Genomic DNA, 57,671 nt, shown 5'->3' on the forward strand with positions numbered 1-57,671 from the left:
CCGCCAGCAGGCCAGGTGGCCATAACCGTCGGTGCCCTGCCCGACGGCCGGGGACGGGTACACCTTCTGGTCGCCGCCCACCCTGCGTGGGCCCTCCCAGGGCCCGCCCGGGCTGCGTTCCGCCCGGCACAGGACGGCGTCGTCCGACACCAGATAGACACAGAGCCGCCCGTCGCGGCCTCGTATGAGCCAGTCGCCGTTCACCCGATCACCTTATGACGGACCCTTCACGGCGCCCGCGCGAGGGTCTCCTCCGCGCGGCCGTCGTCCGTGCGACGCTGAGAGCATGGACGACATCCCCGCGCTGCTCGTGATCGTCGACGCCGCGAACGTCGTCGGGTCGGTGCCCGACGGCTGGTGGCGGGACCGCCGCGGCGCCGCCGAACGACTGCGTGACCTGCTGGCCGTGGACGGCCTGCGCGGGCACGAGGGGCCCGAGGAGATCGTCCTCGTGGTGGAGGGCTCGGCCCGCGGGGTGGAGTCGGTGCCGGGCGTGCGGGTGGAGGCGGCGCCGGGCAGCGGGGACGACCGTATCGTCGAGCTCGTCACCGGGTCGGCGGAGCGGCCCCGCCTGGTCGTCACGGCCGACCGGGAGCTGCGCCGCCGGGTGACCGCGCTGGGCGCGGACGTCACGGGCCCGCGCTCCGTAAGGGACTGAGGCGCCACGGCGCCGGAGCCGTCCCGCTGACGCCCGCAGGGGGCACGGGGGCGGCTCCGGGAGCCATCACACCGCGCCGCCGCGGCCCGGGGCCCCGTCGGCGGAGGCGGCGGCCGCCTCCTGCCGTCCGAGACGGCTGTGGGAGCGGCCATAGAGGAAGTACACGACGAATCCGACGACCATCCAGATACCGAACCGCAGCCAGGTCTCGGCGGGCAGGTTGAGCATCAGCCACAGCGAGGCGCACACCGACACGATCGGCAGGAACGGCACCCACGGGGTGCGGAACGCCCGTGGCAGGTCGGGCCGGGACCTGCGCAGGATGATCACGCCGATCGCGACCACCACAAAGGCGAAGAGCGTGCCGATGTTCACCAGCTCGGCGAGCTCGCTGAGGCTGGTGAAGCCGGCCAGGATCGCGATGAGCACGCCGAGCAGGATGGTCGGCCGGTGCGGGGTCCTGAACCGCGGGTGCACGTGGGAGAAGAAGCGCGGCAGCAGCCCGTCCCGGCTCATGGCGAAGAAGACCCGGGTCTGTCCGAGGAGCAGGATCATGCAGACCGTCGTCAGGCCGACTGCGGCGCCGAAGCTGATGAAGCCCGCGAACCAGGGGTGCCCGGTGGCCTTGAACGCGTCGGCGAGCGGGGCGCTCACGGACAGCTTGGTGTAGTGCTGCATCCCGGTGACGACGATCGACACGGCGACGTAGAGGACCGTGCAGATGATCAGCGAGCCGATGATGCCGCGGGGCATGTCGCGCTGCGGGTTCCTGGTCTCCTCGGCGGCGGTGGCGACGACGTCGAAGCCGATGAAGGCGAAGAAGACGACGGAGGCGGCGGTGAAGATGCCCATCACCCCGAAGTTGGACGGCGCCCAGCCGAACAGCAGCTGGATCATCGGGGCGTTCAGGCCACCGCCCGCGTCCACGGTCTGCGCCTTGGGGATGAACGGGTCGTAGTTGGCGCCGTGGATGAAGAAGGCGCCCGCGATGATCACGGTCAGGACGACGGTCACCTTGATGGCGACGACGACGGTGGTGACCCGCGCGGAGAGCTTGGTGCCGACGACCAGGATCGCCGTCAGCACCAGGACGAGGGCGGCGGCGAGGATGTCGAAGCCGAAGCCGTCGGCGCCCTCCCTGCTGCTGAGGGCCGCCGGCAGATGCCAGCCCGCGTTGTCGAGCAGCGAGGCGACGTACCCGGACCAGCCGACGGCCACCACCGCCGTGCCGAGCGCGAACTCCAGGACGAGGTCCCAGCCGATGATCCAGGCGGGGAGCTCCCCGAGGGAGGCGTACGAGAAGGTGTACGCCGAACCGGCCACCGGCACGGTGGAGGCGAACTCGGCGTAACAGAGCGCGGCGAGCGCGCAGACGACCCCGGCCACCACGAAGGCCAGGGCGACGGCGGGACCGGCGTTGTTCTTGGCGACCGTGCCGGTGAGGACGAAGATGCCGGTGCCGATGATGACGCCGACACCGAAGACGGTCAGGTCCAGCGCGGACAATGATTTCTTGAGCGCGTGCTCTGGCTCCTCTGTATCGAGGATGGACTGCTCGACCTTCTTCGTCCGGAAGACGGTGCTGCTCACGGGGTACCTCCCACGCTGTGTCGTCCTCGACATGATCGAGAGGGGGCGTAGACCGTATGCCCCGGCGCGGACCGGTTAACGCGAATGGACCGGTTCCACCACTCTTCACAGGGGGAGAACCGGTCCATTCGGGCGTGTCGGCTTGCCCGGTACGGCGTCAGTCCCTCGCGGACTCCACGGAGTCGACCTCGGCGGCCGCCGCGTTGCCGTACCGGCCGTCGAGCTTGGAGACGAGGCCGGTGACCTGCCGGGCGATGTCGGGGGCGGTGAGCCCGATCTCGGCCATGACCTCGGCGCGCGAGGCGTGGTCGAGGAAGCGGGGCGGGATGCCGAAGTCGCGCAGCGGGACGTCGACGCCCGCGTCGCGCAGCGCCTGGGCGATCGCCGAGCCGACGCCACCGACGCGGGAGTTGTCCTCGACGGTCACGACCACCCGGTGCCGGTCGGCGAGGGGCGCCATGGCCTCGTCGACGGGCTTGACCCAACGCGGGTCGACGACCGTGGTGGTGATGCCCTGGCGGTCGAGCAGCGTCGCGATCTCCAGGCACATCGGGGCGAGGGCGCCCACGGAGACCAGCAGCACGTCCGGGGTGTCGCTGCCGCTCTCGCGCAGCACGTCCATGCCGCCGACGCGGCCCACGGCGGCCACGGCGGGGCCGACGGCGCCCTTGGAGAAGCGGACGACGGTCGGCGCGTCCTCGACCTGGACGGCCTCGCGGAGCTGGGCGCGGACCTGGTCGGCGTCGCGCGGGGCGGCGAGCCTGAGGCCCGGCACCACCTGGAGGATCGACATGTCCCACATGCCGTTGTGCGAGGCGCCGTCGGTGCCGGTGACACCGGCCCGGTCCAGGACGAACGTCACACCGCACTTGTGCAGGGCCACATCCATCAGCACCTGGTCGAAGGCACGGTTGAGGAAGGTGGCGTACACCGCGAACACCGGGTGCACCCCGCCCGCGGCCAGGCCGGCCGCGGAGACGGCGGCGTGCTGCTCGGCGATGCCGACGTCGTAGATGCGGTCCGGGAAGGCGTCCGCGAACTTCTTCAGGCCGACCGGCTGAAGCATCGCCGCCGTGATCGCGACGATGTCCTCGCGCTCCTTGCCGAGCTCGACCATCTCGTCGCCGAAGACGGAGGTCCAGTCCGCGCCCGACGCCTTGATCGGCAGACCGGTGTCGGGGTGGATGGGGCCGATGCCGTGGAAGCGGTCGGCCTCGTCCTGGAGGGCGGGCTGGTAGCCGCGGCCCTTCTCGGTGAGGCAGTGCACGATGACCGGGCCGCCGAAGCGCTTGGCGCGGGCGAGCGCGGATTCCAGGGCCTCGATGTCATGGCCGTCGATCGGGCCGACGTACTTGAGGCCGAGGTCCTCGAACATGCCCTGGGGGGCGATGAAGTCCTTCAGGCCCTTCTTGGCGCCGTGCAGGGTCTCGTAGAGGGGTCTGCCGACGACGGGGGTGCGCTCCAGCACTTCCCTGGTGCGGGCGAGGAAACGCTCGTAGCCGTCCGTCGTGCGCAGGGTGGCGAGGTGGTTGGCGAGGCCGCCGATGGTCGGCGCGTAGGAGCGCTCGTTGTCGTTGACGACGATGACCAGCGGGCGGTCCCCGTCGGCGATGTTGTTCAGCGCCTCCCAGGCCATGCCGCCGGTGAGCGCTCCGTCGCCGATGACGGCGACCACGTGGTCGTCGCGGTCGAGGATCTGGTTGGCCTTCGCGAGGCCGTCGGCCCAGCCGAGCACCGTGGAGGCGTGGCTGTTCTCGATGACGTCGTGCTCGGACTCGGCCTGCGAGGGGTAGCCGGAGAGGCCGCCCTTCATCTTGAGCCGGGAGAAGTCCTGCCGGCCCGTGAGCAGCTTGTGCACGTAGGACTGGTGGCCGGTGTCCCACAGCACCTTGTCCTTCGGGGACTCGAAGACCCGGTGCAGGGCGATGGTGAGCTCGACCACGCCGAGGTTCGGCCCGAGGTGGCCGCCGGTCTTGGAGACGGCGTCGACGAGGAAGGTGCGGATCTCCCCAGCCAGCTGGTCCAGCTCCTCCAGGCTGAGCCGGTCCAGATCGCGCGGTCCCCTGATGCGGGTCAGCAGCGGCACCCGTGCCTCCTTGCAGTAAAAGCTGATCGAGCTGTTGCCGGGCTCGTCGAGTCTAGTGTTCCGCCCGGGCGTCCGGTGTCCGGCCCATGGGTCGGGGGTCACGCGAACGGCAGTACCCAGGATGAACCCTTCCCATGACACGACTGTGCCCGGCATCGCGGGGATGCCGGGCACTTCGGGTCACCGGAGCGTCATCCGCGACCGGCGGCCTTCTGGCTCTTGCGGGAGATCGAGTCGATGACGACCGCGCCCAGCAGAACACCACCGGTGATCATGTACTGGATCGAGGTGTTCATGTTGAGCAGGTCGAGACCGGTCTGGATGGACTGGATGACCAGCATGCCCAGGAGGGCGGACCACACCGTGCCCCGGCCGCCGAAGAGGCTCGTACCGCCGATGACGGCCGCCGCGATGGCGAGCATCAGGGTGTTGCCGCCGCCGGCGTTCAGCGTCGCGGACGCCGTCTGGCCCGCGAAGAACATGCCGCCGACCGCCGCGAAGCCACCGGAGATGGCGAACACGGTGATGCGGACCATCGGCACGTTGATACCGGCACGACGTGCGGCCTCGATGCCGCCGCCGACCGCGAAGACCTTGCGGCCGTACGTGGTGCGACGCAGCACGAAGTCGACGACCACCAGCGCCGCCAGGAAGATGACCAGCGCGTTGGAGACACCGGAGGCGTTGTTCAGCACGCTCGCCGCCAGGAAGGCGGCGACGGCCAGCGCACCGACGCGCAGCAGGATCTCCGCGGTCGGCCTGAACGGGACACCGGCGGCCCGGCGGCGACGCTGCTCACCGAAGTTGCCGATCAGGGTCAGCACGACCGCGAGGCCGGCCAGCAGGTACGCGCCGATGATGGCCTGGTCCATGAAGAAGGAGTTCTGGCCGAGCAGGTGCACCGGGCCGGAGTCCGACGGGATGTTGATCGTGCCGCTGGAGCCCAGCAGCCACAGCATCAGACCGTTCCAGCCGAGGAAGCCGGCCAGGGTGACCACGAAGGCCGGTACGCCGATCTTCGCGAAGAACCAGCCCTGCAACGCACCGATGACCGCACCGGTGAGGACCGTCAGGACCAGCGACAGCCATGGGTTCATGGTGTGGTCCACCACGAACACGGCGAACAGCGTGGACGCCAGACCGCTGACGGAACCGACCGACAGGTCGATCTCTCCCAGCAGCAGGACGAACACCAGGCCGATGGCCAGCATGCCGGTGGCCGACATGAAGTAGCTGATGTTCGAGAGGTTGTCGGCGCTCAGGAAGAGGTCGTTCTTCGCCTGGAAGATGGTCCAGATGACGATCAGACCGAGGACGACGGGGATCTGGCCCAGCTCGCCGCCCTTCACCTTGCGCTTGAACTCGGTGAGGTAGCCCTTGAAGCCCTCTTCACGCACCAGCAGGCGCGGGTCGACGACGGAGACCGGCGCGGCGGTCGGGTCGTCGGCGGGCGCGACGGTGGTCTGGTCCTCGATGACGCCGCCGGTCTTCTCGACCTTCCCGGGCCCCGAGGAGTCGCTCTTCACGGTCTTCGACGTGTCGCTCACTTTGCCGCCTCCGCAGTGCGACGCCCCGCACGACGGGTCACGGCGTTGTCCGTGGCCCCGGTGATCGCGGCGATGATCTCTTCGTGGCTGGTGTCCTTCACGGGGAAGGAGCCGTTGTTCTTGCCCAGACGCAGGACGGCGACGGTGTCCGCGACCGCCTTGACGTCGGCCATGTTGTGGCTGATGAGGATGACGCCGAGGTTGCGCTCGCGCAGCCGCTCGACCAGGTCGAGGACCTGCGCGGTCTGCTCGACACCGAGGGCGGCGGTGGGCTCGTCCAGGATGACGACCTTCGGGTCACCGATCAGGGCGCGCGCGATGGCGACGACCTGACGCTGACCACCCGAGAGGCTCGCGATCGGGATGCGGACACTCGGGATACGGATGGAGAGCGTCGAGAGCAGCTCCCGGGCGTTCTTCTCCATCGACACCTCGTCGATGACGCCGCGGCGCAGCAGCTCGCGTCCGAGGTAGAGGTTGCCGACCACGTCGAGGTTGTCGCACAGGGCGAGGTCCTGGTAGACGGTCGCGACGCCGAGTCCCTGAGCGTCGTGCGGCCGGTTGATGCTGACCGGCTTTCCCTCCCATTCGATGACGCCCTCATCGATGGGGTGGACACCCGCGATCGTCTTGACCAGGGTGGACTTTCCTGCGCCGTTGTCGCCCACGAGGGCGACCACTTCTCCGGCGTGGACCTCCAGCTCGACGTCGGTGAGTGCCTGAACCGCACCGAATCGCTTGGAGACCCCGCGCAACGCCAGCACGGGCGTAGCGGACACGTGAACCATCTCCTTCGCCGCCTGACCGGCGGGGATGCCGCGCGCAAAGACAGGCGCGGAGGGATGTGCGCGACGCGCTGGGCGCGAGTCGACGCACGAGGTTTACAAGATGAACATGCGTGAATCCGCTGCGCTTGGCAACGGTTCCGTCCGACGCCCGCCCCGGCAGCGGGGTGTGAAGGTGGGGCGGGCGTCGGACAGGTCTCACGGGGCCGCTGGGCGGCCGACGGGACCCGAGGGCCGGCTGAGCGGACCCTTGGGACCGGGTTGCCTACTGGAGGCCCGCGGCCTTGCAGGCGGCGGCGTACTCGGCGGTGCAGATGTCCGCGACGGTGTACAGCCCGTCCTTGACGACCGTGTCCTTGATGTTGGCCTTGGTGACCGACACCGGGGTCAGCAGCTGCGAGGGGACCTTGTCGCCGGAGCCGCTGGTCAGCGTCTCGGTGGCCAGGGACTTGATGTCCTTGCCCTCGAGCAGGTCGACCGCGAGCTGGGCGGCCGCCTCGGCCTCGGGCTTGAAGGCCTTGTAGACGGTGGAGGACTGGGTGCCGGCGACGATGCGCTGGATACCCGCGAGCTCCGCGTCCTGGCCGGTCAGCGGGATGCCGCTGATCTTCGCACCCTTGAGGGTGTTGGCGATGCCACCGGCCATGCCGTCGTTGGCGGCGTAGACGCCGGCGATGTTCTTGGCGCCGAGCTGGGTGATGGCCGCGGACATCTTCTGCGCGGCGACCGTGTCCTTCCAGAGGCCGGACTGCTCGTAGGCGATGTCGACCTTGCCGTCGAGCGCCTTGTGCGCGCCTTCCTTGAACTGGCCGGCGTTCGGGTCGGCGTCGTCACCGTTGATCATGACGACCTTGGCCTTCGGGGTCGCCTTGGCGCCGAGGGAGTCGAGCAGGGCCTGGCCCTGGAGCTCGCCGACCTTGACATTGTCGAAGGAGACGTAGGCCGAGACGGGGCCCTGGGCGAGGCGGTCGTACGCGACGACCTTGACGCCCTTGTCCACCGCGGACTGGATCGAGGACTTGATGGCGGCGGAGTCCTGGGCGGAGATCACGATGACCTTGACGCCCTTGGTCACCATGCTGCTGACCTGCTGGGCCTGCTTGGCCGAGTCGGCCGCGGCGTTCGCGTACTCGAGCTTGCAGTCGGAGCAGAGGGCCTTGACCTTGGCGTCGAAGTACGGCTTGTCGAACTTCTCGTACCGCGCGGTGACGCTGTCGGGGAGCAGCAGGCCGATGGACTTGTTGCCCGAGCTGCTGCTGCTGCCGGAGTCGCTGTCCTTGTCGTCGCCCGCCTTGCCGCACGCGGCAATCGAAAGCGCCATGGACACGGCGGTTGCGCCGATCACGACTCTACGCATCGTTGCGTTCATTGAGATGTGCCTCCCTGACAGGGCCGCAACGCTGCGGCCGAGGTGGCTGGAAGTCAACTCGGCCACACGTGCGACGTCAAGAAGTAAATACTTAACGAGATGGCAACGGCGTCATTCGTTCTCTAAGTGAAGGCAGGTGTCGCCACGGTCAGCGTGCCGTCCAAAAGGGTCGAATCACCCATTTCACTCAGTGCGAGAGCGAGCGCTCCGAGCACCTCCGCACGGCCCCCAAGTGCCCCCGGGAGAACGGAAAGTTGGCGTGCCGCACTCGGGATCGCGTAGCGGCCGACGGACTCTCTGATCGGACCGAGCACCAGCTCACCGGCCTCGGCGAGATCACCGCCCAGGACCACCCGGCTCGGGTTCAACAGGTTGCAGAGATTGGCGACTCCACTGCCGATGTGACGGCCGACGTCGGCGATCACCCGACGGCAGCCCGGGTCGCCGTCCCTCGCCAGTCGCACGACGCCTTCCATCGTCAGATCCGTGCCGTGGCTGGACTGGAGGAGCGGGAGCACGTAGCGCGCCGCCGCGAAGGTCTCCAGGCAGCCCCGGTTACCACAGCGGCAGACGGGGCCGGACTCGTCAAGTGTAATATGTCCGATTTCGCCCGCGGTACCACCGGGCCCCCTGTAGATCTTCCCCTCGATCACCAGACCGGCACCCACACCGCTCGCGACCTTGATGTATGCAAGATCACGCACGCCCCTGCCACTGCCCCAGACCATCTCGCCGAGGGCTCCGAGGTTGGCGTCGTTGTCCACGTGGACGGGCACGCCGAGCCGGCCGCGCATCTCCTCGGCGGGTCTGGTGCCGATCCAGCCGGGCAGGATGGCGGACGAACCGAGCGTTCCCGACTCCAGGTCGATCGGCCCGGGCACCCCAAGACCCACCCCCGCAACCTTCGTCCGGTCCACCCCGGTGGCCTCGATCAGCCGGTTGACCAGCTGTTCCGCCCGGTCGAAGCCCTGCGTCGAGGAGGCGTCCACATCGAGCGGCTCCGACTCCTCGGCAAGCACCTGATGGGCCAGATTGCCCACGGCGACCCGTAGGTGCGTATGTCCGAAATCGACGCCGATGACGATGCCCGCGTCGCCGCTCAGACTGACGCTGCGGGCCCTTCGTCCGCCCGCCGAGGTGGGCGTGACCTCGACGGTTCCGCCGTCCTTCAGTTCGCGCACGATATTGGAGACGGTCGCGGCGGACAGCCCGGTCGCCCGGGCGATCTCCGCCTGCGTCAGGGACCCGGCCAGACGCACGGCGCGTACGACCCGCTCCAGGTTGGCTCGGTGCAGCGACGACTGCGACCCCGGAGTCTCCACGACGACCTCCTGCGCGCGGGACCGCATCGATGAGGCCCCGTCTATGTCCAACTAGTGAACTCTAAGCTGAGCCGTTCGGGTCGCCTCCCGTCAAGAGGTTGAACAGTATCCGCATGCGTGTGAAGCAACACGGAGGGTGGTCGAGGGGGGGTCGCGGGGCGTGCGGGACCCGCTGCGCGGCGTTACGGGCCGGTCCCGGAAGGGGTACGAAAGGGACGCGGCAGCGGGAGAACGGACGGTGCCGCCGGCGGCTCGAGCGGGCGCCGGCGAGGCGCGCGGACACGGGCCCGGCGGTGGTGCCAGGCGGTGAAGGGCGAGCCCGTCGTCCGCGGCGCCCCTACTTCAACGCCCCGGCGGTCAGCCCCTGGACCACCTGCCGCTGGAAGACGATGTACGCGGCCAGGACCGGCAGCATCGCCATGACCAGACCGGCGAAAAGCCCTGACCAGTCACCCTTGTAGCCCTGGCTCACGGCCAGTTGGACCAGCCCCTGGGTGAGGACGCGCTTGTCGGGGTCGGTGTTCAGGACCGTGGGAAGCATGTACTGGTTCCACTGGCCCAGGAAGTTGAAGATGCCGACGCTGATCAGGCCCGGCTTGGCCATGGGCACCATGATCTGGAAGAACGTACGGCTGTGCGAGGCGCCGTCCACGAAGGCCGCCTCCGCCACCGAGGTCGGCAGGGTGCGGAAGAAGGCCGTCAGGAAGAACACCGTGAACGGCAGCGAGTAGGCGATGTAGACGAGGATCAGGCCGTGGATGGAGTTCAACAGCCCCATGTTGTTCACCACGTAGAACAACGGGACCAGCGCCAGCATGATCGGAAAACTCATGCCGCCGATGAACAGGTAGTAGATGAAGCGGTTGCCCGGGAAGTCGAAGCGCGCCAGGACGTAGGCCGCCATGGAGCCGAGGACGAGCGTGCCGATGAGTGAACCCCCCACCACCAGGATGGTGTTGAGGAAGTAGTCGCTCATGTTGGCCTCGGTCCAGGCCCGGGACCAGTTGTCGAAGTGCAGGGTGTCGGGCAGCGACCAGGGCGAGCCGAAGATGGAGCTGTCGTCCTTGAAGGAGGTCATCACCGCCCAGAGCAACGGCAGCACGACCATGATCGCCCAGATCACCAGGATGCCGTGGGAGAAGGCGTTGAGGACGTTTCCTTCCGATTTCTTCCCCGCGGGCGGTGTGCCGGCCGCCAGGTCGACCTTCGTGACGGGGATGCCGGAGCCGGACTCGGCCGGCAGGGGCGCGGGGGTCTCGGTCGTCTTCACGTCAGTACTCCAGCCGCTCGCGCCGCCCCAGCCGCATCACGACGGCGGCGAAGGCCAGCGTCACGATGAGCAGAGCCACGCCGATGGTGGTGGCATAGGCGGCCTGACCGTCACGGAACGCCTTCTGGTACACGTACAGGACCATGACGGTGGTCGAGTAGTCGGGGCCGCCCGGCCCGGTCGTCATGATCTGCACGACCGCGAACGACTCCGCGCCGAGCGCGAGGATGCCCATGTAGACCCAGCCCGACTGCACCGTGCCCCAGAGCAGGGGCAGGGTGATGCGGAAGAAGGTGGCGGCCCGGCCCGCGCCGTCCAGCAGCGCGGCCTCGTACAGGTCCGCCGGGATGGACGCCATGCCCGCCGAGAAGAGGACCACGAAGAAGCCGACCGTCGACCAGACGAGCACCGCCATCACGCACCACAGCGCGAGATCCGGGTCGCCGAGCCAGAGGGGCTGGAGGCCGTCCAGCCCGACCCCCCGGAAGAACGAGTTGATCGCGCCGCTGTCCGGGTTGTACGCGAAGGCGAACAGCAGCGCCACGATGGCGATCGACAGCACCTGCGGGAAGAAATACACGATCTTGTAGAAGGAGGACCCCCGGACTCCGGAGATCACCGGGCCGCCCCTCCTCCCGCGTCCACCGACATTGATCATGAAGGCGAAGAACAGCGCCAGGCTGATCGTCACCAGCGGCAGCACGACCGCGAACATCAAGCTGTGCTGCAAGGACTTCCAGAAGATGTCGTCGTCCAGCATCCTCCGGTAATTGTCCAGGCCGACCATCTTGAATTCGGGGCTGAGACCGGTCCAGTCCGTGAACGAGTAGTAGATGGACTGGATGAACGGCCATACCACGAAGAGCGCGTACAGTCCCAGGGGCAGCGCCAGGAACCCCACGATGAAGCGGTACTTGCCGTGCTGCATCACCACTCCGGTGCTTTTATGGATACTTCGCCGCGATTTCCGCCGTCACTGGTGTTTGTAATGCTTGATCGTCGTGTCCTTGGCCGCCTCGTCGGCGTACCCCTGGATCTTCTTGATCGCCTCGGCCGGGGTGAGCCGGCCGGCCATCATCTCGCCCAGACCGGACACCCCGATCTTCTCCTTCTGCAACTGGACATACCAGTCCTGAAGTCGAGGGTTCACCACGTTGTCGCCGGCCTTGTCCAGGGCCGCGACACCCGACTTGAGACCGGGGGTGAGGGCGAGACCGTCGGTGCCGCCGTTGTACGCGGTCAGTGACTTGACCTTGGAGGTGAAGTTCTTGGAGGACGCCTCGCTGAGCATGATGCGCAGCTGTTCCATGCCGCCCGCCGCGTTCTTCGCCTTGGCCGGCACGACGAACGGCTCGCCGCCGGAGGCCCAGATGGTGCCGAAGGGCATCTTGTCCGAGGAGTCGATGCCGGTGGGCGCGGAGACGGCCAGGCCGAAGTCGGCGGGGATGACGTTGGCCGACTCGTTCTCCACCCAGGAACCGTTGGGGATGAACAGCGCCTTGCCCTTCGCCCAGGCCGTCTGGGACTGGATGTGGTCCAGGCCGGGCGTGCCCTTGAGGATGTAACCCTTCTGGTAGAGCTCGTAGTAGGCGTCGAAACAGGCCTTCACCGCCGGGTGCTTCCAGGCGTTCGGCTCCAGGTTGTCGATGGCGTCGAGGACCTCGCGGCCGCCCACCTTGCCGATCATCGGGTACAGCGCGAAGGGAATGTAGTACGGGTACTTGCCGGCGTACGTCCAGCCCGCGATGCCCTGCTTCTTGGCCTTCGCGCAGAGCGCGAGCATCTCGTCCCAGGTCTGCGGATACGTGGCGTCGAGGGAGTCCAGGGCCTTCTGCGAGTACCAGACGCCGTAGACGGTGTAGGCGTAGTACATGATCCAGACCGGGTCGCCGTCGAACTGGCCCATCTCGACGATGCCGGGGCGCAGGGTGTCGCGGACCTTCTTCCCCGGGTCGTCGTAGGACGCGGCGTCCAGGAGCGGCGTGAGGTCGGCGAGCTGCTTCTTGCCGACCAGCACGCCCATGTCCATCTGCTCGGCGCCGGAGTTGTCGATGAGGTCGGGCGGGGTGCCCTGGTTGAAGCGGGGCTGGAGGGTCGACTGGATCTTCTGCGTGGCCGAGAACTTCACCTTCGCCCCGGGGAAGGCCTTCTCGTAGATCTTGACCGCGTCCTCGGCGTACTCCTTGCCGAAACCGCCGTCGAACAGGACGAATTCCAGCTGGGCGGTCTCGTTGACCGCCAGGGGGTTCTTCGCGGTCTTCTTTCCGGCCTTGGCCTTGTCCTCGTCGCCCCCGCCGCTGCTCGCGCAGGCGGACAGAAAGCTCATCGTGGGGACGGAGATCAGGCCCAGTGCCGCTGATCTCTTGATCAGGTCCCGGCGGCCGACACCCGTGGAGCCGTTCCTGTCGGAGCGGTTCTCCTCGGAGCCGATGTTCTCGGAGTGGGATCCCATGCTCAAGTCCTCGCCTTCTCCAGGACTCAGGCGGTGAACCGGATCCTTCCCGGCACCGCGGTCGGGTCAAGCAGGGTCGTGCGGATCGTGCGGTTCGACGGCATCGACGGATTCGAGGGCGAATAGCCGACAGGTATAGTCCACTCCCTGCCGACGGAGCAAGATCGAATGCAAGGTTGACCGGTGGTCTTTTCCGAGTTGAGACCTCCCGGAAATATGACCGGCCGGTGGGCGCCTTGCTGGAAAATTGCACGACATGAGCCCCCGTCTGGCGCAATCAACATCCTTGACATCACTGTCCACTTGGCCACCTACTGATTCCTGCGCAACCAGGAGGACAACGTTGTCCGGGGCGTTGTCCGGCGCGGGGAGGGTGCTCACGCATGCAACGGTTGGGACGGTTGCGGGCGGTCGTGATCACGGCTGCTCTGGTCATGACGGTCGGTGCACAGGGGACGGCGGTCGCACTGCCGTCGCCCGTTCCGCTCCCGGACCGGGAGTTCGCCTCGTCCTTCGAGGCGGGTGAACACGCCCCCGACTGGCAGAGCACCGTCGACACCGGCCCCGGCGGGGCCAAGCGGGCCTCGGGGGTGGACGGCGGCTACGGCGGCGGCCTCCCCGGCGATGTGTCCGACCGGGTCACCGCTCTGCGGGCGAGCGCGGAGAACACGGCCGGCGGCGAGGTGAAGGAGAACCTCGTCGACGGCGAGGCGGGCACCAAGTGGCTGACGTTCGCGACCACCGGGTGGGTCGAGTTCGACCTCGACGAACCCGCGCGGGTGAGCGCCTACGCACTGACCTCGGCCAACGACTTCGCCGAGCGGGACCCCGCCGACTGGACCCTGTCGGGCTCGGCGGACGGAACCGCCTGGACGCCTCTCGACAGCCGCTCCGGGGAGACCTTCGCCGAGCGGTTCCAGACCCGCGCCTTCACCCTCGCGACCGCCGTCGTGGCCGAGTACCGGCACTTCCGGCTGGAGGTCACCCGCAATCACGGCGCCGGGATCCTCCAGCTCGCCGACGTACGGTTCGGCACGGGCGGCGGCGACGGACCCGTCCCGCCGGACATGCTCACCGTCGCCGACCGGGGGCCCAGCGGGTCGCCGACCGCGAAGGCGGGCGCCGGGTTCAGTGGGAAACGGGCGCTGCGGTACGCGGGCCGGCACAGCGCTTCCGGACGGGCGTACTCGTACAACAAGGTCTTCGACGTGAACGTGCGGGTCGGCTCGCGCACGCAGCTGGCGTACCGGATCTTCCCCGGCATGGCGGACGGCGACCGCGACTACGCCGCGACGAACGTCGCCGTGGACCTCGCCTTCACGGACGGAACGTATCTCAGCGGACTCGGGGCTACGGACCGGTACGGCTTCCCCCTGACACCCCGCGGGCAGGGCGCCTCGAAGGTGCTGTACGTCAACCAGTGGAACGACGTGGTCTCGGGGATCGGAGCGGTGGCGGCCGGGAAGACCGTCGACCGGATCCTCCTCGCCTACGACTCCCCCGGCGGACCGGCCAGGTTCAGGGGCTGGGTGGACGACATCGCGCTGCGCACCGCCGCCCCCGAGGTACCGAAGGCGCATCTGTCGGACTACGCGCTGACCACACGCGGCACCCAGTCCAGCGGGAGCTTCTCGCGCGGGAACACGTTCCCCGCCACCGCCGTGCCGCACGGCTTCAACTTCTGGACGCCGGTGACCAACGCGTCCACGCTCGGCTGGCTGTACGACTACGCGCGCGCCAACAACGCGGACAACCTGCCCACGATCCAGGCGTTCAGCGCCAGTCACGAGCCGAGTCCGTGGATGGGCGACCGGCAGACCTTCCAGGTGATGCCGTCCGCCGCGTCCGGCGTCCCGGACACCGGTCGCACGGCACGTGCCCTGGCGTTCCGGCACGTCGACGAGACCGCCCGCCCCTACTACTACGGGGTCCGTTTCCAGAACGGTCTCACCGCGGAGATGGCACCGACCGACCACGCGGCCGCCCTGCGCTTCACCTACCCGGGCTCGGACGCGAGCGTCGTCTTCGACAACGTCACCGATCAGGCGGGCCTGACCCTCGACAAGGAGACCGGGACCGTCACCGGCTACTCGGACGTGAAGTCGGGCCTGTCGACGGGAGCGACCCGCCTCTTCGTCTACGGCGAGTTCGACGCGCCGGTCACCGACGGTGCGTCGGGCGGGGTCAAGGGCTACCTGCGGTTCGACGCGGGCGCCGACCGCACGGTCACCCTGCGCCTCGCGACCTCACTCATCAGCGTCGACCAGGCCCGCGACAACCTCCGCCAGGAGATCCCGCGGGAGACCGGCTTCGACACGGTCAAGCAGCGGGCCCAGCGGCAGTGGGACAGGCTGCTCGGCAGGGTGGAGGTCGAGGGCGCGAGCCAGGACCAGCTCACCACCCTGTACTCCAGCCTGTACCGGCTGTACCTGTACCCCAACTCCGGTTTCGAGAAGGTCGGTTCGACGTACCGGTACGCGTCGCCCTTCTCGCCGATGCCGGGCCCCGACACCCCGACGCACACCGGCGCGAAGATCGTGGACGGCAAGGTCTACGTCAACAACGGCTTCTGGGACACCTACCGGACGACCTGGCCGGCGTACGCCCTGCTCACGCCCACCCAGGCCGGGGTGCTGACGGACGGGTTCGTCCAGCAGTACAAGGACGGCGGCTGGACCTCGCGCTGGTCCTCACCCGGGTACGCGGACCTGATGACCGGCACCTCGTCCGACGTCGCCTTCGCGGACGCGTTCGTCAAGGGCGTCGGGTTCGATGCCGAGGCCGCGTACGAGGCGGCCCTGAAGAACGCCACGGTCGTGCCCCCGACGTCGGGGGTGGGCCGCAAGGGCATGTCCACCTCCCCCTTCCTCGGCTACACCAGCACCGCCACGCACGAGGGCCTGTCATGGGCGCTGGAGGGCTACCTCAACGACTACGGCATCGCCCGCATGGGCCAGGGCCTGTACCGCAGGACCGGCGAGAAACGCTACCGGGACGAGGCCGAGTACTTCCTCAACCGCGCCCAGGGCTATGTGCACCTCTTCGACTCCAAGGCCGGTTTCTTCCAGGGCAAGGACGAGAAGGGCGACTGGCGGGTGGCGTCGGAGAGCTACGACCCCCGGGTGTGGGGCTACGACTACACCGAGACCAACGGCTGGGGCTACGCCTTCACCGCCCCGCAGGACAGCCGCGGCCTCGCCAACCTGTACGGCGGACGCGACGGACTGGCGAAGAAGCTGGACGCCTACTTCGCGACCCCGGAGACCGCCTCCCCGGAGTTCGCGGGTTCGTACGGCGGGGTCATCCACGAGATGACCGAGGCGCGGGACGTGCGGATGGGCATGTACGGGCACTCCAACCAGGTCGCCCACCACTCGATCTACATGTACGACGCGGCGGGGCAGCCCTGGAAGGCCCAGGCGAAGGCGCGCGAGGTGCTCTCCCGGCTCTACACCGGCAGTTCGATCGGACAGGGGTACCACGGGGACGAGGACAACGGGGAGCAGTCGGCCTGGTACCTGTTCTCCGCGCTCGGCTTCTATCCGCTGGTCATGGGCAGCGGCGAATACGCCGTCGGCTCCCCGCTGTTCACCAAGGCCACCGTGCACCTGGAGAACGGCAGGGACCTGGTCGTCAGGGCGCCGAGGAACAGCGCCAGGAACGTGTACGTCCAGGGTCTGAGGGTCAACGGCCGCGCCTGGACGTCGACTTCGCTGCCCCACACGCTCCTGGCCAAGGGCGGGGTCCTGGAGTTCGACATGGGGCCCCGGCCCTCGGCGTGGGGATCCGGGAAGAACGCGGGTCCGGTCTCGATCACCCGGGACGACAGGGCGCCGGCGCCCCGCACCGACGTACTGCGGGGCCCGGGCGGGCTGTACGACGACACCTCGGCGACGGGGGAGACGGTCTCGGGTGCACTCGCCCTGCCGGTCACGGCCGCGACGAAGGCGGCGCAGTACACGCTGACGTCGGCCGACCGCGCCCAGGCGCCTGCGGGATGGACACTCCAGGGGTCCGCCGACGGCCTGACGTGGACCGACCTGGACCGCCGTGCCGGCCAGACCTTCCCGTGGGACCGGCAGACACGTGCCTTCACGGTCACCCGGCCGGGGACCTACGCCCACTACCGGCTGGTGTTCGACGCCGGCGCGGGAGGGACGGGCACGGGCGGCCGAGTCAGCCTCGCGGAGGTCGAGTTGTTGTCATGATCCGGTAACCAACAGCGATGGTCCGCTGTACCGGGCGTCACCCGTGTTCCAGAATCATCCTGCCGCCGGGTGTACAGCGGGCGGTCCGTCATGGAGGGGGAAAGCGGTACATGAGCATCATCGGACGGTTCACGGGGTTCCTCGCGGGTGCGGCACTGGGAGCGGGGGCCCTGTTCGCCACGGCGGCTCCGGCGCAGGCGTACAGTCCCAACCCGACGTTCCACGCCTATTACTACGACACCGACAACTGCCCGTGCAGCGGTGGCAACCTCACCGACCCGTTCGACAACACGTACTTCGCGAAGGACGCCGGCGGCTACGCCGTGAAGATGGAGCTGGTCGACTCCGGCGCCTTCGTCGGCAAGGTGGAGTTCCACCCCAACGACGAGAAGCTGTGGGTGTACGACACGGCGAACGACGGTGACACGTACTACGTCAAGGTCAGCTACTCGTCCGGTGGCGTGACCCACAACCTCGGCACCTTCAGCCCGCCCGGGACCACGGCGGTGCTGGACTACGAGGTCGAGGACTTCGACCTGCCTGAGGGTGCCTTCGTGGACATCTCCGTCTACGACGACGCGGCGCTCACCGACCTGATCGGCGCGGCGCGCGGCACGGGGTCGGCCGTCGCCTAGACCGGTGATCTCGGCGACGCCGGGGCTTGGGGAGCCCCGGCGACGCCGATGGCGCGGCCGGGCCTCGGGGAGGGGTCGGCTACGCCCTCTCCGGTGCCGGTCCGGCCGGCGGACCCGGTGGCGCGGTTCACCGCCCACCGGGTCCGCTCCGCACGACTCGCTCGACCGACCGAGTTGCTCAACCGACCCGGCAGGGCAGCCCGGTGGCGCTGTCACCGCCCGAGCCGGAGACGACGTATCCGAACGTCGTACTGCTGCCCGGATTCAACGAGCCGTTCCAGTCGGCGTTGTGGACCATCACCGCCTGCCCGTTGTAGGTCGCGTTGCCGCTCCACAGGCTGGCGACGGACTGGCCGCCGGGCAGCGTCCAGTCGACCATCCAGCCGAGCATCGGGACATTGCCGGTGTTGGTGACGGTCACCTCGGACTGGTACCCACCGGTCCAGCTGTTGGTGGTCCGGCGTGTGGCGGTGCAGGCGCCGGGGACGGGTTCGGTGGGGTTGCCCGGCTCGTGGATACCGGTCACCTCGCCGTTGCCGCCGTCGAAGACGACGTCCGAGCAGGAGTAGAAGGTCTCGGCGCTGTCCGAGCGCTGCCAGACCATGTAGATGATGTGCCGCCCGGACTTGTTCGCCGGAAGCCGGCCGGTCCAGGAGTAGTTGGCCTCGACCGTGCCCGGGCTGCCGTTGAGCGGCGGGTGGTCGACGGAGAGGAAGGGCTGGGCCTCCATGGCGTCCCAGGTGAGGGTCCGGGTCGGGTCGAAGCCGTCCTTGGTGACGTAGACGTAGAACCAACCCGGGTGTGCCGCCCAGGCGTTGTAGGAGAAGTCGACGCTCGCGCCCGAGGTGAGATGGGTGAGCGGCCAGTCGCTGCGGGGCGCGTCGAAGCCGGTGAAGTTGGTGTTGCCGCCGCTGCACAGCTGGCCGTCCGGCACGAAGCCCCGGGTACGGCCGGCGCCGTCGGAGCGCAGCACCGAGAACCAGTTGTAGAACGGCGTGGTGCCGCTCACCTGCTGCGCGTTTCGGCAGGCGGGGTTGACCGGCTTGATCTCACCGGTGTCGGTCAGTCCGTCCTGCCAGCACAGGAAGGTGCGGCTGGCGGGCTTCATGGGCGTGCCGTGCGCCTCGGCCGGGCCGCCGGCCGAGACGATCAGCCCCAGGGCGGGGACGGTGGCCAGCAGGGCGAGGACGACGAGCAGGACGGCTCGGGTGCGTAACCGCGAGGTCGAACATGACGTGATCATGTCAGGTTGCATGGCGAAGGAGTCCGCCTTCCGTGTGTACGGACCGTGCGTGCAGGGAGTGCACTGCGGATGCGGGTGTGGGGGCGTGAGGCGGGAGCCTCCCGGACCCGCGCCCGGCAGGTTCCGGTCCACCGGGCGCCGCGGATATGGGAGCGCTCCCACCTCACCTGTGCCGGAAGGTACCGCCGTACGGGCCACTTGTAAACGGCTGCGTACGGCGACCCCGCGAATCGGGGCTCCCGGAGCAGCCGTGACCGTCGACGATGCCGGACCGCGCGAACCGGCCCCCCACCGTGCCCCGGCACGGCAGAGGGCCGCACCCCCGGCGTCGGGAATGCGGCCCTCTGCGACCGAACGGGGTCGCCCGAGCGGTTACTTGCGGATCAGGCTGCGCAGCACGTACTGCATGATGCCGCCGTTGCGGTAGTAGTCGGCCTCACCGGGGGTGTCGATGCGGACGACCGCGTCGAACTCGACGCCCGTGTCGGTGGTGACCTTGACCGTGCGCGGCGTGGTGCCGTTGTTGAGCTCCTCGACGCCGGTGAAGGAGAAGGTCTCCTCGCCGGTCAGACCGAAGGACTCGGCGTTGGTGCCCTCCGGGAACTGCAACGGGAGGACGCCCATGCCGATGAGGTTGGAGCGGTGGATGCGCTCGTACGACTCGGCGATGACGGCCTTGACGCCGAGCAGGGCGGTGCCCTTGGCGGCCCAGTCGCGCGACGAACCCGAGCCGTACTCCTTGCCGGCCAGGATGGCCAGCGGGGTGCCCTGCTCGATGTAGTTGCGGGAGGCGTCGTAGATGAACGACACCGGGGCGTCCGCCTGGGTGAAGTCGCGGGTGTAGCCGCCCTCCGTGCCCGGCGCGATCTGGTTGCGCAGGCGGATGTTGGCGAACGTGCCGCGGATCATGACCTCGTGGTTGCCTCGGCGCGAGCCGTAGGAGTTGAAGTCACGACGCTCCACACCGTGCTCGGTGAGGTACTTGCCGGCCGGGGTGTCGGCCTTGATGGCGCCGGCCGGGGAGATGTGGTCGGTGGTGACCGAGTCGCCCAGCTTGGCGAGGACCCGCGCGCCCGTGATGTCGGAGACCGGGGTGGTCTCCATCGTCATGCCCTCGAAGTACGGGGGCTTGCGGACGTAGGTCGACTCGGTGTCCCACTCGAAGGTGTTGCCGGTCGGGATCGGCAGCGCCTGCCACTGGGCGTCGCCCGCGAAGACGTCCTGGTAGGACTTGTTGAACATGTCCTCGCCGATGGCGTTCGCCACGACGTCGTTGACCTCGGCCTCGGAGGGCCAGATGTCCTTGAGGAAGACCGGGTTGCCGTCCTGGTCGGCGCCCAGGGCGTCCTTGGTGATGTCCACCTTCATGGAACCCGCGAGGGCGTACGCGACGACCAGCGGCGGGGAGGCCAGGTAGTTCATCTTGACGTCGGGGTTGATCCGGCCCTCGAAGTTCCGGTTGCCGGAGAGGACCGAGGTGACCGCGAGGTCGTGGTCGTTGACGGCCTTGGAGACCTCCTCCGGCAGCGGGCCGGAGTTGCCGATGCAGGTGGTGCAGCCGTAGCCGACGAGGTTGAAGCCGACCTTGTCGAGGTACGGGGTGAGACCCGCCTTGTCGAAGTAGTCGGTGACGACCTTCGAACCCGGGGCGAGGGTGGTCTTGACCCACGGCTTGCGGGTCAGGCCCTTCTCCACGGCCTTCTTCGCGACGAGCGCGGCGGCGACCATGACGTACGGGTTGGAGGTGTTGGTGCAGGAGGTGATGGCCGCGACCGTCACCGCGCCGTGGTCGATCTCGTACGTCGAGCCGTCGGGGGCGGTCACGGTGACCGGGTTGGACGGGGCGCCGTTGGGGTGGATGGCCGGGGCGTCGGAGGCCGGGAAGGACTCCTTGCCCGCCTCGTCGACCTCGTCGACGTAGTTGCGCACGTCCGTCTTGAACTGCTCGGCGGCGTTCGCGAGGACGATGCGGTCCTGCGGGCGCTTCGGGCCGGCGATCGACGGGACGACGGTCGACAGGTCCAGCTCGAGCTTCTCGGAGAAGTCCGGCTCGGCCTTCGGGTCCAGCCAGAGGCCCTGCTCCTTGGCGTACGCCTCGACGAGCGCGACCTGCTGCTCGGAGCGGCCGGTGAGCTTGAGGTACTTCAGGGTCTCGTCGTCGATCGGGAAGATCGCGGCGGTGGAGCCGAACTCCGGCGACATGTTGCCGATGGTGGCGCGGTTGGCGAGGGAGGTGGCGGCGACGCCCTCACCGTAGAACTCGACGAACTTGCCGACGACACCGTGCTTGCGCAGCATCTCGGTGATGGTGAGCACGAGGTCCGTGGCGGTGGTGCCGGTGGGCAGCTCTCCGGTGAGCTTGAAGCCGACGACGCGCGGGATGAGCATCGAGACCGGCTGGCCGAGCATCGCGGCCTCGGCCTCGATGCCGCCGACGCCCCAGCCGAGGACGCCGAGGCCGTTGACCATGGTGGTGTGCGAGTCGGTGCCGACCAGGGTGTCGGGGTAGGCCTGGCCGTTACGGATCATGACCGTGCGGGCGAGGTGCTCGATGTTCACCTGGTGGACGATGCCGGTGCCCGGCGGGACGACCTTGAAGTCGTCGAACGCGGTCTGGCCCCAGCGCAGGAACTGGTAGCGCTCCTTGTTGCGGCCGTACTCCAGCTCGACGTTCTGGGCGAACGCGTCGTTGGTGCCGAACTTGTCGGCGATGACGGAGTGGTCGATGACCAGCTCGGCCGGGGAGAGCGGGTTGACCTTCGCCGGGTCGCCGCCGAGCTCCTTGACGGCCTCACGCATGGTGGCGAGGTCGACGACACAGGGCACGCCGGTGAAGTCCTGCATGATCACGCGGGCCGGCGTGAACTGGATCTCCTGGCTGGGCTGGGCCTGCGAGTCCCAGCCGCCAAGGGCACGGATGTGGTCGGCGGTGATGTTCGCGCCGTCCTCGGTACGGAGCAGGTTCTCCAGCAGCACCTTCAGGCTGTACGGAAGGCGAGCCGAGCCTTCCACCTTGTCCAGCCGGAAGATCTCGTACGACTCGTCGCCCACCTGCAGCGTGCTGCGGGCGTCGAAGCTGTTCGCCGACACGACAGTCTCCTTCATTGATGTGCGCTTACCACCGCATCCTGCCGCCAGGCGGGCTTGGCCGATCCGCTAAGGTCAGGCTAAGTTAGGTAACCCTTACTAGAGGGCGGCGGCTGCGGGGCGCCTCGGCAGATATCTCGATGTCGAGATAACTCTAGTACATGGGGGCTGAATGGTCATGCCCGGGCACCCTGCTGACCGCTGTCATCCAATCGAGGCGTTTGACAGCGAACCCAGTCCTTCCGGCCTCCTTGCCGGCGAACCTGGTCGCACGAGGGGACGTACTGGGGGTGCCGGGTGGCCGTACCGGTCGGGGCGGATCTTCCGGAGTCGTACGTCGAGCTGTCGTACGTGGATGCTGTACGCACGTGTCGGCGGCGTCCACTGCTGGACTGCGCGACGGCGCGGTCGGTTCGAGGATGGTCTGGCCGGCGACGCAGATCCTGGCCACCCGTGAGGACGCGGAGGACATCGAGGATCATCTCTGCCGTGGCCTACGACCGGGGCGACATCACTTCGTCGACTCCAGAATGCGGTCGAGTGTCCGGCGCCCCATTCTGCTCATCGTCGGATTGCTCTCGACGTAGTACCAGACGAGCCCCATCGCCTGTTCGAAGGCCCATGCCTTGCCGCGCTCCCACTCCAGATCGTCGCAGGCCAGTGTCCACCGGAGCACTTCCCGTGGGCCCGGCTGCAACAGGTGCCAGGCGCTGACCAGATCCAGCGCGGGGTCGGCCGGGCCGAATCCGCCGGTGTCGAGGACGCCGCCGAGCCGGTCTCCCGCGACGAGTACATTGCCGGGAATCAGGTCGCCGTGGCTCATCACGTCGGCACTCGTGCGCGGCAACTCCCGGTAGTGGCACCACAGTCGGCGCAGCCGGGGCACGTCGAGCAGCCCCTGGCTCGCCTCGAAACATTTCTCCATCCAGACGTCGTGGTGAGCGAGAACGCCGCCGCGATTGTCGCCGCTGAAAAGCCGACCCCGCGTCTCGGCTTCCCGCAGAGCCGCGATGAAGGCCGCGAGGTCCTCGGCGAAAGCGTCCGACCCACTCGGGTCAGTATCGAAGGCGACCGTTCCCGGCAGCCACGTCTGGACCGACCACGGCATGGGATAACCCGCTCCAGGCTTTCCCAGGGCGACGGGTTCCGGAACGGGAAACCGAGACACCTGTGCCAGCTCCGCGCTCGCCTGGGCTTCCCGTTCCAGAACCGCCAGCGCCTCCGCGGCATCGGTCAGACGCAGCGGGAAACGCGCGGAGAGGTCGTCCCCGATGCGGAAGATGGCGTGGACCGTCCCGGTCGACGCCAGGAGTCGGATCGCCTTGCCGCTCCACTGAGGGAACTGTTCTTGGATCAAGGTCGCCACGATGTCGGTGGTCACGTCCACTTGGTCATCGTGCATGGTCAATCTCGCAGGCCCTTCCACTGGTCCAGTTCAAAACGACGGAAGCAGTCCAGATCAACTGAGACGACAGCCAGTATTCAGGCGCCAGGTCGCAGATCAACTGAGATTTTTTCGGCCACCCAGGTGTCTCGACCGTTCTGGTCACCCCAGGTCACGGCCGCGGCTTCGGACCAGATCCCCTGAGCCGGAACACGAGAGACACCCGCCGAGAGCGATCGTTTGCCATCGAACCCAGTCGCTCAAGGTCAGGGCATCGCAGCCGACTGACTTCGCCGTCAAAGGACCTCCCTGCCTCCTCCGGGGGAATGTCGGATTCCGGTTCCCGTCGGCCATGTCGACCGCGCGAGGGGAAGAACGGGGCCGAGGCACGGAGGCCCGGCGCGGAGAAACGTCCCGCCCGATCGGCGCGCGCCCGTCCGCCCCCTCGCACTCCCGGCCTTCCGTTACGCCCCGCCCCTCGCGCTCCCGGTTTCCCGGTACGCCCCCCGAGGTCCTCCCCCGGTTCCGTCGGGCTCGCGCCGACGGCCAAGCGGGGCATCTCCGGTACTGGGCCGGTCGGTTGGGCCGTGCGCTGTGCGAGCGGCCGGTCATGGGGCCGCCCAGTCGGGGTAGACGTCGCCCGACGGACACTTCGCGACGAAGGAGACCCGATGCCCCTCACCTTCCGCAAGAGCTTCCGCATCCTCCCCGGGGTGCGGCTCAACATCAACCGGCACTCCTGGTCGATCACGACCGGCGGCGGTCGGCACGGGCCGCGCCAGACGCACAGCAGCACCGGTCGTACCACGACATCAGTGGATTTGCCGGGACCTTTCGGGTGGCGCCGCACGCGTAAGGCCAGGCACCATTGACGGGACGTCACCCGAACGGACCCCCCAAGAGGCGCCATCTCATATCTGAGATAACCTCAACCCCATGGCAGACGACTACCTCGTACGCATCGGCAAGCTCATCCGTGACGCCCGGCAGCATCGAGGCTGGACACAGGCGCAGCTGGCCGAGGCGCTCGGAACCAGCCAGAGTGCCGTCAACCGGATCGAGCGAGGCAACCAGAACATCAGCCTTGAGATGATCGCTCGAATCGGTGAAGCCCTGGACAGTGAAATCGTCTCTCTGGGCTACGCGGGACCGATGCACCTGCGGGTCGTGGGCGGACGTCGGCTGTCCGGTGCGATCGACGTGAAGACCAGCAAGAACGCGTGCGTGGCACTGCTGTGCGCCTCGCTCCTCAACCAGGGGCGCACAGTGCTGCGCCGGGTCGCCCGGATCGAGGAGGTCTACCGCCTGCTCGAGGTCCTGAACTCCATCGGCGTACGGACGCGTTGGATCAACGGTGGCGTCGACCTGGAGATCGTCCCGCCGGCCCGGCTGGACATGGCGTCGATCGACGCCGAGGCCGCCGTGCGCACCCGTTCCATCATCATGTTCCTCGGCCCGCTGCTGCACCGCATGAACCACTTCAAGCTGCCGTACGCCGGCGGCTGCGACCTCGGGACCCGGACCATCGAGCCGCACATGATCGCGCTGCGCCGCTTCGGGCTGGAGGTCGCGGCGACGGAGGGGCAGTACCACGCCGTCGTCGACCGGGCCATCCGCCCCGACCGGCCGATCGTGCTGACGGAACGCGGGGACACGGTCACGGAGAACGCCCTGCTGGCGGCCGCCCGGTACGAGGGCGTGACCGTCATCCGCAACGCCTCCTCCAACTACATGGTCCAGGACCTGTGCTTCTTCCTGGAGGCGCTCGGGGTGCGGGTCGAGGGCATCGGCACCACCACGCTGACCGTGCACGGCGTGCCCGAGATCGACGTCGACGTGGACTACTCCCCCTCCGAGGACCCGGTCGAGGCGATGAGCCTGCTGGCCGCGGCCGTCGTCACGGAATCGGAGCTGACGGTGCGCCGGGTGCCCATCGAGTTCCTGGAGATCGAACTGGCGGTCCTGGAGGAGATGGGCCTCGACCACGACCGGACACCGGAGTACCCGGCCGACAACGGCCGCACCCGGCTGGTGGACCTCACGGTCCGGCCCTCCAAGCTGGAGGCCCCGATCGACAAGATCCACCCCATGCCGTTCCCCGGCCTGAACATCGACAACGTCCCCTTCTTCGCGGCCATCGCAGCCGTGGCGCAGGGCAAGACCCTCATCCACGACTGGGTCTACGACAACCGCGCGATCTACCTGACGGACCTGAACCGGCTCGGCGGCCGGCTCCAACTCCTCGACCCGCACCGGGTGCTGGTCGAGGGCCCGACCCGCTGGCGGGCCGCCGAGATGATGTGCCCGCCGGCCCTGCGTCCCGCGGTGGTCGTCCTGCTGGCGATGATGGCGGCGGAGGGCACCTCGGTGCTGCGCAACGTCTACGTCATCAACCGCGGCTACGAGGACCTGGCCGAGCGGCTGAACTCCGTCGGAGCGCAGATCGACATCTTCCGGGACATCTGAGGGCTCCGAGGAAGATCACCCTCGACACTCCTCCTGACGGGCGTCGATGCCGGGCGAGAGGGGGTGTGGCGGCCTCTCCGGGAAGTGTCCCCCGCTCAGGGCTGAGCAGACTGCGGCAACAGGCTCAGCCCGAGGGTCCGCAGGGTGCGCGCCGCCGCACGCGGACGGGCCGGCGGGGATCGCCTATCTTGGCGCGTATGCAGTCCTACACGATCGGCCAGGCAGCACGTCTGCTCGGGGTGAGCCCGGACACCGCGCGCCGGTGGGCGGACGCCGGCCGGATGGCCACGCACCGGGACGAGGGCGGGCGACGCCTCATCGACGGCAGGGATCTGGCCGCCTTCTCGGTGGAGCTGGCCAAGAGCGGTGGCGCCGAGGAGGGCGCCTCGTACACCTCGGTCCGCAACGCCTTCCCCGGCATCGTCACGGCCGTGAAACTCGGTGACGTCGCCGCCCAGGTGGAGATCCAGGCCGGGCCGCACCGGCTGGTGTCGTTGCTGACGCGGGAGGCCGTGGAGGAACTGGGGCTCGAGGTCGGGGTCGAGGCCACCGCCCGGGTGAAGTCGACGAACGTGCACATCGACCGGGCCTGACGGCGCGACGGCGTTCGCCGCCACCGGTACGGCCGCCGTCGGGGCCACGGCCACCCCGCCCTCTCTCGCGCGGTCGCCACCGGTCCGCTCCCTCGCCCGGCGCAGCCGACCCGCGTGCGAAGGCGGCCCCTGTCGTTCGACCGAACGCCCCGGTGCCGGCGCGCCGGACGCCGGCCTGCCCGGACCACCACCCTGCCCGGACGGCCTTCGCGCAGGAGGGCTCGCGCCCGGACACCCCTGCCTGGATGGCCCTGCCCGGACGGCGTGCCTGGACGGCCGTGCCCGAGAACGCCTTCCGTACGAACGCACATGCCACCTGATGCGATCACCATTCCTGCTCATGCGAAGCAACAGGAGACTTTCACCTCGCATCTGCGGCAGTATCATCAGGCATGCGGCTGCGCGCATGCGCAGCTTCCGGACCGGCACGCCGCCGCCTCGCCCGGCGTCGGCGCAGACCCCCTGGTGTGCCCGACGACTGCGGTGAACCACCGCCGCGCAGGCGGGCGCCAGGGCCGCGGGCGGGAGCATCCGTCAGCAGCGCGGACGACCGTGTCCGTCAGGACCAGAGGGAGTGGACCCGTGATGACCCGTACCGCGCGCCGGACCGGCCGGCCGATACAGGTGGCCGCCCTGGGAGCCGCCGCGTTGCTGGCCCTGAGCGCCTGTTCGTCGTCCGGCTCGGACTCCTCGTCCGGGGCGTCGGACTCGGCGTCCGCCTCCGCCCCGGGCAGGGTCTCCGGGGCGGTGACCGTGTTCGCCGCGGCCTCGCTGAAGGAGAGCTTCACGACGCTGGGCGAGGAGTTCGAGAAGGCGCACCCGGGGACGAAGGTCACCTTCAGCTTCGGCGGCAGCGACTCCCTCGCCGCGAGCATCACCGGCGGCGCCCCGGCGGACGTGTTCGCCTCCGCCAGCCCGAAGACGATGGCCATCGTGACGGACGCGGGCGACGCCTCCGGCGCCCCCGCCACCTTCGCCCGCAACCAGCTCGAGATCGCCACCCTGCCGGGCAACCCCGACAAGGTCTCCAGTCTCAAGGACCTCACCGGGTCGGGCCTGAAGGTCGTACTGTGCGACAGGACCGTGCCCTGTGGCGCGGCCGCCCAGAAAGCCCTCGACGCCGGCGGGCTGAAGCTCACCCCCGTCTCCTACGAGCAGGACGTCAAGGCCGCCCTGACGAAGGTCAGGCTGAAGGAGGCCGACGCGGCCGTCGTCTACAAGACGGATGTGCACGCCGCGGGTGACAAGGTGGAGGGCGTGGAGTTCCCCGAGTCGGCCGACGCCGTCAACGACTACCCGATCGTCCGGCTGAAGGGCGCGCGGAACGCCGGTGCCGCCCTGGCGTTCATCGCGCTGGTGCGGTCCGCCGAGGGCCAGAAGGTCCTGACCGAGGCCGGGTTCCTCAAGCCGTGACCCCGTTCGACCGGTCCGGCGCCGCGGCCGACACCCTGCGCGGCGGTCCGCGGCGGCGGCGCCTCCGGGGCCGGACGCGGGGCGTGCCGCTGCCGCTGCTGGTGCCCGCGCTGATCGGCCTGGCGTTCCTCGTCGTGCCGCTGATCGCCCTGCTCGTACGGGCCCCGTGGCGCAGCCTGCCCGAGCTGCTGACCGGCGCCGAGGTGTGGGAGGCGCTGCGGCTGTCCCTGGTCTGCGCCACCGCCGCCACCGCGGTGAGCCTGGTCGTCGGCGTGCCGCTGGCCTGGCTGCTTGCCCGGGTCGAGTTCCCCGGACGCGGCCTGGTCCGGGCCCTCGTCACGCTGCCGCTCGTGCTGCCGCCGGTGGTCGGCGGTGTGGCCCTGCTGATGGCGCTCGGCCGCAACGGCATCGTCGGGAGGTGGCTCGACTCCTGGTTCGGCGTCACCCTCCCGTTCACCACCGCCGGCGTCGTGATCGCCGAGGCGTTCGTCGCCATGCCGTTCCTCGTGATCAGCGTCGAGGGCACCCTGCGCGCCGCCGACCCGCGCTACGAGGAGGCGGCCGCCACCCTCGGCGCCTCCCGCTTCACCGCCTTCCGCCGGGTCACGCTGCCGCTGATCGCGCCGGGCATCGCGGCCGGCGCGGTACTCGCCTGGGCCCGGGCGCTCGGCGAGTTCGGCGCGACCATCACTTTCGCCGGCAACTTCCCCGGCCGCACCCAGACCATGCCGCTGGCCGTGTACCTGGCCCTGCAAAGCGACCCGGAGGCCGCCATCGCCCTCAGCCTGGTCCTGCTGGCCGTGTCCGTCGCGGTGCTGGCGGGCCTGCGCGACCGCTGGATGACAGCCCCGTGATCCGGCCCCGCGACGGCGCCTCCGCCGCCCCCGAGGACCGCCCCGCCCACGACGGCCCCGCTGCCCCCACGGTCCCCGTCGCCTTCGCGGGCGCGGCCTCCGCCGCCGAGGCCGGACTCGACGCCCACCTCGTCGTGGAACGCGGCACGTTCCGGCTCGATGTGCCGATGACGGTCGCGCCCGGTGAAGTCGTCGCCCTGCTCGGCCCCAACGGCGCCGGGAAGACCACCGCCCTGCGCGCCCTCGCCGGTCTCACGCCGCTCACCGGCGGTCGTCTGCGGCTGGACGGCGCGGCGCTGGACCGTACGCCGCCGGAGTCCCGCCCGGTCGGCGTCGTCTTCCAGGACTACCTGCTTTTCCCGCACCTGACCGCGCTGGACAACGTGGCCTTCGGGCCGCGCTGCCAGGGTGCGACGAGGGCGCAGGCGCGGGCGCGGGCCGCCGAGTGGCTGGACCGCCTGGGCCTCGCGGAGCACGCCGACGCCAAGCCGCGCAAGCTGTCCGGCGGGCAGGCCCAGCGGGTCGCCCTGGCCCGGGCACTGGCCACCCGCCCGCGTCTGCTGCTCCTCGACGAGCCGCTGGCAGCGCTGGACGCCCGCACCCGCCTGGAGGTCCGCTCGCAACTCCGCCGCCATCTGGCCGAGTTCGAGGCCGTCGCCGTCCTGGTCACCCATGACCCTCTGGACGCCATGGTGCTCGCCGACCGGCTGGTCGTCGTCGAGCACGGCCGGGTCGTCCAGGAGGGTGTCCCGTCCGACATCGCCCGTCATCCCCGTACGGACTACATCGCCCAGTTGGTCGGTCTGAATCTCTACCGGGGCGAGGCCGACGGTCACACCGTCCGTCTCGACGCCGGTCCGTGCCTGACCACCACGGAGAACCTGTCGGGGCCGGTCTTCGTGGCGTTCCCGCCGAGCGCGGTCACCCTCTACCGCGAACGGCCCCTCGGCTCCAGCGCCCGTAACCTCTGGCAGTGCCGGGTCGCCGGTTTGGAGACCCACGGCGACCAGATCCGCGCCGACCTCACCGGAGAGCTCCCGCTGGTCGCGGACCTCACCACGGTCGCCGCCGCCGAACTCGATCTGCATCCGGGCGCGGGGGTCTGGGCGACGGTGAAGGCGGCCCAGACCCACGCATACCCCGTCTGAGAGCACGCGGGGCGGGCCGAACCTCCACACGTCGGGCGGCCCGGCGGCCCCGGGGCGCCGGGCGGCCTCGCGGTCCCGGGACGCCGGTCCGCACGGCGGCGGGGCCCGCCGCCCGGGACCGGCCGCCGGGGACCCGCCGCTCAGCCGGCGGACAGGGTGATGTCCCGCTCCTGTGCCGCGTGGAAGTGGGGCAGGGGCAGGCCGCCCTGGGGGCGGAGCTCCATCAGCGTGGCCTCGACGTGCGCCGCGCCGGGTTCGAGGTCGTTGGGAGTGGTCTTGCCCGTGTTCTCCCAGGTGTGCTCGGCGCCGTCGCACACGGCACGGGTGCCGCCGATGCCGTGCCGTCCGTTGCCGGAACTCTGGCCGATCGAGGAGCTGACGAAGACAGGGCCGGAGTCGCCGACGCAGCGGTACGTGCCGGAGAGGGTGACGGTGCCGTCCGGGGCGATACGGCCGACCGGGGCGACGGTGACGGACTCCGAGGGATCGGCGGCGGCCGTGACCGCCGGGGCGGCGAGCAGGAGCAGAACGGCACCGGCGGCCGCGGTGAGGGCTGGACGCAACGACATGGAAGAACCTCCTGTGGTGGGGGGGCTCCACAGGTACCGGGCGGACCCGCTCATGGCGGTGATCGTCACTCCTTCGGTGGCGAGTCCGCCCCGGTCGTCGGCGAACGGTCCTGGAGTTGTCCTGGTGCTGTCACGCTTGCGGGCACCCTCTGGTGATGCCCGCGGGCCGGGCGCATGGTCTACCCATGGGGGCCGACCACACCGCCGACCCCACCGACGTGGAGGTGCTCCATGTGTTCTCACCAGCTCCCCGGTGCTTCGGCCGACGCCCGCCCGGCCCACCTCGCGCACATCGTCGCCGCCCACCCCGAGCAGGGCTGGAACCTGCTGTGCGACGGCACGATCCTCTTCGACGACTCCGGCGAGCTGCTGCCCGACGGCCGGGTCGTGGACCCGCACCGGGTGACCGCCGCCCAGCTGACCGTCGCCGCCTGACGGACCGCACACACGGTGCCGCCCGACGGACCGCACAGCCGACCGTCGCCGCCCGGCGGAACCCGGTGACCGACGCCCGGCGGCCGACGACGCGTGACGGGTGCCGGCCGTCGGTCCCGGTCGCCGACCCCGTTCGCTGATCGCGGGGACTCTCCCGGTCACCGGTCCAGCACCGCGACCCCGTCCAGCTCGACGAGAGCCTGCTCGTCCCAGAGCCGCACGATCCCGACGACCGCCATCGCCGGATAGTCACGGCCGGCCAACTCCCGCCAGATCGAGCCCAGTTCGGCTGCTTGCTCTCGATACGCGGCGACATCCGTGACGTACACGGTGACGCGCGCCAGGTCCGAGGCCGTGCCGCCCGCCGCAGTCAGCGCCGCGAGCAGATTGCTCAGCGCCCGGCCGAACTGCTCCGGCAACGACTCGCCCACCACCTTCCCCTCGGCGTCGAGCGCGGTCTGGCCGGCCAGGAAGACGATCCGCTCACCGGCGGCGACGACGGCGTGGGAGAAGCCCACCGGCGGGGAGAGTTGGGGCGGGTTGACGCGCTCGGTGCTCACCTCGCCTCCCGGTCCACGAGTCCGGCGTACAACTCCCTGGCGATGATGCTTCGTTGGACCTCGCTGGCGCCCTCGTAGATCCGCGGCGCGCGCACCTCCCGGTAGAGATGCTCGAGCAGGTGGCCTCGGTGCAGCGCCCGGGCGCCATGGAGTTGGACGGCCGTGTCGACGACGTACTGCGCGGTCTCGGTGGCGAACAGCTTGGCCATCGCGGCACGTCGGGGGAGGTCAGGCGCTCCGTCGTCGTACGCCGTCGCCGCGGCGAGGACCATCAGGCGCGCGGCCTCCGTGCGCAGGGCCATCTCGGCGACCTGGTGGGCGACCGCCTGGAGGCCGCTCAGCCTCCCGCCGAACGCCTCCCGTCGGGCGGTGTGGGCGAGGGTCGCGTCGAGGGCCGCCTGTGCCATGCCGACGGCGAAGGCGCCGACGCTGGGGCGGAACAGGTCGAGGGTGCCCATGGCGACCCGGAAGCCGCGGTCGGGCTCGCCGAGCACGTCGTCCGCCGTGACGGGGACGGCGTCCAGGCGGAGGGCGCCGATGGGGTGCGGGGAGAGCATGTCGAGGGCGGAGCCGGTGAGGCCGGGGCGGTCCGCGGGCACGAGGAACGCGGTGACGCCGCGGGCGCCGGCCCCCGGGGTGGTGCGGGCGAAGACGGTGTAGAAGTCGGCTTCGGGAGCGTTGGAGATCCAGCACTTCTCGCCGGTCAGCCGCCAGCCGTCCGGGCCCTCCGGGTCGGCGGCCAGCGACAGTGCCGCCGCGTCCGAGCCCGCGCCGGGCTCACTCAGGGCGAACGCGGCGACCGCGGTGCCCTCGGTCACGCCGGGCAGCCAGCGCTGCCGCTGGGCGGGGGTGCCGTGGGCGTGGACCGGATGCGCACCCAGTCCTTGCAGGGCGAGCGCGGTCTCCGCCTCGGTGCAGGCGTACGCGAGGGACTCCCGCATCAGGCACAGGTCGACGGCGCCGGAGGTGAACAGCCGCGGCAGCAGGCCCAGTCGGCCGAGTTCGGCGATCAGCGGGCGGTTGACGCGGCCCGGTTCGCCCTTCTCGGCGAGGGGGCGCAGCCGCTCGGCGGCCAGGGACCGCAGCTCGGCGCACCAGGCGGTCTGTTCCGGTTCGAGCGAGAATGCGGGCATCGCCTGTCCCCTTCGCCGTACATCCCATCCGTGCCGTCCGTGCCGTCTGTGCCGTCCGTGCGTCGCGTGCCGTGCGGGTGCCGCACCCGGCACCTCTCATACCTGGCGCACCATGACCGGCACCGCCGTGCGCAGCGCCCGCCGTACGACGATATCGCGTACCGTTGACTGTCGTCACCAACGCGCTACGCTCCCTGTGCGACCCCAGGACGACGCCCACCCGGGCAGCCCAGCCGGACAGTCCATCCAGGCAAGGGGGGCGAACGCCCATGAACGTCTCGGCCCACGTCGACACCTTCGCGCGTGACCACCTTCCGCCGCCCGGCGACTGGCCCGACCTCCGCTTCGAACTGCCCTGCCTGGGCTACCCCGACCGGGTGAACTGCGCCGCCGAACTGCTCGACCGGGCGGCCCCGGACCGGCCCGTCTTCCACACCCCCTCCGGGCCGTCCTGGACATACGGGGAACTGCGCGCCCGCGTCGACCGGATCGCGCATCTGCTGAGCGGCGAACTCGGGGTCGTCCCCGGCAACCGGGTGCTGCTGCGCGGCCCCACCACGCCCTGGCTCGCGGCCTGCTGGCTGGCGGTGCTGAAGGCGGGCGCGATCGCGGTCACCGTCCTGGCACAGCAGCGGCCGAACGAGCTGCGCACCATGTGCGACATCGCGCGGGTGGGGTACGCGTTGTGCGACATCAGGGCCGTCGACGATCTCGCCAAGGCGGAGGTACCCGGGCTCCGGATCACGACGTACGGCGGTGACGCCCCCGACGACCTGCTGAACCGGCCGGCGCCGACGGCACCGTACGAGGCCGTCGAGACCGCGTCCGACGACGTGGCGCTGATCGCGTTCACCTCCGGAACCACCGGGCGCCCCAAGGGCTGTCTGCACTTCCACCGGGACGTCCTGGCGGTCGCCGACACCTTCTCCCGCCATGTGCTGAAGCCCCTTGCGGACGACGTGTTCGCCGGCAGTCCCCCGCTCGGCTTCACCTTCGGCCTCGGCGGGCTGGTCGTCTTCCCGATGCGGGCCGGCGCCAGCGCCCTGCTCCTCGAACAGGCCGGCCCCCGGCAGTTGCTGCCCGCCATCGCCGAACACCGGGTGAGCGTGCTGTTCACCGCGCCCACCGCCTACCGCGCGATGCTCGACGACCTGAACCGCCCGCACGAGGGGAACGGCCCCGGCCCGCACGACGTCTCCTCGCTGCGCCGCTGTGTCTCCGCCGGTGAGAACCTGCCCGGCGCCACCTGGCGGGCCTGGCACGAGCGGACCGGGCTCCGGCTGATCAACGGCATCGGGGCCACCGAGCTGCTGCACATCTTCATCTCGGCCGCCGACGAACACATCCGTCCCGGTACGACCGGCGTCCCCGTCCCCGGCTGGCACGCGCGCGTGCAGGACGCCGGCGGGGAGCCGGTGCCCGACGGCGAACCCGGACTGCTCGCGGTGCGCGGTCCGGTCGGCTGCCGCTACCTCGCCGACCCCCGGCAGCGGCAGTACGTGCGCGACGGCTGGAACGTCACCGGCGACACCTACGTCCGTGAGTCCGACGGCTACTTCCGGTACGTCGCCCGCGCCGACGACATGATCATCTCGGCCGGGTACAACATCGCGGGCCCGGAGGTCGAGGAGGCGCTGCTGCGGCACCCGGAGGTGCTGGAGGCGGCGGTCGTCGGACGGCCCGACGCGCGCCGGGGACAGGCGGTCGTCGCGTTCGCCGTCCTGCGGGAGGGCGCCCGGCGCGACGCGGAGGTCCTGCGCACCTTCCTCAAGCAGGAGTTGGCGCCGTACAAGTGCCCGCGCGAGTTCGTCTTCCTGGACGCGCTGCCGCGCACGGCCACCGGAAAACTCCAGCGATTCCGGCTGCGTGGTGGAGGCGACGCCCGGGGGCGAACCGAAAGCCACGCCCAAAACCACGCGGGAAGCCATCACATCGGTGATGACACCGATGGTGACCAGCAGTGATGCCGAAGACCTAAGATGATCAACGTGTCCGATCAGCCCGCACCCCGGTCTCTCATCGTCACGCTCTACGGCGCGTACGGCCGCTTCGCCCCGGGCCCGGTGCCCGTCGCCGAGCTGATCCGGCTGCTCGCCGCGGTCGGTGTCGACGCGCCCTCCGCCCGTTCCTCGGTGTCCCGGCTGAAGCGGCGCGGGCTGCTGCTGCCGGGCCGTACGGCGCAGGGCGCGGCCGGTTACGAACTCTCCGACGAGGCACGGCAGTTGCTCGACGACGGCGACCGGCGCATCTACGCGACGGCCCCACCCGCGGACGAGGGCTGGGTGCTGGCGGTGTTCTCGGTGCCGGAGTCGGAGCGGCAGAAGCGGCACGTGCTGCGGTCGCGGCTCGCGGGCCTGGGGTTCGGTACCGCCGCACCTGGGGTGTGGATCGCGCCGGCGCGGCTGCACGACGAGACCCGGCACACCCTCGAGCGGCTGCGTCTCGACCCTTACGTCGACCTTTTCCGCGGCGAGCACCTCGGTTTCTCGCCGACCGGTGAGTCCGTCGCCCGCTGGTGGGACCTGGCGGCCATCGCCAAGCAGCACGAGACGTTCCTCGACGCCCACGCGCGCGTGCTGCACGCCTGGCGACAGCGTCCGGACACCCCGCCGGAGGCGGCCTACCGCGACTACCTGCTCGCTCTGGACTCCTGGCGTCACCTGCCCTACAGCGACCCCGGCCTGCCCGCCCGCCTGCTCCCCCGGGACTGGCCGGGGACCCGCTCGGCGGCCGTGTTCCAGGGCCTGCACGAGCGCCTGCGGGACGCGGGCGCGGAGTTCGCCGGAGTCACCCCGGGCGCACCGTGAGTCACACGGCCGGATCCTGCGTCAGCCGGCCGGTCCGCGCGGACCGGGGTACGTCCGTACGGCCCGTGCGCGGGGGCCGGCTGCCTGCCCGGTAGGGGGCGGGCCATTCGGCGCCCGGTCCGGTGTAGCCCTGCTCCGCGGCCGCGTGCAGGGTCCAGTTCGGGTCGTGGAGGTGGGGCCTGGCGAGGGCGCAGAGGTCGGTGCGCCCTGCCAGGATCAGCGAGTTGACGTCGTCCCAGGAGGAGATCGCGCCGACCGCGATCACGGGCACCTTCGCCTCGTGCCGGATCCGGTCCGCGAAGGGCGTCTGGTAGGAGCGGCCGAACTCGGGGCGTTCGTCGGCCACCACCTGTCCGGTCGACACGTCGATCGCGTCGGCGCCGTGCGCGGCGAAGGCACGGGCGATCTCGACGGCGTCGTCGGCCGAAGTACCGCCCCGCGCCCAGTCGGTGGCGGAGATGCGGACGGTCATCGGCCGTTCCGCCGGCCATACCGTACGGACCGCGTCGAAGACCTCCAGCGGAAACCGCAGCCGCCCGGCGAGCGGCCCTCCGTAGGCGTCCGTGCGGCGGTTCGTCAGCGGCGAGAGGAACCCGGACAGCAAGTAGCCGTGCGCGCAGTGCAGTTCGAGGAGGTCGAAGCCGGACCGGGCGGCCCGACGAGCGGCGTCGGCGAACTGATGCCTGAGGTCCGTGAGTTGGGCCCGGGTGAGTTCGCGGGGCGTTTGACTGTCCGGCTTGTACGGCAGTGGGGAGGCGGCCACGAGCGGCCAGTTGCCGTCGGGCAGCGGTTCGTCCATGCCCTCCCACATCAGCTTCGTCGACCCCTTGCGTCCGGCGTGGCCGAGCTGGACGCCGATCGCGGCGCCCGGCGCCCGGTGGTGCACGAAGTCGGTGATGCGCCGCCAGGCGTCGGCCTGGCGGGCGGTGTACAGGCCGGTGCAGCCGGGTGTGATGCGCCCCTGGGCGGACACGCACACCATCTCGGTCATCACCAGTGCGGCACCGCCGAGTGCGCGGGAGCCGAGGTGGACGAGGTGGAAGTCGCCGGGGAGACCGTCGGTGGCGGAGTACATGTCCATGGGTGAGACGACGACCCGGTTGCGCAGGGTCAGACCGCGCAGCCGGAACGGGGTGAACATCGGGGGCGTGCCGGGCGGGCAGCCGGCCTCCCGCTCCACGGCCTCGGTGAAGCGGGGATCACGCAGGCGCAGGTTGGCGTGGGTGACCCGGCGGCTGCGGGTGAGCAGGTTGAAGGCGAACCTGCGGGGCGGCTGGTCGAGGTAGAGGCCGATGTTCTCGAACCACTCCAGGCTGGCGCGGGCGGCCCGCTGGGTGGAGGCGACGACGGGTCTGCGCTCCTCCTCGTAGGCGGCCGACGCGTCCCGGACATCGGGGTGTTCTCGCAGACAGGCAGCCAGCGCCAGGGCGTCCTCGACGGCGAGCTTGGTGCCGGAGCCGATGGAGAAGTGGGCGGTGTGGGCGGCGTCGCCCAGGAGGACGACGTTGCCGTGCGACCAGCGCTCGTTGACGACGGTACGGAAGGTGGTCCAGGCGGACTTGTTGGAGCTGAGGGGGCGTCCGCCGAGGGCTTCCGCGAAGATCTTGGCGCAGCGCTCCACCGAGTCCTGCTCGGCGAGTCCGTCGAACCCGGCGGCCCGCCAGACCTCCTCGCGCATCTCGACGATCACGGTCGAGGCGTCGGCCGCGTAGGGGTAGCCGTGCAGCTGCATCACGCCGTGCGGGGTCTCCGCGATCTCGAAGCGGAAGGCGTCCAGGGCGAAGTCCGCGGCGAGCCAGATGTAACGGCAGTGGTGTCCGGTCACCTGGGGGCGGAACACCTGGGCGTACGACTCACGGGTGGTGCTGTGCACACCGTCGGCGGCGATGACGAGGTCGTACTCCTTCGCCAGCCGTGCGGGACCGGGCGCCTCGGTGCGAAAGCGCAGGGCGACGCCGAGGGAGCGGCAGCGTTCGTGCAGGATCTCCAGGAGCCGGCGCCGGCCGAGGGCGGCGAAGCCGTGCCCGCCGGAGGTGTGCCGGGTGCCGCGGTGCACGATGTCGATGTCGTCCCAGCGGACGAAGTCCCGCTGGAGGGCCGCGTAGACCTGCGGGTCGGCGTGTTCGATGCCGCCGAGGGTCTCGTCCGAGAGGACGACTCCGAAGCCGAAGGTGTCGTCGGGGGCGTTGCGTTCCCACAGGGTGATCTCGCGGGCCGGGTCGAGGCGTTTCAGCAGGGCCGCCGCGTAGAGACCGCCGGGGCCGCCGCCGATGATCGCGACGCGCAGGGGGTGGCCGGCCGGTTCGGGAGGCCGCGGGCGCGTGCGGTCCGGTCGTGCGCCGCGGAGCCGCCCGTCGGCACCGTCCCGCGGCGCAGGGGACGACGCCCGCGCGTCGGCCACCACGTCTATCGTCCCCGCCACTTCGGAGGGCGCTTGTCCGTGAAGGCCGCGTGGAACTCCGCGTAGTCCTCGCCGTTCATCAGGAGGGCCTGGGTCGCGGCGTCCAGTTCCACCGCCGCCGCCAGGGGCATGTCCAGCTCGGCCGTCAGCAGGGCCTTCGTCTGGGCGTACGCCAGGGCAGGGCCGTCCGCGAGGCGGCGGGCCAGCGCCTGTGCCGCCTCGTCGGACCGGCCCTCCTCGGTCAGTTCGCTGATCAGGCCGATGCGCTCGGCCTCGGGTGCGCGGACCGGTTCGCCGAGCATGAGCAGCCGGGTGGCATGGCCGAGACCGACCACCCGGGGCAGCAGGTAGGCGGCGCCCATGTCGCCGCCGGAGAGGCCGACGCGGGTGAAGAGGAACGCGAAGCGGGCGCTGGGGTCGGCGACGCGGAAGTCCGCGGCCAGGGCGAGGACGGCGCCGGCGCCCGCGGCCACGCCGTGCACGGCCGCGACGACCGGGAACGGGCACTCCCGTACCGCGCGCACGACCTGTCCGGTCATCCGGTTGAAGTCGAGGAGCCGGGCGGTGTCCATGCCGAGGGTGGCGCCGATGATCTCGTCGACGTCGCCGCCGGAGCAGAAGCCGCGGCCCTCGCCGGCCAGGACCAGGGCGCGGACCGACCGCTCCCGGGACAGCTCGGCGAGCAGGTCGCGCAGGTCGGCGTAGGCGCCGAAGGTGAGGGCGTTGAGCTTCTCGGGACGGGCCAGGGTGACGGTGGCGACCCCGTCGGCGAGATCGACGCGCAGGTGGTGCCAGTCGGAGGTGCGGGTGGCGGAGCCGGTGAAGGGACTCATCAGGGCGGCCTCCTCGACAGTCGCTTCCGAAGTTATCACCTTGTTGTGACTGTCGTCAGGAGTGCGCGATAGACCGGCCGGGGAGAATCGCTGTGTCACCGCACGCCGTGTTCTCGTCACACACGTCACCGGTCGTCAATAGCGCGGTAACAACGGGATCGGGTGCGCGAGGCGGACCGTTGATCCGGGTAAGCCGCCCGACAGGGGCCGACGGTCCCGTACGGCGCCCGCCGAACGCCTCCCACGGAGGCCGCCGTACCATTCTTCGAATCGAAAGCGGGACGGTCTGATGTCGATCACCGGACCCTGCGCCATGAACGGACTCGCCTTGCACGAACGCCCCTCCGAACCGGCCGCCTCCTGGCGTATCGCGCTGCCGCACTCCGCCGCGGCCGTGCCGGTGGCCCGTGCGCTGGTCCGTACGGCGCTGGCCGAGCTGAAGCACGGGGCGGACAGCGACACCGCGGAGCTGCTCACCGCGGAGCTGGTGGCGAACGCCGTGGAGCACACCGCCGGGGACGCGCCGATAGAGCTGGTGGTGGAGCTCCAGCCGACCGGTTGCCGGATCGAGGTGCACGACCCCGACCCCGTGGCGCCCGGCGATCTCACCCGCCCCGCCCTGGAGGAGCCCGACCCCTGGCAGGAGCACGGGCGCGGGCTGCTGCTGATCCGCGCCCTCAGCTCGTCCTGCGGGCACCGGCCCACCGAGCAGGGCAAGGCGGTGTGGTTCAGGCTGGCCGCCGTCCCGCCGCAGTGGCGTCCGAACCCGGCGTGACACACCTCGGCCGGCGGCCCGCGCCGTCGGATCCGGCGCCGCAGGGCGCGCCCCCGCGACGGCCGCGGGCCGATCACCGCGGCGCCGGCGGCCGCCCGGGCCCCGCTCTCGGCGTGGGGGCGCTCAGGCGAGCGTCGCCACGAGTACGGCCTTGATCGTGTGCAGGCGGTTCTCCGCCTCGTCGAAGACGACCGAGTGGGCCGATTCGAACACCTCGTCCGTCACCTCGAGGGAGTCCAGGCCGTGACTGGCGTGGATCTCGCGGCCCACCTTGGTGCCGAGGTCGTGGAAGGCCGGGAGGCAGTGCAGGAACTTGACGTCCGGGTTGCCGGTCGCGCGCAGGACGTCCATCGTCACGGCGTAGGGGCCGAGGGCGGCGATCCGCTCGTCCCACATCTCCTTGGGCTCCCCCATGGAGACCCACACGTCGGTGGCGACGAAGTCGGCGCCGGCCACGCCCTCGGCGAGGTCCTCGGTGAGCAGGATCGCGGCGCCGGAGCCTTCGGCCAGCTTGCGGGCCTGCGTGATCACCTCGTCGGCGGGCCAGTACTCCTTGGGCGCGACGATGCGGACGTCCATGCCGAGCAGGGCGCCGGTGACCAGGTAGGAGTTGCCCATGTTGAACCGGGCGTCGCCGAGGTAGGCGAGGACGAACCCGTCGTCGGCGAGGTTCTTGGCGCAGTGCTCGGTCATCGTGAGCACGTCGGCGAGCATCTGGGTGGGGTGCCAGTCGTCGGTGAGACCGTTGTAGACGGGCACTCCCGCGTGCAGGGCGAGTTCCTCGACCTTCCGCTGGCTGTCCCCGCGGTACTCGATGCCGTCGTACATCCGGCCCAGCACCCGCGCGGTGTCCTTCACCGACTCCTTGTGGCCGATCTGGGAGCCGGAGGGGTCGAGGTACGTGGTGGAGGCGCCCTGGTCGGCCGCGGCGACCTCGAACGCGCAGCGGGTGCGCGTCGAGGTCTTCTCGAAGATCAGTGCGATGTTCTTGCCGCGCAGGTACTGGACCTCGGTCCCGGCCTTCTTGGCGGCCTTCAGCTCGGCGGCCAGCTCGATCAGTCCGCGGAACTCCTCCTCGGAGAAGTCCAGCTCCTTGAGGAAGTGGCGGCCGGCGAGGGCGGTCGGGACTGTCGCCATGGGGTCGCTCCAGAAGTGCGGTGAGGAGACGCAGCGCGCGTGGGACTGCGGTGACAAGGACCCCGGAAGTCTATACGACACTCAGCATTTTTATACAGACACCCGTACGCCTATACGGCACTCCGTTCGACCGGACAGCTCATACAGCGCGGTCCGCCCCTCCCCCGGCCCAGCTCGCTGCCCGGGATCTCGATCACCTCGATGCCCTGCTTGCGCAGATGGGTGTTGGTGGTGACGTTGCGCTCGTAGGCGACGACGACGCCCGGCTCCACGGCGAGGACGTTGCAGCCGTCGTCCCACTGCTCGCGCTCGGCCGCGTGGACGTCCTGGGTGGCCGTGAGCACACGGATCTCGCTCAGCCCGAGAGCCGCGGCGATCGCGCGGTGCATGTGCTCCGGCGGATGGTCGGTGACCTTGAGCTCCTTCTCGCCGACGCCCGGTTCGATGGTGTACGAACGCAGCATGCCGAGGCCCGCGTACTGGGTGAAGATGTCCCGGTCGACCATGGTCATCACGGTGTCGAGGTGCATGAAGGCACGCCGCTTCGGCATGTCGAGCGCCACGATGGTCTCGGCCGAGCCCGCCGCGAACAGCTTGTGGGCGAGCATCTCGACGGCCTGCGGGGTGGTGCGCTCACTCATGCCGATCAGGACGGCGCCGTTGCCGATGACGAGGACGTCACCGCCTTCGATGGTCGACGGGTAGTCGGCCTGCCCCTCGGACCAGACGCGGAACGTCTCGCCGCGGAAGAGGGGGTGGTGCCGGTAGATCGCCTCGAAGTGGACGGTCTCGCGCTGCCGGGCCGGCCAGCGCATGGCGTTGATGGCGACGCCGTCGTAGATCCAGGCGGAGGTGTCGCGGGTGAAGAGGTGGTTGGGGAGCGGGTCGAGGAGGAAGTCGTCGAGGTCCATGACATGGAAGCGCACCGAGGTCGGTTCGGGATGCGCCTCCAGGAACTCCCTTTTCGTCATGCCCCCGACGAGGGCCTCCACCAGTTCCGGGGCGGGGAGCGTCTCGAAGGCGGCGCGGAGGTGGTCGGTCGCGAGCACCCCGTACTCCTTCTCGTCGAAGACGCGGTCCAGGACGAGCGCTCGGGCCGCCGGGATCTCCAGGGCCTCGGTGAGCAGGTCGCCGAAGAGGTGCACCGCGACACCGCGGTCGCGCAGCACGTCGGCGAACCCGTCGTGCTCGGCGCGCGCACGGCGCACCCACAGCACGTCGTCGAAGAGAAGCGCGTCCTTGTTGCTGGGCGTGAGCCTTTTGAGCTCGAGATCCGGCCGGTGCAGGATGACGCGGCGCAGCCGCCCGGCCTCGGAGTCGACATGGAATCCCATGCCTCCATCCTGACCATCGCGGACCGCCTTCACCCCCCACTGGACCGTTTCCGAGCGAGCTTGTTGCACTTCCCTTCCCTCACCTCTCTTTCTCGTCCCCTTGACGACAAGGGGGGGCAGGGCTATCGTTCGCTTATCGTCGCACTGACGAAAATGAACAGGGGGGCCACTCATGGCCGACATCACCCGGCGCCTGGGCTGGCGCCATCTGCGCGGCGCCCCGACGGCGCATGTGCGCCACCACCGTTCCGGCAAGCTGGTCCACGACGGACCGGGGCTGAGCTTCTGGTTCCGCTCGCTGAGCGCCGCACTCTCCGAAGTACCGGTGGACGACCGCGAGCTGGCGATGACCTTCCACGCCCGTACGGTCGACTTCCAGGACGTGACGGTGCAGGCCACGGTGACCTACCGGGTCAGCGACCCGGCCGTCGCGGCCGCCCGTCTCGACTTCTCCATCGACCCGGACACGGGTGTCTGGCGCAGTGCCCCCCTGGAGCAGCTCGGCACACTGCTGACCGAGACGGCGCAGCAGCACGCGCTGGACGTCCTCGCGCGTACCTCGCTGTCCTCGGCGCTGGTCGACGGCGTGACCTCGGTGCGGGAACGGGTGGCGGCAGGGCTGGCGGCGGAGCCTCGGCTCCCGGCCACCGGCATCGAGATCGTGGCCGTACGGGTCGTCGCACTGCGTCCGGAGCCCGAGGTGGAGCGGGCGCTGCGCACCCCGGCGCGTGAGCAGATCCAGCAGGAGGCCGACCGGGCGACGTACGAGCGGCGGGCGGTGGCCGTCGAACGCGAGCGGACGATCGCCGAGAACGAACTGGCCAGCAAGATCGAACTGGCCCGCCGCGAAGAGCAGTTGGTGGAGCAGCGCGGTACGAACACCCGCCGCGAGGCGGAGGAGAGCGCGGCGGCGGACAAGGTACGGGCGGAGGCCGAGGCGACCCGCTCCGTACGGCTCGCGGAGGCGGAGGCCGCACGCTCGGTGAAGCTGGCCGAGGCCGAGGCCGCGAAGCAGGTGCGGCTGGCGGAGGCCGAGGCCCAGCGCACGGAACGGCTGACCGTGGCGGAGGCGGCGCGCACGGTCCGGCTCGCGGAGGCGGAAGCCGCCCGCTCGGTGCAGCTCGCCCACGCCGAGGCACAGGCGGCGCGCGAGGTCGGCGAGGCACGGGCCCAGGCACAGGCGGCGTGGCTGCGGGTGCACGCGGACGTCGACGTGGCGACCCTGCACGCCCTCACCGGGACACGTCTGGCGGAGAACCTGCCGCGCATCGACAGCGTGACGGTCTCGCCCGACGTCCTCACCGGGCTCCTGTCGAAGCTCGGCGCCGGGGACCGGGAATGAGTCTCGCCCCGCGGGCCGTGCTGGTCCACCGCACCACGGAGTACGAGGAGCTGGTGGCCCGGCACGGCACCCACGGCCAGGCCGCCTTCTTCCTCTCCTCGCGGGGACGGGACATCGAGGAGGTCGCCGACCGCCACCGTCGCACCAGGCACGCCCTGGCCGAGGTGACGGCGGCGATTCCGCTGACCTGGCGCCAGACCCGGGTGGAGCGGGCGGACCTGGACCGCTTCCTCTTCGCACCCGAGGACGTGGTGGTGGTCGTCGGCCAGGACGGGCTCGTGGCGAACGCCGCCAAGTACCTGGCCGGCCAGCCCGTGGTGGGCATCGACACCGACCCCGGCCGCAACCCGGGCGTCCTGGTGCGTCACCGTCCGGCGGACGCCCGCCTCCTGCTGCCCGCCGCGCTGGCGGCGGGCACCGGCATGGCCGAGCTGACCATGGTCGAGGCGGTCGCCGACGACACGCAGCGGCTGCTGGCCCTCAACGAGATCTACCTGGGCGCCGCCGGTCACCAGACCGCCCGCTACCGCCTGGGCCTCGACGACGACGGGGGTGCCGTCGAGGCCCAGGCCTCGTCCGGGGTGCTGGTGGGGACGGGCACGGGGGCGACCGGCTGGATCCGCTCGGTGTGGCAGGAGCGCGGCGGCGGCAGCGGCGACGCCGGCCCGCGGCTGCCCGGCCCGACGGAGGACCGGCTGGTGTGGTTCGTGCGCGAGGCCTGGCCCTCCCCCGCGACCGGCACCTCCCTCGTCGCGGGCGAGCTGCCGGCCGGCGGCCGCCTGACCCTCACCGTCGAGTCGGAACGGCTCATCGCCTTCGGCGACGGCATCGAGAGCGACGCGGTGGAACTCACCTGGGGACAGCGGGTACGCGTCGGCAAGGCGGAGGCGGCGCTGCGGCTCGTCGGCTGAACGGTGCCCGCCCCCTCCCCGGCCGCACCACGCCCCGCCTCGCCCGACCCCGGTCATCCGGCTACGAACCCGTACGGACATCCGCATACGAGGCCGCCGCACTCCGCGGACCCGCCGTCACATCGGCGGGCCGACTCGCCCACCACCGACGGCCCTTCCGATCTCCGCATGTCCGGGCGCGCGCTGCCCGGACGCCGACCGGCGGACGCGAGCCCGGCGGGATCCCCCGGCCGATGCTCGGACACCGCTGCCCGGACGCCGACCGGCGGACGCGAGCCCGGCGGGATCCCCCGGCCGATGCTCGGACACCGCTGCCCGGACGCCGACCGGCGGACGCGAGCCCGGCGGGATCCCCCGGCCGATGCTCGGACACCACTGCCCGGACGTCGACCGGCGGACGCGAGCCCGGCGGGATCCCCCGGCCCTGGCAGCGGCGTCCGCCGCACCGGCGGCCCGGTGCGGGGACGGACCTGGAATCGCCGGCCCCGGACCCCTGGCGCTCCCCGGTCCCCACGCAGGCGGGCGTGGCCGTCGACGCGCTCACGGCGGCCGGACGCGCCCGGACCCGCGCCCCGGGAGGTGGCAGGGGCCTCCGCCGTCGGCGGGAGCCCGGCCCGTGCTCGCGGCACGGGCCGGGCGCAGGCGTCACAGGCGGGGGTCCACCGGCTCCGACTCCAGGGCCAGGACCGCGAACACCGCCTCGTGGACGCGCCACAGGGGCTCGCCCTCCGTCAGGCGGGCCAGGGCCTCCAGACCGAGGGCGTACTCGCGTATCGCCAGCGACCGCTTGTGGTTGAGGAAGCGGCCGCGCAGCCGGGCGAGGTTGTCCGGGCGGGTGTACTCGGGGCCGTAGATGATCCGCAGGTACTCACGGCCCCGGCACTTGACGCCCGGCTGCACCAGGCGTCCCCCCTCGCCGCGGACCACGGCTCCCAGCGGCTTGACGACCATGCCCTCGCCGCCCCGGCCCGTCATCTCCAGCCACCAGTCGACGCCGGCCCGGACGGACTCGGCGTCCGCCGTGTCGACGTAGAGACGCCGGGTGGTCTGGAGCAGGCCGGTGTTGTCGTGTTCCACCAGCCGGTCCAGGAGCCCCAGCTGCTCGTCGTGCGGCAGGTCCGCGAGGCTGCGGCCCTGCACGGCGAGGATCTGGAACGGGGCGAGACGTACGCCCTCCAGACCGTCCGTCGTCCAGCAGTAGCGGCGGTACGCCTGCGTGAACGCGGCCGCGTCCGAGGCGCGTTCACGCTGGCGGGAGAGGAGGTCACCCACGTCGACCCCCCTGGCCGCCGCCCCCTCCAGCGCGGACAGGGCGCCCGGGAACACCGCGCCGGACGCGGCGCCCACGGCCGCGTACTGCGAGCGGAGAAGACCCGAGGCCTTCAGCGACCAGGGCATCAGCTCGGCGTCCAGCAGGAGCCAGTCCACCGCGCCGGAGGTGCTGTCGGATGCGGCCAGCTCCGTCCACAGGCCCGCCGCCTCGACCGCCGTCCGGATGCGCCCGAGGATCTCCTCCGTGACGCTCTCGTCGTCGAAGAACGGCCGGCCCGTCCGGGTGTAGAGGGATCCGGTGGGACCCTCCACACCGAACCGCCTGCGTGCCGCCTCCGCGTCCCGGCACACCAGGGCCACCGCCCTCGAGCCCATGTGCTTCTCCTCGCACACGACCCGCGCGACCCCGTCCTGCGCGTACTGCGCGAACGCCTCCGCCGGATGTTCGAGATAGCCCTCGACGTGCGAGGTCGCCGTGGGGGCCATCGTCGGCGGGAGGTACGGCAGCAGTCGCGGGTCCACCGCGAAGCGGCTCATGACCTCCAGCGCCGCGGCCGCGTTCTCCTCACGGACGGAGACACGGTGGTGCCCCTCGTAGCGGGTCTCGACGACACGTCGGCCGTGGACGTCCGCCAGGTCCAGCGGACGGCCGTCGTGCCCGCCGGGCGCCTCGGAGCGCAGCGGCTTCGTCGGCTCGTACCAGACCCGCTCCGCCGGTACGTCGACCAGCTCGCGTTCCGGCCAACGCAGCGCGGTCAGCTTGCCGCCGAACACGGCGCCCGTGTCCAGACAGATCGTGTTGTTGAGCCAGGTGGCCTCCGGGACGGGCGTGTGGCCGTACACCACCGCCGCCCGGCCCCGGTAGTCCTCCGCCCACGGGTAACGCACCGGCAGGCCGAACTCGTCGGTCTCACCGGTGGTGTCGCCGTACAGCGCGTGCGAACGGACCCGGCCGGAGGTACGGCCGTGGTACTTCTCCGGCAGACCCGCGTGGCAGACGACGAGCCTGCCGCCGTCGAGGACATAGTGGCTGACGAGGCCCGCGATGAACTCCCGCACCTCGCTGCGGAACTCCTCGCTCTCGCTCTCCATCTGCTCGATGGTCTCGGCCAGACCGTGGGTGTGCTGGACGTTGCGGCCGCGGAGATACCGGCCGTACTTGTTCTCGTGGTTGCCCGGCACACAGAGGGCGCTGCCCGCCTTCACCATCGACATCACGCGGCGCAGCACGCCCGGGCTGTCCGGGCCGCGGTCGACGAGGTCGCCGACGAACACGGCCTGCCGGCCCTGCGGGTGCACGCCGTCGGCATAGCCCAACTTGCCCAGCAGCGACTCCAGTTCCGAGGCGCAGCCATGGATGTCGCCGATGATGTCGAAGGGACCGGTCAGGTGGGTCAGGTCGTTGTAGCGCTTCTCGGTGACGACCGTGGCGTTCTCGACGTCCTCGACACCCCGCAGGACGTGCACCTTGCGGAAGCCCTCGCGCTCCAGGTGGCGCAGCGAACGGCGCAGTTCGCGGGTGTGGCGCTGGATGACCCGGCGGGGCATGTCGGCGCGGTCCGTGCGGGTCGCGTTGCGTTCGGCGCACACCTCCTCCGGCACGTCGAGGACGATGGCGATGGGCAGCACGTCGTACTGCTTGGCCAGGTCGATCAGCTGACGACGGGCGTCCGGCTGCACGCTGGTGGCGTCGACCACCGTGCGCCGGCCGGCCGCGAGCCGCTTGCCCGCGATGTAGTGCAGGACGTCGAAGGCGTCCCGCGTGGCGCTCTGGTCGTTCTCGTCGTCGGAGACCAGCCCGCGGCAGAAGTCGGAGGAGATGATCTCGGTGGGCCTGAAGTGCCTTCGGGCGAAGGTGGACTTGCCGGACCCGGACGCTCCGATGAGCACCACGAGGGAGAGGTCGGTGACGGGCAGCGCACGGCCCCGCCGCGGGGAAGCCTGGGTCTCGGTCATGCTGCCTGCGCCTCCTTCTTCTTCTCGTGCGCGTGGCCGTGTCCGGCGCCGGTCGTGGCCAGGGTGAACACGGCCATCTGGGTCGGCGGCCCGACCTCGGGGTCGTCGGGACCGACCGGCACGAACCCGACCTCGTAACCGTGCCGTCCGGCGACCGCGGCCGCCCAGCCGCGGAACTCCTCGCGGGTCCACTCGAAGCGGTGGTCACCGTGCCGGACATGGCCGGCCGGGAGGCTCTCCCAGCGGACGTTGTACTCGACGTTCGGGGTGGTCACCAGGACCGTGCGCGGACGGGCCGAGCCGAACACCGCGTACTCCAGGGCGGGCAGCCGCGGCAGGTCGAGGTGTTCGATCACCTCGCCGAGGACGGCGGCGTCGTAGCCCTTGAGGCGGGCGTCGGTGTAGGCCAGCGAACTCTGGAGGAGCTGAACACGGGAGGCCTGCCGCTCACCCATCCGGTCCAGCTTCAGACGGCGGGAGGCGATGGTGAGCGCGCGCATCGACACGTCGACCCCGACGATCTCGGTGAATCGCGGGTCCTTCAGCAGCGCCTGCACCAACTGCCCCTGCCCGCACCCGAGGTCCAGGACCCGGGCGGCCCCGGACTCCGTCAGCGCCCTGACGATGGCCTCGCGGCGCAGCACGGCCAGCGGGGTCGGACGCTCCTGCGTCTCGGCCTCCGCCTCGACCGCGTTGTCGATCTCCTCGACCTCGCTGTCGTCGGCCTCGGCCAGCCGGACCAGTTCCAGCCGCTCCATCGCCTGCCGGGTGAGCGACCAGCGGCGGGAGAGATAGCGGCTGGTGATCAGTTTCTGCTCGGGATGCTCGGACAGCCAGCCCTCACCGGCGCGCAGCAGCTTGTCGACCTCGTCGGAGGAGACCCAGTAGTGCTTTGCGTCGTCGAGTACGGGCAGCAGGACGTACAGGTGACGCAGTGCCTCGGCCACGGTGAGCGTCTCCGACTCCAGCACCAGGCTCACGTACCGCGAGTCCCCCCACGCCTCGAACTCCTTGTCGAGGGGCACCGGTTCCGCGGTCACCGCCCAGCCGAGCGGCTCGAAGAGAGAACGTACGAGGCCGACGCCCCCGCGTGCGGGCAGTGCGGGTACCTCGATGCGCAACGGCCGCGTCTGCGCCGGCAGTCCCGGCTGGGCCGCGCACACGCCGCGCATCGCGCTGGAGAACACGCCGCTCAGGGCGACCGCGAGCAGCGAGGAGGCCGCGTAGGGGCGGTCGTTGACGTACTGCGCGAGGGCCGCGTCCGGAGCGCCGCCCCGACCCTTGCCCTTGCCGCGCCGCACCAGCGCCACGGCGTCCACCTCCAGCAGCAGCGCCGCCGTGCAGCGCTCGGCATCGGCCTCGGGGTACAGGACGTGGGCCGTGCCGAAGGAGGTGGAGAACGTCTGCGCCCTGTCGGGATGCTTGTGCAGCAGGAAGCCCAGGTCGGTGGCGGGGCGTTCGGGGGTGCCGGTGGTGCTGATCGTCAGGAACACGTGGGTGCCTCGGTAAGGTTCGGAAAAAGGAGCGGAAGCGCGCCGGTCGCGCGCTCGTCCGCTCCTACAACGTACCGAGAACGCTCGGGCGAAACTCGCGATTTTCCCTTCCGGCCGCCCCGTCGACGCTGGTCAGGCCCCGTGCAGGGCATCGGACCGGGAAAGCGACGGACGGACACCGGAGTCCGTGCGGGCGGCGGCCGGACAGCGGCCGTGCGGCTGCGGCTCGCCGGGTAGGCGCCGGGGCGGCCGGCTCGTCGGGCGCCGGCAGACCGGACGGCTCGTCGGAGGCGGTCCGGTCGGCGGGTCCGCGGCTACCGCGCCGCTGCGCGCCAGGGGCTGACGCCCAGCTTTCCGGTGGTGCCGAGGTCCAGGTGAGGGGTCACCATCACCGGGGCGGCGCCGGACTTGGCACGCACCCGTACGTAGGGGACCTCGACCGCGGCGCCGAAGCCGGTGGTGTTGCGCCAGGTCAGACCGGCGTTCGCGCGTTCGCCGGGCTTCAGGGTGACGGGCCGGGGCGCGTCGTCGAACCCGGCGAGCGTGGCGATGCCGCCGCTCCCCTTGAAGATCTTGATCCCTTCGACCGGACGGCGGTCCTCGTCCAGCAGGCTGACCTGCGGGTATCCGTTCAGGGTGTAGTCCTGTTGTCCGCAGTTCTCGAGGATGATTCCCACGACCCGCAGCCCCATCGCGGCGTCACCGTCATCGGCCGTGAGGCGGATCCCGGAGGGCGGGCACACCCCCGCCTCGGCCGGCGCCTCGTCCGCCGGGACCTTGGTCACCTCGCCGATCTTCACCGTCGTCACCCGCGACGATCCCACGACGCGCGCCTCCGGTCGGACGGTCCCCCGCACCGTCCGGCCTGCCCCCACCGAGCGCACGGTCACCCGCTGGTTGCTCATGACCTCGCCCGCGCTCGTCGTGAAGGTGAAGAGAACGGTGTAGGTCATCGACTCGGTACCGGAGTTGATGACCTCGTAGGCGGCCGAGATCCCGGAGTCGCCCGCGTGCTCGGCCGGGAGCCGCTCGGCCTCGACGGCTCCGTCGACACCGGACGCGCCGGGGGTCGCGGGGTCGGAAGGGGCGGAGGGGACGGTCACCGAGGTGATCCGGACTCCGTCGACCGCGGGCCGGGTGACCTCGGTCCGCGGCGTCGAACCGTCCGCACGGGCACCGCCGTTCTGCGTGGCGGCGCGTTCCGATCCGCATGCCGAGAGGAGCAGTACCGCGGCCAGGGCCGGAAGGAGCGGGAGGAATCCAGGCATCCGGCCACCTCATCAGTGCGCCGCCCGGCCGACCGTGACGGAAGCCATACCTCCGGTCACAGCCCTGTCACAGCCGCCCGGCGGCACGTCCCGGCGGGCGGACAAGGAGGACAAGGGGGACAACGATGTCCGAGCCGGGCCGGCGGCCTCCGGCTTCCCTTCCGGTCCCGCCCCCCGTTTCCGGGATCAGGTGAGCTGCGCCTGCACTTCGGCGGAGATCAGCTCCAGGTGGTCGAGGTCGTGCAGGTCGAGGACCTGGAGGTAGAACCGCCGGGAGCCGGCCTCGGCGTATCGGCCGATCTTGTCGACGACCTCGGCCGGGGAACCGGCCAGCCCGTTCGTCCTCAGCTCGTCCACCTCGCGGCCGATCGCGGCGGCACGGCGGGCGAGTTCCTGCTCGTCCTTGCCGACGCAGACGACGAGGGCGTTCGAGAGGGTGATCGCGTCGGCGGCACGGCCGATCTCCGCCGCGGCCGCCCGGACCCGGCCGAACTGACGCTCGCTGTCCTCGACCGTGCTGAACGGCATGTTGAACTCGTCGGCGAACCGGGCGGCCAGCCGCGGGGTACGGGACGCGCCGGTGCCGCCGATCAGCACCGGGATCCTCGCCTGGGCGGGCTTGGGCAGCGCGGGCGAGCCGGTGAGGTCGTAGTACGTGCCGTGGAAGTCGTAGGTCTTGCCGACCTCCGTGGCCCACAGGCCGGTGACGATCTCCAGCTGCTCCTCCAGGCGGCCGATCTTCTCCTTCGGGAAGGGGATGCCGTACGCCTTGTGTTCCTCCTCGAACCAGCCCGCGCCCAGGCCGAGTTCGATACGGCCACCCGACATCTGGTCCACCTGCGCGACCTGGATGGCGAGGACGCCGGGCAGCCGGAAGGTGCCGGCGGTCATGAGCGTGCCGAGGCGGATGCGCTTGGTCTCGCGGGCGAGCCCGGCGAGGGTGATCCAGGCGTCCGTGGGACCTGGGAGGCCGTCGGCGTCGCCCATCTTCAGATAGTGGTCGGACCGGAAGAAGGCGTCGAACCCGAGGTCCTCGGTGGCCTTGGCCACGGCGAGGAGGGTGTCGTAGGTCGCCCCCTGCTGGGGCTCGGTGAAGATACGGAGATCCATGTCTCCATCCTGCACTCCGGCCTCCTTCTCGACCCCACCGGTCCCCTCCGCGCCGCCGTCCCCGGCCGGGTGAACGACGGGTGCGCCGCCCCGGGCACCGGCCCACCCGAGCACCGCTTCCCTCCCCGGGCACCGAGCGGGTCGCAGCTCCTCATCTCTCCGGCAGGGCGCCCTCTCTCTCCTCCCGTTCCTCCCTCGCCGCCAGCTTGCGCAACATCTCCAGGACCCGGTCCCTGGATTCGTCGGCCGCGTCGATGGCCTCCATGCACTTCCAGTACGTGCCCTGGTCGTCCGCCGAGCTCGCCAGGCCGACCAGGGCGATGCCGACCTCGCCCAGCAGACCGCTCAGGTCGAGCAGGGCGCAACGGGCGTCGTCCAGTTCGGTGAGGCGGGCGGCGAGCAGGTCCCCCGGGTCGAGATCCGGCGCACCCAGCACACCGCAGCCCCGTCCCGCCAGCTCGGTCAGCCCCAGCGCCTCGCCGCGCAGTTCGGGCGGGCCCGAGACGGCGAGACGACTGCCGATCGCCTGCGCCAGGGCCTGCGCCTGCCACACCTCCTGGAGGATTCCCGCTCCCTCGCCGCCGCCCGAAAGCGCGCGCCTGCTCGTCAGAATGAGCTGCACCGCGTCCATGCGCTGCCCCCGTCTGCCCCGACGCGCTGCCGCACGCCGCCCGAACACCCGTGTCCACCAGTCCACTACCCAGAGTGAGGGCGTGTGGGGCGAAAAGCCAGAGGAAGACCGAAATCTGTGGACAACAAATCGATTTCGGCCCGCCGGCCGACTGCGGAGAGTGAAGACGGAACGCGGCTCCCGCCCGAAGCAGCGGGGCGCCGGGGCGGGGAGAGGTGGCGCGTCGCCGCCGCTACGGTGCCGGGAACCTGTGCTCGTTGCGGTCGATCTTCGCGGCCAGCGCGGCCAGCGGATCGACGCCGAGCACCTCGCACAGTTGCAGCAGATAGGCGAGGACGTCGGCGACCTCGTCGGTGACCTGGTGCGCGGTGTCCGGGTCGTCCATCACGCGGGCCGACTCCTCCGGCGTCAACCACTGGAAGATCTCCACCAGTTCGGATGCCTCCACGCTGAGCGCGGCGACGAGGTTCTTGGGGGTGTGGAAGGGCTGCCAGTTCCGCGCGGCGGCGAACTCGGCCAGTCTGCGCTGAAGCTTCGCCACGTCGAGGTGTTGTTCCGTCACGGACCCAGGTGTACCACCGTCACCCCCTCCGTCCGGGCGGCCCCGTGCCCGTCGCTGACCGCACCGACACAGCGGATGTGCCCGCGCTCGGCCATCCGCACCGCCAGCCGCAGCAGTTCGGCCCGCTGCCGCACGTCGAGGCCCCGGTCGAGGCCGTCCGCGAGCAGGGTGAGGGTCTGCATCGCGGCGGGCACCTCGCCGGCCGGGTCCACGTCGAGGACGCCCGGGCCGGTGAGCAGCACCAGCGCGAGGGCGAGGTAGCGCAGTTCGCCGTATCCCAGCCGGGCCAGCTCCGTGCGGCTGCCGTCGGCGCGGTCGAGCAGCGCGCGGACCGTGCCGTCGGCCAGCGTCTCGGCGCGCAGGTCCACGACCGGTCCCGCCGATCCCGCGGACAGCGCCGCCACCAGTGCCGCGTGCCGTCTTCCACACTCCTCGCGGGTGCGCCACAGGACGTCGGCGAGGTTGTCGCATCCGGCGAGCAGCCGGCCGGAGCCGGTGGGGACGGGGACGCCCATCCAGTCGGGCTGCGGATCGCAGGCGAAGACGGACCGCAGGGCGACCACCATCTGTTCGGCGGCGGCCAGTACCTGCCGCTGCCCGTCGGTCCTGCCCGCCACGCGCAGCGGCAGCAGCGCGGTGCCGAGCCGGTCGTCGGGCAGCGGGGCGCGCGTCACCGGTGCGGAACCGCCGGTGTGCCAGGCGGCCTGTACCGTGCGCCGTCCGGGATCGCGCAGGGCCGTCTCCAGGAGCACGACGCCCGCGGCACTCAGCCGCTCCCCCACGATGCGCAGCTCGGGTTCGGCCTGCACGGCGACGTCGAGCCGGACCGGCCCGCCGGGCCCGTCGGCCGTGCATCCGATGCGGAAGCCCCGACGACGCTGGGCATCGGGCCGCGCCCCCTCGGGCACACACGCGACCGGATCGGCGAACACCTCCCCCAGCCGGGCCCCGCCCCCGAGCCGCGCCAGTGCCTCGTACGCCCGCAGCGCACTGCTCTTGCCGCTCCCGCTGGCCCCGACGAACAACGTGACCGCACCCAGCGGGAACCGGGCCCGCCGGTGCCCCGCGAAGGCGGAGAGCCGCAGTTCGGTGACGCACGGCCGGAGGTACTGCGCCCGGACGGACGGCGTGCCGGACGCGGGCGCGGGCGGGGTGTGCCGCTCCGCCCCGGACGACGCCTGTGCGGGCACGGTACGAGCGGCCGCGGGCACGGCACGAGCGGCTTCCCCGGGCGGCGCCCCGTCGGACGCGTGCGGGGGTAAGGGCAGGGGGGAGGGAAACGGCGAGGGCATATCCGGACGGTAGGACTCCGCCCGCCCGGCGAACCGTTCCGCCTGGAAAACCTTCCTACGATCGAGCGACCGCAGTCATGGCCCCGGGCGCCCGACGCGCCCCGGGGCCCCGGGGCGCGTCAGCGAAGCCCGGCGGGCCAGTACGAGGGTTGTCACCCTGGTCGCCCACCGCTCGGTGGGCCGCCGAGCGCCCGAGTGCTCGAGCGCCGCGGCGCCGGCCGCCCGGGAGACCGGCCGCCCGGCGGGGCCGGCTCAGGCCCCGGGAAGTCCCGCCCCCTCCATGATTCCGCTCACCTCGGTGCCCGGCGGGGTCAGCAGGAAGACATTGCGGTCGACCCGGTGCATGCCGCTGGCCAGGCCGAAGACGACCCCGGTGGAGAAGTCCAGGACACGCTTGGCGGTGTCGGTCTCCGCGCCTGTCAGGTCGAGCAGCACCGGAATGCCCGCCATCAGCGTCTCGGCCACCTCACGGGCGTCCGCGAAGACGTTGATCCGCAGCACGACGAACCGGCGCCGGGTCTCGGTCTCCGCGTCCGGGAGCGCGCGGTGGCCCACCGCAGACGGCCACGCGTCCCGGCCTCGCAAGGGAACAACCTGAGCGAGCCCTTCCCACTGTTCATCGGTGACGTCGTAACGGTTCACCGGCACCCCCCGAACTGACTCGCCTTCAATGCGTGCACCAGTCAATTCTTACGCCAAGTCACCCGTTCGGCCCAACAGCGACACGGACCGCCACGCTTTCCGGCACCGAGATGCGGCTTCACCTCACCGCACCACCGCCGTCGGTCCCTCGAAGTGCACCCCGTCCACGAGCGGGGCGTGGGCGAACCCCGCACACCTGGGCCGGCAACCTCCACCGCGTGCCGCCGCGGATCCGCCACCGGTTCACCGGCGCAGGTCCACGGGTCCCGCGTCAGGCGACCGCGCGCGTGAAGCGGAGCGTGGTGGTGATCGTCGTCAGACCGCCCATCATGCCGAGCTGGTTCGTGGTGATGCCGAACTCCTGCCGGTCCACGGTGAAGGTGGCGTCCAGGGTGACCGCGTCGGCGTCCGCCTGGGTCACGCGCGCGGTGACGGCCTGCGGCCGGCTGATGCCGTGCACGGTCAACTGGCCGGACATCCGCGCGGTCCCGTCGGCGCCGAGTTCGGAGGCGCGCAGCGCGAAGGTGATCTCGGGGTACTTGTCGACGTCGAAGAAGTCCGCACTGCGCAGGTGCGCGTCCCGCTTGGCGTTCTTGGTGTCGATCGAGGCCGCGTCCAGGGTCAGGGTGCCCGTGACGGTTCCGTCGGCGCTCACCTCGCCGCCGCCGCCGACGGTGGCGAAGACGCCCTTGACGGGGACCAGGCCCCACATCGACTTGTGCTTCAGGGCGACGGTGGAGGCGCCCGCGTCGAGCTGCCACAGTCCGGTTTCCACGGCGACGGTCATGGTCGTACTCCTTGATGTCCACGGCTGGTGAAGAGGGCACGGCCACGCTAGCCGGTAATCCAAATATGAACAACAGGGTCATGCAAATTTGGACAAGAGATATACTCGTGCCATGGCAGACCCCGCTGACAGCGCCGCCGACCTGCCCGCATGCCCGACGGCCCAGGGCGCCGGGACGGGTCTGCTGCCGCCCGAGCTACGCGGCTGGATGCTGCTCCTGGCCGCCACGGGGGCGGTGGAGCAGCGCTTGCGCTCGGTGGTGAAGGAGCGGCTCGACGTCTCGCACGACGAGTTCCTCGTCCTGTGCCTGCTTGCGGAGCAGCCCCGGGGCGGCCTGCGGATGACCCGCATCGCGGAGCTGCTGGGGCGGCCCAAGACCCGTCTGACCTACCAGATCGCCTGTCTCCAGCACGCCGGCCTCGTCACCCGCAAGTCGGTGTGCGGGGACAAGCGCGGGGTCGAGGTGGCCCTCACCGAGAAGGCCCGCGGCCTGCTCCAGGAGGCGTCCGGCACCCTGGCCGAAACGGTGACGGGGGCCCTGGCCCATGTCATGGGACCCGAACAGTGCGCAGCGATGGGCGGACTGATGCCGGGCGTCGCGCAGGCAGCGGAGCGGGCGCAGGCAGCGGCCACGGAGCAGGGAAAGCCAGGGGCAGCGCCAGAGTCGGGGGCCACGGAGCAGACGGAGGGGGCGGCGGCGGAGCCCACGGAACAGAAGGATGCGGAGGCAGGTGCGGGTGTGAAGGCGAAGGCGGAGGCAGCAGCCGTGGAGCCGGAGCCCGCCGCCGTCTCCGACTGAACCCGACGGCGACCGACCCCCTCGGCGGCCCGAACGTCCCGGGCCGGACCCTCGCCGACGACCCCCTCGACCGCCCCGCCCTCACCCTCGTCACCCCAAGACCCGGCGAGGAAGTTGGATGTCTCACGACACCGACCCCGTCATCGCCCGCGGTCTCGCCAAGCCGAGAAGCGCGCGGCCGCACCACCCCGGGCGAGCCTCACCAGAACCGCCCGCTCCCTCGTGCGCGTCCTGCTCTACGGTGCCATGAGTCGTCCGACGACCGGGGAGGATCCGTGCAGCAGCCGAAAGGGGCGCTCGCCGAGCGCATCGCCGAGCGGAGAAGCGGGGGCGGCGACCCTCGGGCGCTGATCGGCGAGATGCGACGCTCCGTCCTTCTCGTGCCGGTGGCCGACGGAGGCCTGTGGTCGGTGCGGTCGGGCGGGGTGCGGTGGATCTGCGGGTTCACCGACGAGGCCGCGCTGGCCCGGTTCGCCCTGCACCACGGGTCCGCTGATCAGCCCATGGACTACGCGGCACTGCTCGGCGCGCGCATCGTCGACGAGATCGTGCCCGCTCTGGGCGAGCCCGCCGGAGTGGCCGTCGACATCGCCACGCAGGAGGGGGCCATGTTCTTCCCGCCGGTCGTCGGCATCGTCGCGGAGGCGGTCGCCGTCGATGCCGGTCAGACGGAAGAGGGGATGCGGTCATGAGCGGTGAGGGACCGGACCTTCGGCTCGACAAGGCGTCCGTCGCCAGGTTCACACAGGGCGTGGGCGCGACGATCGACCAGCTCGGTGATCTCGGCGGCCCCACCGGCTCGGTGATGGGCAAGGGCTTCTCGGAGCTGGCGATGACCGGGATGGAGGCCGGACACCACGGCCTCTCGGTCGACTTCGAGGACTTCTGCGAACGCTGGGAGTGGGGTGTGCGCGCCCTGGTGAGCGACGCGAGCGCGCTCGCCGACCGCCTGGGCCTGGCGGCGGGCACCCAGTGGGAGCACGACCAGTACATCGCGGGGGCGCTCAAGGTGGGCGTCAACTCCGTGATGGGCGGCAACCCGCATGCCACCGAGGAGGAGATCGCCCGGCAGGACTGGGGCGACGTGTTCACGCCGGACTCGCTGAACCCCGACTGGAGCGCCGGGTCGTGGGACAAGGCCGGTCAGGACATGGAGCAGACCTGGAAGGACACCGGCCGCACGGTTCTCACCGAGGGCCAGGGCGGGCGGCAGTCGCAGGTGCTCAACGACGCTCTCGGCATCTCCGACGACCAGTGGGACCAGGCGCTGGACGACACCTTCGGCCCGTCGCCGGAGGAACGCGCGCAGCAGGCGCAGCAGCAGGGCGACTCCGGGGGTAACTGACAGTGGGTATCGGCGACTTCATCAGCGACATCACGCCCGACGCGGTCGAGGACGCGGTCGAGGACGGCGTCGAGTGGGCCGGCAACCGGGTGGAGGACGCCGGGAACTGGACCGCCGACCGGCTGGACGACGTCGGCTGGGAGTCCGGCGCGGACTGGGTACGCGAG

Annotated in this window: 47 protein-coding genes and 1 pseudogene (2 of these 48 only partly in view); 19 read left to right on the plus strand and 29 right to left on the minus strand. The window is 70.9% G+C overall.

Going from position 1 to position 57,671, the window contains the following annotated elements; genetic code table 11:
* On the minus strand, nucleotides 1–204 hold the beginning of the coding sequence (locus OHS71_RS10825) for a hypothetical protein (protein ID WP_328479182.1). 813 nt of this gene lie to the left of the window's left edge; only the first 204 of its 1,017 coding nucleotides appear in the window; its start codon is at nucleotides 202–204; its stop codon lies beyond the left edge, outside the window.
* Nucleotides 205–286: 82 nt separating this feature from the next.
* On the opposite strand from OHS71_RS10825, the gene OHS71_RS10830 reads away from it, so the two are divergent.
* Nucleotides 287–658 carry an NTP pyrophosphohydrolase gene (locus OHS71_RS10830; RefSeq protein WP_328479183.1) on the plus strand — a complete coding sequence of 124 codons (372 nt, stop codon included), beginning with the start codon at nucleotides 287–289 and terminating at the stop codon, nucleotides 656–658.
* Between the two features lie 66 nt (nucleotides 659–724).
* Here the strand turns inward: OHS71_RS10830 and OHS71_RS10835 are convergent, their stop codons facing one another.
* The 9 genes from OHS71_RS10835 to ngcE form a co-directional block, all read right to left on the minus strand.
* Nucleotides 725–2,248, minus strand: a complete 1,524-nt coding sequence (locus OHS71_RS10835) for an amino acid permease (protein ID WP_328479184.1) — start codon at nucleotides 2,246–2,248, stop codon at nucleotides 725–727.
* A 157-nt stretch (nucleotides 2,249–2,405) separates the two neighbouring features.
* Complete coding sequence (gene dxs / locus OHS71_RS10840; protein ID WP_328484468.1) at nucleotides 2,406–4,334, minus strand: 1-deoxy-D-xylulose-5-phosphate synthase; 1,929 nt, start codon at nucleotides 4,332–4,334, stop codon at nucleotides 2,406–2,408.
* A 191-nt stretch (nucleotides 4,335–4,525) separates the two neighbouring features.
* The gene (locus tag OHS71_RS10845) at nucleotides 4,526–5,881 is read right to left on the minus strand and encodes a sugar ABC transporter permease (RefSeq protein WP_443046901.1); all 1,356 of its coding nucleotides are present in this window, start codon (nucleotides 5,879–5,881) and stop codon (nucleotides 4,526–4,528) included.
* Nucleotides 5,878–6,669, minus strand: coding sequence for an ATP-binding cassette domain-containing protein (locus OHS71_RS10850; protein ID WP_328479185.1), 792 nt, complete (start codon nucleotides 6,667–6,669; stop codon nucleotides 5,878–5,880). The genes OHS71_RS10845 and OHS71_RS10850 overlap by 4 nt, the downstream gene beginning before the upstream one ends.
* Nucleotides 6,670–6,931: 262 nt before the next feature.
* Complete coding sequence (locus tag OHS71_RS10855) at nucleotides 6,932–8,035, minus strand: sugar ABC transporter substrate-binding protein (RefSeq protein ID WP_443046902.1); 1,104 nt, start codon at nucleotides 8,033–8,035, stop codon at nucleotides 6,932–6,934.
* 122 nt (nucleotides 8,036–8,157) lie between these two features.
* Nucleotides 8,158–9,357, minus strand: a complete 1,200-nt coding sequence (locus OHS71_RS10860; RefSeq protein WP_328479187.1) for an ROK family transcriptional regulator — start codon at nucleotides 9,355–9,357, stop codon at nucleotides 8,158–8,160.
* A gap of 337 nt (nucleotides 9,358–9,694) precedes the next feature.
* Nucleotides 9,695–10,627 carry a carbohydrate ABC transporter permease gene (locus tag OHS71_RS10865; protein ID WP_328479188.1) on the minus strand — a complete coding sequence of 311 codons (933 nt, stop codon included), beginning with the start codon at nucleotides 10,625–10,627 and terminating at the stop codon, nucleotides 9,695–9,697.
* 1 nt (nucleotide 10,628) lies between these two features.
* Complete coding sequence (locus OHS71_RS10870) at nucleotides 10,629–11,555, minus strand: carbohydrate ABC transporter permease (RefSeq protein ID WP_328479189.1); 927 nt, start codon at nucleotides 11,553–11,555, stop codon at nucleotides 10,629–10,631.
* Between the two features lie 45 nt (nucleotides 11,556–11,600).
* Nucleotides 11,601–13,079 carry an N-acetylglucosamine/diacetylchitobiose ABC transporter substrate-binding protein gene (ngcE, locus tag OHS71_RS10875; protein WP_328479190.1) on the minus strand — a complete coding sequence of 493 codons (1,479 nt, stop codon included), beginning with the start codon at nucleotides 13,077–13,079 and terminating at the stop codon, nucleotides 11,601–11,603.
* A gap of 383 nt (nucleotides 13,080–13,462) precedes the next feature.
* Here ngcE and OHS71_RS10880 point away from each other — a divergent pair, with 383 nt between their 5' ends.
* On the plus strand, nucleotides 13,463–17,287 hold the full coding sequence (locus OHS71_RS10880) for a GH92 family glycosyl hydrolase (protein WP_328479191.1): 3,825 nt from the start codon (nucleotides 13,463–13,465) through the stop codon (nucleotides 17,285–17,287).
* A gap of 110 nt (nucleotides 17,288–17,397) precedes the next feature.
* Nucleotides 17,398–17,922 (plus strand): hypothetical protein, encoded by a 525-nt coding sequence (locus OHS71_RS10885; RefSeq protein ID WP_328479192.1) that lies wholly within the window; start codon nucleotides 17,398–17,400, stop codon nucleotides 17,920–17,922.
* A gap of 178 nt (nucleotides 17,923–18,100) precedes the next feature.
* Here OHS71_RS10885 and OHS71_RS10890 read toward each other — a convergent pair whose 3' ends face one another.
* The 3 genes from OHS71_RS10890 to OHS71_RS10900 form a co-directional block, all read right to left on the minus strand.
* Nucleotides 18,101–19,165 carry a lytic polysaccharide monooxygenase auxiliary activity family 9 protein gene (locus OHS71_RS10890; protein WP_328479193.1) on the minus strand — a complete coding sequence of 355 codons (1,065 nt, stop codon included), beginning with the start codon at nucleotides 19,163–19,165 and terminating at the stop codon, nucleotides 18,101–18,103.
* A gap of 372 nt (nucleotides 19,166–19,537) precedes the next feature.
* Nucleotides 19,538–22,255: an aconitate hydratase AcnA gene (gene acnA, locus OHS71_RS10895; protein WP_328479194.1), complete on the minus strand. Its 2,718-nt coding sequence runs from the start codon at nucleotides 22,253–22,255 to the stop codon at nucleotides 19,538–19,540.
* Nucleotides 22,256–22,763: 508 nt separating this feature from the next.
* A complete protein-coding gene (locus OHS71_RS10900) occupies nucleotides 22,764–23,654 on the minus strand; it encodes an aminoglycoside phosphotransferase family protein (protein WP_328484470.1) in 891 nt (296 codons plus the stop codon).
* A 653-nt stretch (nucleotides 23,655–24,307) separates the two neighbouring features.
* Between OHS71_RS10900 and OHS71_RS10905 the strand changes: the two genes are divergently transcribed.
* The 6 genes from OHS71_RS10905 to OHS71_RS10930 all read left to right on the plus strand — a co-directional run bounded on the left by OHS71_RS10905 (nucleotide 24,308) and on the right by OHS71_RS10930 (nucleotide 30,110).
* The gene (locus OHS71_RS10905) at nucleotides 24,308–24,508 is read left to right on the plus strand and encodes a DUF4236 domain-containing protein (RefSeq protein WP_328479195.1); all 201 of its coding nucleotides are present in this window, start codon (nucleotides 24,308–24,310) and stop codon (nucleotides 24,506–24,508) included.
* 64 nt (nucleotides 24,509–24,572) lie between these two features.
* The gene (locus OHS71_RS10910) at nucleotides 24,573–26,102 is read left to right on the plus strand and encodes a helix-turn-helix domain-containing protein (RefSeq protein ID WP_328479196.1); all 1,530 of its coding nucleotides are present in this window, start codon (nucleotides 24,573–24,575) and stop codon (nucleotides 26,100–26,102) included.
* 197 nt (nucleotides 26,103–26,299) lie between these two features.
* A complete protein-coding gene (locus tag OHS71_RS10915) occupies nucleotides 26,300–26,695 on the plus strand; it encodes a TOBE domain-containing protein (protein ID WP_328479197.1) in 396 nt (131 codons plus the stop codon).
* A gap of 585 nt (nucleotides 26,696–27,280) precedes the next feature.
* Nucleotides 27,281–28,108 (plus strand): molybdate ABC transporter substrate-binding protein, encoded by an 828-nt coding sequence (gene modA / locus OHS71_RS10920; RefSeq protein ID WP_328479198.1) that lies wholly within the window; start codon nucleotides 27,281–27,283, stop codon nucleotides 28,106–28,108.
* Entirely contained in the window at nucleotides 28,105–28,962 is an 858-nt protein-coding gene (modB, locus tag OHS71_RS10925; protein WP_328479199.1) for a molybdate ABC transporter permease subunit, read from the plus strand. The genes modA and modB overlap by 4 nt, the downstream gene beginning before the upstream one ends.
* Nucleotides 28,962–30,110, plus strand: a complete 1,149-nt coding sequence (locus tag OHS71_RS10930; protein WP_443047161.1) for an ABC transporter ATP-binding protein — start codon at nucleotides 28,962–28,964, stop codon at nucleotides 30,108–30,110. Before modB ends, OHS71_RS10930 begins: the two co-directional genes overlap by 1 nt.
* 140 nt (nucleotides 30,111–30,250) lie before the next feature.
* On the opposite strand, the gene OHS71_RS10935 is transcribed toward OHS71_RS10930, so the two are convergent.
* A complete protein-coding gene (locus tag OHS71_RS10935; RefSeq protein ID WP_328479201.1) occupies nucleotides 30,251–30,679 on the minus strand; it encodes a DUF6299 family protein in 429 nt (142 codons plus the stop codon).
* A 231-nt stretch (nucleotides 30,680–30,910) separates the two neighbouring features.
* Here OHS71_RS10935 and OHS71_RS10940 point away from each other — a divergent pair, with 231 nt between their 5' ends.
* Nucleotides 30,911–31,114, plus strand: coding sequence for a DUF5999 family protein (locus OHS71_RS10940; protein WP_328479202.1), 204 nt, complete (start codon nucleotides 30,911–30,913; stop codon nucleotides 31,112–31,114).
* A 158-nt stretch (nucleotides 31,115–31,272) separates the two neighbouring features.
* Here the strand turns inward: OHS71_RS10940 and OHS71_RS10945 are convergent, their stop codons facing one another.
* Nucleotides 31,273–31,674: a RidA family protein gene (locus OHS71_RS10945; protein ID WP_328479203.1), complete on the minus strand. Its 402-nt coding sequence runs from the start codon at nucleotides 31,672–31,674 to the stop codon at nucleotides 31,273–31,275.
* Nucleotides 31,671–32,807 (minus strand): acyl-CoA dehydrogenase family protein, encoded by a 1,137-nt coding sequence (locus tag OHS71_RS10950; RefSeq protein ID WP_328479204.1) that lies wholly within the window; start codon nucleotides 32,805–32,807, stop codon nucleotides 31,671–31,673. The genes OHS71_RS10945 and OHS71_RS10950 overlap by 4 nt, the downstream gene beginning before the upstream one ends.
* 269 nt (nucleotides 32,808–33,076) lie before the next feature.
* On the opposite strand from OHS71_RS10950, the gene OHS71_RS10955 reads away from it, so the two are divergent.
* Nucleotides 33,077–34,771 carry an AMP-binding protein gene (locus OHS71_RS10955; RefSeq protein WP_328479205.1) on the plus strand — a complete coding sequence of 565 codons (1,695 nt, stop codon included), beginning with the start codon at nucleotides 33,077–33,079 and terminating at the stop codon, nucleotides 34,769–34,771.
* A 15-nt stretch (nucleotides 34,772–34,786) separates the two neighbouring features.
* Nucleotides 34,787–35,614 (plus strand): PaaX family transcriptional regulator, encoded by an 828-nt coding sequence (locus tag OHS71_RS10960; RefSeq protein WP_328479206.1) that lies wholly within the window; start codon nucleotides 34,787–34,789, stop codon nucleotides 35,612–35,614.
* Nucleotide 35,615: 1 nt separating this feature from the next.
* Here the strand turns inward: OHS71_RS10960 and OHS71_RS10965 are convergent, their stop codons facing one another.
* The gene (locus OHS71_RS10965) at nucleotides 35,616–38,015 is read right to left on the minus strand and encodes a bifunctional salicylyl-CoA 5-hydroxylase/oxidoreductase (RefSeq protein ID WP_443046903.1); all 2,400 of its coding nucleotides are present in this window, start codon (nucleotides 38,013–38,015) and stop codon (nucleotides 35,616–35,618) included.
* A gap of 5 nt (nucleotides 38,016–38,020) precedes the next feature.
* Nucleotides 38,021–38,848, minus strand: coding sequence for an enoyl-CoA hydratase family protein (locus OHS71_RS10970; protein WP_328479207.1), 828 nt, complete (start codon nucleotides 38,846–38,848; stop codon nucleotides 38,021–38,023).
* Between the two features lie 313 nt (nucleotides 38,849–39,161).
* Here OHS71_RS10970 and OHS71_RS10975 point away from each other — a divergent pair, with 313 nt between their 5' ends.
* The gene (locus OHS71_RS10975) at nucleotides 39,162–39,623 is read left to right on the plus strand and encodes an ATP-binding protein (RefSeq protein WP_328484472.1); all 462 of its coding nucleotides are present in this window, start codon (nucleotides 39,162–39,164) and stop codon (nucleotides 39,621–39,623) included.
* A 123-nt stretch (nucleotides 39,624–39,746) separates the two neighbouring features.
* Here the strand turns inward: OHS71_RS10975 and argF are convergent, their stop codons facing one another.
* A complete protein-coding gene (argF, locus tag OHS71_RS10980; RefSeq protein WP_328479208.1) occupies nucleotides 39,747–40,760 on the minus strand; it encodes an ornithine carbamoyltransferase in 1,014 nt (337 codons plus the stop codon).
* A gap of 110 nt (nucleotides 40,761–40,870) precedes the next feature.
* Nucleotides 40,871–42,094: an arginine deiminase gene (locus tag OHS71_RS10985; protein WP_328479209.1), complete on the minus strand. Its 1,224-nt coding sequence runs from the start codon at nucleotides 42,092–42,094 to the stop codon at nucleotides 40,871–40,873.
* A 172-nt stretch (nucleotides 42,095–42,266) separates the two neighbouring features.
* Here OHS71_RS10985 and OHS71_RS10990 point away from each other — a divergent pair, with 172 nt between their 5' ends.
* Nucleotides 42,267–43,436, plus strand: coding sequence for an SPFH domain-containing protein (locus OHS71_RS10990; RefSeq protein WP_328479210.1), 1,170 nt, complete (start codon nucleotides 42,267–42,269; stop codon nucleotides 43,434–43,436).
* Nucleotides 43,433–44,347 (plus strand): hypothetical protein, encoded by a 915-nt coding sequence (locus tag OHS71_RS10995; protein ID WP_328479211.1) that lies wholly within the window; start codon nucleotides 43,433–43,435, stop codon nucleotides 44,345–44,347. The genes OHS71_RS10990 and OHS71_RS10995 overlap by 4 nt, the downstream gene beginning before the upstream one ends.
* 645 nt (nucleotides 44,348–44,992) lie before the next feature.
* Here the strand turns inward: OHS71_RS10995 and OHS71_RS11000 are convergent.
* From OHS71_RS11000 to OHS71_RS11040, 9 genes are all read right to left on the minus strand, one after another.
* Nucleotides 44,993–47,575: a polynucleotide kinase-phosphatase gene (locus OHS71_RS11000; RefSeq protein WP_328479212.1), complete on the minus strand. Its 2,583-nt coding sequence runs from the start codon at nucleotides 47,573–47,575 to the stop codon at nucleotides 44,993–44,995.
* Nucleotides 47,572–49,068, minus strand: coding sequence for a 3' terminal RNA ribose 2'-O-methyltransferase Hen1 (locus tag OHS71_RS11005; protein WP_328479213.1), 1,497 nt, complete (start codon nucleotides 49,066–49,068; stop codon nucleotides 47,572–47,574). The genes OHS71_RS11000 and OHS71_RS11005 overlap by 4 nt, the downstream gene beginning before the upstream one ends.
* Nucleotides 49,069–49,382: 314 nt before the next feature.
* Nucleotides 49,383–50,336: a DUF4232 domain-containing protein gene (locus OHS71_RS11010; protein ID WP_328479214.1), complete on the minus strand. Its 954-nt coding sequence runs from the start codon at nucleotides 50,334–50,336 to the stop codon at nucleotides 49,383–49,385.
* A 186-nt stretch (nucleotides 50,337–50,522) separates the two neighbouring features.
* Nucleotides 50,523–51,446: an LLM class F420-dependent oxidoreductase gene (locus OHS71_RS11015; protein WP_328479215.1), complete on the minus strand. Its 924-nt coding sequence runs from the start codon at nucleotides 51,444–51,446 to the stop codon at nucleotides 50,523–50,525.
* A gap of 151 nt (nucleotides 51,447–51,597) precedes the next feature.
* Nucleotides 51,598–52,077 carry a DUF6099 family protein gene (locus OHS71_RS11020; protein WP_328479216.1) on the minus strand — a complete coding sequence of 160 codons (480 nt, stop codon included), beginning with the start codon at nucleotides 52,075–52,077 and terminating at the stop codon, nucleotides 51,598–51,600.
* Between the two features lie 232 nt (nucleotides 52,078–52,309).
* Nucleotides 52,310–52,639, minus strand: a complete 330-nt coding sequence (locus tag OHS71_RS11025; protein ID WP_328479217.1) for a nucleotide pyrophosphohydrolase — start codon at nucleotides 52,637–52,639, stop codon at nucleotides 52,310–52,312.
* The gene (locus OHS71_RS11030) at nucleotides 52,636–53,931 is read right to left on the minus strand and encodes an ATP-binding protein (protein ID WP_443046904.1); all 1,296 of its coding nucleotides are present in this window, start codon (nucleotides 53,929–53,931) and stop codon (nucleotides 52,636–52,638) included. The genes OHS71_RS11025 and OHS71_RS11030 overlap by 4 nt, the downstream gene beginning before the upstream one ends.
* Nucleotides 53,932–54,183: 252 nt before the next feature.
* Nucleotides 54,184–54,573 carry a cell division protein SepF gene (locus OHS71_RS11035; protein ID WP_328479219.1) on the minus strand — a complete coding sequence of 130 codons (390 nt, stop codon included), beginning with the start codon at nucleotides 54,571–54,573 and terminating at the stop codon, nucleotides 54,184–54,186.
* 271 nt (nucleotides 54,574–54,844) lie between these two features.
* Nucleotides 54,845–55,360: a YceI family protein gene (locus OHS71_RS11040; protein ID WP_328479220.1), complete on the minus strand. Its 516-nt coding sequence runs from the start codon at nucleotides 55,358–55,360 to the stop codon at nucleotides 54,845–54,847.
* Nucleotides 55,361–55,472: 112 nt separating this feature from the next.
* Here OHS71_RS11040 and OHS71_RS11045 point away from each other — a divergent pair.
* The 4 genes and pseudogenes from OHS71_RS11045 to OHS71_RS11060 form a co-directional block, all read left to right on the plus strand.
* A pseudogene (locus OHS71_RS11045) lies at nucleotides 55,473–55,964 on the plus strand (MarR family winged helix-turn-helix transcriptional regulator); the annotation flags it as partial.
* A gap of 470 nt (nucleotides 55,965–56,434) precedes the next feature.
* Entirely contained in the window at nucleotides 56,435–56,851 is a 417-nt protein-coding gene (locus tag OHS71_RS11050) for an SseB family protein (protein WP_328479221.1), read from the plus strand.
* Nucleotides 56,848–57,504 (plus strand): hypothetical protein, encoded by a 657-nt coding sequence (locus OHS71_RS11055; protein ID WP_328479222.1) that lies wholly within the window; start codon nucleotides 56,848–56,850, stop codon nucleotides 57,502–57,504. Before OHS71_RS11050 ends, OHS71_RS11055 begins: the two co-directional genes overlap by 4 nt.
* Nucleotides 57,505–57,506: 2 nt before the next feature.
* A protein-coding gene (locus tag OHS71_RS11060) for a putative T7SS-secreted protein (RefSeq protein WP_328479223.1) crosses the window boundary here: on the plus strand, nucleotides 57,507–57,671 show its beginning. 4,611 nt of this gene lie beyond the right edge of the window; the window shows 165 of its 4,776 coding nt (coding positions 1–165); its start codon is at nucleotides 57,507–57,509; its stop codon lies beyond the right edge, outside the window.

This window comes from Streptomyces sp. NBC_00377 (genome assembly GCF_036075115.1).
Lineage (GTDB): Bacteria > Actinomycetota > Actinomycetes > Streptomycetales > Streptomycetaceae > Streptomyces.

Coding starts and splice junctions, on each gene's coding strand:
- OHS71_RS10830 (WP_328479183.1), top strand. CDS start 287: ATGGACGACATCCCCGCGCTGCTCGTGATCGTCGACGCCGCGAACGTC.
- OHS71_RS10850 (WP_328479185.1), bottom strand. CDS start 6,669: ATGGTTCACGTGTCCGCTACGCCCGTGCTGGCGTTGCGCGGGGTCTCC.
- OHS71_RS10855 (WP_443046902.1), bottom strand. CDS start 8,035: ATGAACGCAACGATGCGTAGAGTCGTGATCGGCGCAACCGCCGTGTCC.
- OHS71_RS10870 (WP_328479189.1), bottom strand. CDS start 11,555: ATGCAGCACGGCAAGTACCGCTTCATCGTGGGGTTCCTGGCGCTGCCC.
- ngcE (WP_328479190.1), bottom strand. CDS start 13,079: ATGGGATCCCACTCCGAGAACATCGGCTCCGAGGAGAACCGCTCCGAC.
- OHS71_RS10880 (WP_328479191.1), top strand. CDS start 13,463: ATGCAACGGTTGGGACGGTTGCGGGCGGTCGTGATCACGGCTGCTCTG.
- OHS71_RS10885 (WP_328479192.1), top strand. CDS start 17,398: ATGAGCATCATCGGACGGTTCACGGGGTTCCTCGCGGGTGCGGCACTG.
- OHS71_RS10890 (WP_328479193.1), bottom strand. CDS start 19,165: ATGATCACGTCATGTTCGACCTCGCGGTTACGCACCCGAGCCGTCCTG.
- OHS71_RS10900 (WP_328484470.1), bottom strand. CDS start 23,654: ATGCACGATGACCAAGTGGACGTGACCACCGACATCGTGGCGACCTTG.
- OHS71_RS10905 (WP_328479195.1), top strand. CDS start 24,308: ATGCCCCTCACCTTCCGCAAGAGCTTCCGCATCCTCCCCGGGGTGCGG.
- OHS71_RS10910 (WP_328479196.1), top strand. CDS start 24,573: ATGGCAGACGACTACCTCGTACGCATCGGCAAGCTCATCCGTGACGCC.
- OHS71_RS10915 (WP_328479197.1), top strand. CDS start 26,300: ATGCAGTCCTACACGATCGGCCAGGCAGCACGTCTGCTCGGGGTGAGC.
- modA (WP_328479198.1), top strand. CDS start 27,281: ATGACCCGTACCGCGCGCCGGACCGGCCGGCCGATACAGGTGGCCGCC.
- OHS71_RS10935 (WP_328479201.1), bottom strand. CDS start 30,679: ATGTCGTTGCGTCCAGCCCTCACCGCGGCCGCCGGTGCCGTTCTGCTC.
- OHS71_RS10940 (WP_328479202.1), top strand. CDS start 30,911: ATGTGTTCTCACCAGCTCCCCGGTGCTTCGGCCGACGCCCGCCCGGCC.
- OHS71_RS10950 (WP_328479204.1), bottom strand. CDS start 32,807: ATGCCCGCATTCTCGCTCGAACCGGAACAGACCGCCTGGTGCGCCGAG.
- OHS71_RS10955 (WP_328479205.1), top strand. CDS start 33,077: ATGAACGTCTCGGCCCACGTCGACACCTTCGCGCGTGACCACCTTCCG.
- OHS71_RS10960 (WP_328479206.1), top strand. CDS start 34,787: ATGATCAACGTGTCCGATCAGCCCGCACCCCGGTCTCTCATCGTCACG.
- OHS71_RS10970 (WP_328479207.1), bottom strand. CDS start 38,848: ATGAGTCCCTTCACCGGCTCCGCCACCCGCACCTCCGACTGGCACCAC.
- OHS71_RS10975 (WP_328484472.1), top strand. CDS start 39,162: ATGAACGGACTCGCCTTGCACGAACGCCCCTCCGAACCGGCCGCCTCC.
- argF (WP_328479208.1), bottom strand. CDS start 40,760: ATGGCGACAGTCCCGACCGCCCTCGCCGGCCGCCACTTCCTCAAGGAG.
- OHS71_RS10985 (WP_328479209.1), bottom strand. CDS start 42,094: ATGGGATTCCATGTCGACTCCGAGGCCGGGCGGCTGCGCCGCGTCATC.
- OHS71_RS10990 (WP_328479210.1), top strand. CDS start 42,267: ATGGCCGACATCACCCGGCGCCTGGGCTGGCGCCATCTGCGCGGCGCC.
- OHS71_RS10995 (WP_328479211.1), top strand. CDS start 43,433: ATGAGTCTCGCCCCGCGGGCCGTGCTGGTCCACCGCACCACGGAGTAC.
- OHS71_RS11000 (WP_328479212.1), bottom strand. CDS start 47,575: ATGACCGAGACCCAGGCTTCCCCGCGGCGGGGCCGTGCGCTGCCCGTC.
- OHS71_RS11010 (WP_328479214.1), bottom strand. CDS start 50,336: ATGCCTGGATTCCTCCCGCTCCTTCCGGCCCTGGCCGCGGTACTGCTC.
- OHS71_RS11015 (WP_328479215.1), bottom strand. CDS start 51,446: ATGGATCTCCGTATCTTCACCGAGCCCCAGCAGGGGGCGACCTACGAC.
- OHS71_RS11020 (WP_328479216.1), bottom strand. CDS start 52,077: ATGGACGCGGTGCAGCTCATTCTGACGAGCAGGCGCGCGCTTTCGGGC.
- OHS71_RS11030 (WP_443046904.1), bottom strand. CDS start 53,931: ATGCCCTCGCCGTTTCCCTCCCCCCTGCCCTTACCCCCGCACGCGTCC.
- OHS71_RS11040 (WP_328479220.1), bottom strand. CDS start 55,360: ATGACCGTCGCCGTGGAAACCGGACTGTGGCAGCTCGACGCGGGCGCC.
- OHS71_RS11055 (WP_328479222.1), top strand. CDS start 56,848: ATGAGCGGTGAGGGACCGGACCTTCGGCTCGACAAGGCGTCCGTCGCC.